Origin of the sequence: Pseudoalteromonas sp. SG43-6, assembly GCF_014164365.1 — a bacterium.
In the GTDB taxonomy this organism is placed as follows: Bacteria; Pseudomonadota; Gammaproteobacteria; order Enterobacterales; family Alteromonadaceae; genus Pseudoalteromonas; species Pseudoalteromonas rhizosphaerae.
In genome coordinates this window covers 57672-98434 of sequence record NZ_JACJEZ010000013.1, presented here as the reverse complement: position 1 = coordinate 98434, position 40763 = coordinate 57672, and the positions used below count along the sequence as shown (strand labels likewise).

Genomic DNA, 40763 nt, shown 5'->3' with positions numbered 1-40763 from the left:
TTTACGCTGGCCATCGATGTCTTGCACTTTGATACGTAACAATTCGCCAATACGTAAACCGCACCCATAGCAAACCACTATTAACGTTTTTAGTCGCATATCATCCGTACAGCTTTCTATCAGCCGCCGCATATCATCACGTGATAAATAGGTAGGTCCGCGCGACTTCGCTTTTGGCAGTGCAATATCTAAGTTCAATGGCCGATGTAAAATATTCTTAAACAAGAACCAAATACTGTTTATTTGTATTTTCTGACTTGCTCTAGAAAGTTTACGAATAGCGGGATCGTTAAAAAAGGCGTTAAGCTCGTCATCCGTAATCGAGTCAAGCGGTTTATTAAAATAGTGACTGAGTTTAAGTAAATGTTCACAGTGGCTTTTACATGTACTTTGCGAATAACCTCGATAGGCTATTTCAGTTTTGACTTGTTCAATGAGTGTATTCATGACTTACCTCCAAGTTATGGGATAACCCCAAGGTAAGTGTGGCTCAAATGGTCAGAATAGGATCTCCGCGTAGCGGCTTAGTTCAACAGTTTTATAGTGCGCGAAGGGCGGATCTTTCTGCTCCGACCACACTCATATGTATACATTACATAGTTTTAACAAATTAGCTAAGATATTACTATCACTAAGTTTTCTATTATCTTTAAGCAAAGCTAAATGAAACACTATACGCGCGTCGCTCATATCCTTGAATATGTGCGCAAACAACAGTTTGAGCACTTAATTAGCTGTTATTTTTTCGGCAAACGCATTCGTGCAACCGTATTATCAGATAAAACATAATGGTGGAATAAGGCGGCGGCGGCATGTAATCCAATCAAGTAATAGCCAACTTCCCCAGCGGTTTCATGCAGCTCTTTGATGGTTTTAGCCAAGTCTAAATCTTTACTGGCCAATGGCGGCAGCTCTAGACCAAAAAACGGAATTGGTTTGCCTGCCGTGCTCAAAATTAACCATCCCGCAATAGGCATAGCAAACATGAAACCATACAAAATAACATGCACTAGTTTGGCCAGGTTATTTTGCCACTTAGCTGGTTCTGGTTTTATATCAGGAGCCGAGCCACCCACTACGCGAGCAATTAGCCTAACGCTTACTAAAGCTAAAACCGATAAACCAAGCATAAAATGCCACATTTTAAAGGCATCTCGGGTTGTAGTCCCTTTGTCGAATAATTCGCGCAGTTCAATGCTTGCGTAAACAGCTACAATCAATATGAACATAAGCCAATGCAAAGCAATGGAGAGCGTATTGTAATGAGTTGTCGTGTTTTTTAAATTCATAATGCCTCTCGAAAAATGAAACGTCTCAACCTACCTCTTATGTTTTGAGAGCTTGAAGAGGTAACCTCTACCCTTGTACGTATTAAATACTCCACATACAGTAACCTATCGTTACTAAGTATTTAGTGATCTAAAACATAAAATTTGTATTTCAAAAATCATGTTTAAATATGGTTGGTTAAGCGTAAACAGTAAAACTTAAAATAAACTTAAGTGATTGGCATAACAAAATAACAACCGTTGGTTACCTTTCGATAAGTATTTGCTAGTTAAACTAATAATTGAAAAGAAATTGAATTTACAACGTTTTTTACACTGTGGCTTTTGAATCAAACAATGCCAGTTCGAATCATGGCTAGCTTTTCAATACCGTGATCGGGCGTCCATCTTTTAAACTCAACAAAGTCATGCTTTTTATATAACTTAATAGCGGGCTCGTTAACTACTGCGGTTTCAACTATCGCTGTTGATGCTGTTTCAATAAAGTTAATTAACGCATAGCGGATTAACTTATCGGCGATGCCTTTTCTAAAATGCTTTGGGTCAACCGTTAAGCTATTAATTTCTAATCGCTCATTGATAATTACCAGTTCAATAACCCCTGCAAGCTGAGTATCGTCATAAAATCCATAAAAAAGCGTTTGCGAATTGTGTATGTCATTAACAGTGCGCGATAAAGGCGGAAAATTCTGCATACCTATTAATTCAGCTTCTATTTTATAAGAGCGTTGAAAGGTGGTGTAAATTTGCTTTGCGACTGCCTCATTTGCATTATCTAACTTTGCAATCATTGACTGAAATCCCTGTTGTAGCATTTTTAGTTGTATAGACTGCAGATAATAACATTCAGCCCGTACCATCTTTATAATTATTATTAACTTATCAACGTGCCAAATTTTATAAAGTGTTTTTAAAAGAGCTAGTTGAAGGAGCTGATTTAAGCCTTTTACTCAATCAGTCCCTCCTAAACTACACACTTTACTGTTGTGATCCTTGTACACCGTAAATTGCAGGGCGCTTTAGCTGGGCACTTAAAGGTAAATAACACGCCAGTGCGCCAAGGCTAATTACAAACAATAAAGTCATGAATAACATACCAAGCTGCATAATTTGCGGTACTCCATCCGCAATCAGTTGTAGTGGTTGTTGTAAAGCCAGCAATAACGCAATACTGAGTATTATACCCGTTACGATTGCGCTGCCATTTTGCTTAAATACTAACAAAAACAATGCCAGTGGCTTTGCGCCAACACACAAATGAATACCAATTTCAGCACGCCTTAATAACACTGAGTAGCGCATAATACCTATCAAACCAATACTGGTTAAGGCAATAGTGGCAGCAATGATCATCAGCGTTGTCGCCGATACTACATATTGACGAAACAGTGCTGTATCGCGCTGTGCATTTAATGGCGCTAATTGATGAACTGATAAGCCTGAATCAATAGATTGTAATAAGGTGTTAAGCGTATTTTTTGTTAAGTGCTGAGCATTTTTAAACTCGATAATAAATGAATTATAACCAGCACGAGTCAAATAAGCTTTAGGCTCAAGCGACGTTTTCCCCGGTATAAGCATTGTTTTAACTATGCCTATTATTACTAAATCATTTTCGCGCCCTGAAGTTATATCAAAACTCAAATGCATGCCCAATGCATTACCATCATTTGATAATTTTTCTGCTAGTACATCATTAATAATAATAACATTCGCATTACTTTTAGTATCCTCGTTTGTAAAACCACGTCCTTGTAATACGGGTTGTTTAAGTAATGAAAAATACTGCTCATCAACTGATTTACCATAAGGTAATACGTTTTGATTGCTTGCTACCTCAACCAATGACCAAGTAATTAAATTATCGTTTATAGGTGATGATGAACGACTTACTTGCCTAACCTCTGGCAGTAAAGCAAGCTCGTTAGCTACTTGCTCTAATAGCTGATTTGCTTTGTCTCTATCAGCCGCTACATGGCTTGCTACATTAACCTTTAAACTCGTTAATTGCTCAAGTGGCAGTGTGAAAGCCTCGTCAATATTACTTTTATTAACGCTAAAAACTAAAAAGTTAATAAACAATAATGTACACGCTACAGCTACTTGAAAAGCGACCAAGCCTTGCCATACGCGCTTGCCCACCTGCACTGTCGTCCCTTTTCCTGCTGACTTTAAACTACTTATCAGTTGTTGGTAATTTACTATTCGCGTACATAAAAAAGCGAACAGCGTCGTTAATATTAAGCCGCTAACCAGTGTGATAAGGAATGATACTGCATTAATAGAAAGCTCATTGGCGCGCGGTAATATTGCCATGGCAAAATCGCTTAAGGTTGCTAAAAAAATCGCCGCTAACGCAAGGCCTATTATACTTGCTAAGGCTATTAACAAGGCAATCTCCAGCCAAAACTGTTTAAACAAAGTAAACCGTGTTGCGCCCAGCGCCGCACTCAGTGCTAATGTGTGTTTATGCGCTGCAGTTCTTACAATAAACACGTTACTAATGTTTACACAGGCAATAATAACCAACCCCGTTACAGCTAAAATGAGCCAATAAATATTCTGCGGTGTCTCTTTTAATATTACTGTTTGCAAGGTGTTTAGCTCAAGTTCGATATGCCAACCTGCAAAGAATGCTTCGGTCGTAATATGCTGTTGCCATACATCATCCACATACTGCGATAACCTTTTACTCGCCTGCTCAATGCTTACATCGCTTGGTAATTTAGCCACAAAATGGCTGCGCGAGTAACGGTTCCACCAAAATGGTTTAGCCTCTGCAGAGGTTAAATTATAATCCCACGGCAACCATACGTCAGTGACCTGCCCTGTTTTGATAAGTGCAGGCGATTTAAAGTTGGCTGCAGCCACACCTATAATTTTGAATTGCTGAGTGCCCACACTAAGTGTTTGACCTATTATGTTTTCTTTACTGGCAAAGTCATTTTGCCATGTTCGATAACTTAGAACGGCAACGGGGTTAAAACTATCAAGAGCTTCGGTTTGCGTAAAACCTCGTCCTAAATGTAGCTTAATTGCAAACATTTCAAACCACTGAGGGGTAACAAATGAGGTGTTTACTATGGGTAAGCCCGCTACATCATCAAGGCGTTGTTCACCGTAATACACCAACGCAGCTTGCTCAAATAATTTATGATTTTTATATAAATCAATCAGTGCAGGGTAATTAAAAGCGCGGGTATTAAGCGCCCCGGTTTGGTCTATTTGAGCATATTCAGCTTTTACTAACCGCATTTGCTCAGGGTATGGCAATGGTTTTAACAGCATAATATAGGCAAGTGTTAATACAGTAATTAATGCAGCTAAAACAATACTTAACGTCGCTACAACACTTAAACTGTAAACTTTATGATTAGTTATATTAAGTAATGCATTTTTTAAATTATAAGTCATTATGGCACTCCGTTAAGTTATCCCTTAATAGCCATTGACGTTTTATTATTTTTGGATATTCCATTTTACTCTCACTAAACAGGTTATTTAAGCACTTAGCTGATCTTTTATACCCACAGCCCCTAGCATCTCACCATCCAATAGCTTTAGTTGCCTTGTAGCCATATCACAGTAACGCGGGTCATGTGTCACCATGCAAATAGTGGTGCCGGCTGCATGTAGCTCACTTAATACGTGCATAACTTGATCTCCCGATTTTGAGTCTAAATTACCCGTTGGCTCATCAACTAATAATATTGCCGGTTCAGTCACCAGCGCTCGGGCTATCGCCACGCGTTGTTGCTGTCCTCCTGATAATTGGTTAGGTTTATGACTCATACGATGCCCAAGCCCTACTTTTTCAAGGCACGCTTTTACTTTTTCAGCAATTATTTGCTTGTTTGGTTTATAGTGGTGATAACGCAGTGGTAATGCCACGTTGTCGAACACACTTAACTCATCAATTAAATTAAATGATTGAAAAATAAATCCTATTTTTGCATTGCGAATTTCAGCAGCCTGATTCAGCGAAAGTGCAGAGACGTCTTTACCGTCAATTAAATATTCACCACTGGTTGGCATATCAAGTAAACCCAATAATGAAAGTAATGTTGATTTACCACAGCCAGATGGCCCCGATATCGACAAGTATTCACCGCGATAAATACACAAATCAATACTACGCAGTGCATAGGTTTGTAACTCTTGGGTTTCAAATACCTTACTAATTCCTTTCATTGCTAATACGACATCGGCTTGGGTGTTCGTTATTTTTTGCTCTGTCATTATTTTTGTCCTGTTCATTAGTTAATTAGAATTTCGCTATTGCTGCGAGTAAGGTTGGTTAAATCTGAAATAATCAATTGCTGATCTAACTGTGCGCCGCTTAGTATTTCGATAAAGCGCCCAGCCTCGCGACCAAATTTGATATCAACCAAGCGTGCGCTTTGCTGCTGTGAGTTTACCTGATACAGATCTCTTACACTGTGCGGTTTTACGTTTGCTGGGCGCTCGATATAAGTAACATCTTTTAGCTGTGCGACCTTAATATTGGCATCGACGGTTAATTGCGGCCGAACATTTTCAGGGAGCTCTTTAGGCAACGATAACTCTACCTCTACTGTATTATTACTCACAACAGGGCTGATGCGTGACACCTTTGCCATAACAACACCGCGGCGTGTATCTACTTCTGCGAGCTGCCCTAACCGAATATCATCTACTTGATTTTGTGGTACTTGAATAATTGCAATTAATGAATCAACCGAGCCGATAAGCGCAATTTCTTGCCCTGCATTTACGCTTTGCCCAAGCTCAATCGGTAAACGCTGTAATACCCCATCCATTCCCGCTACTACAGATAGATTGGCCAATTGTGTTTGTGCCATAACTACTAACCCTTGTTGCTGTTTAATTTGCTCAAGCTGAATGTTTTCAGATTCTATGTGTACGGCTTTTAGTTGCTCTGAACGTTGCTTAGCTATTGCTAATTGCTGGCGAAGTTGTTGCTCGTCTAACACGCTACGCTGATAATTAAGCGTTGAGACTATGCCCTGTTCAACCAAACTGGTTTCAGCTTTTAATTTTAGTTTGGCATTTTCGTAAGCGGCATGGCTTTGTGCCACATGAGAGCGCTCGTTTAATAACTCGCGAGTATTGTTTAATCTTAACTGGCGTAAGTTAGCATTGAGTTTATTAAGTTCTTGCTGCGCATTTTCGAGCTGTTGCTCAAGCGCTGGATTGGCTAACTGCACAATCACTGAGTCACTGGTCACTATTGCGCCTGGTTTTAATAAAATAGCCTGCACAGTGGCCAACGTTTTTGCCGTAAGCAATTGCTGCTGCGCAGATTTAAGTTCACCATAACCTGTAACCGTAATCGCAAGCGCGCCTTGGCGTACATCACTAATAATAATATTACTGCGCGATACTGACACACCTACTTGACTGCTGCGCTGATAAATCACTGCCACAATTAAAATAACAGCCAGTAATAAAATTAGCTTATGCCAAAGCGATAACTGCTTGACTACTTTTGTTTTTACTATGTCCATATTGCACCGCATTATGCTTTGTATATCTAAGCTATAGCGAAACACGTGCCAACATTAAAAATCAATAAATACAAACAATTACAAGTATGTACTATTTAAAAATTCTTATTGAGCGGCGATACCGGACTCCTCAGTATCAATTTGAGACTGGCCCTAGTTAAAGGCTTTCACTTCGACAGACACGCTAACCCAAAATCGGACGCAAGCAGTCCGTAATCGGACTGGAACACCTACTGAAATCACCTTTAAATAGCTAACAAGCTGAAATACAAAAATAAAATCACTGGCATAGAAATCGCTATACGCTACAATCAACCTGTGCTTATTCACCTATTTGGAAGTTTATGCCTGCCACTATTTTGATCATTGAAGATAGCCCCGAAATCCGCCTAAGCGCGCGCTTTATTTTAGAAGATAACGGCTACCAAGTGCTCGAATGCGACTCACCTTTTAGCGCGCAAGCAGTAGTTAAAGATAGCCAAGCGATTGACCTTATTTTGCTCGATATGAATTTTACCCGCGACACCACATCAGGTGACGAAGGTTTGGCGTTTTTACAGCACTTACATAAACAACAGTTAGATATCCCTGTCATCGCAATGACTGCGTGGTCGAGCGTAGATCTAGCGGTTCGCGCTATGCAACACGGTGCGTGTGACTTTATTGAAAAGCCATGGCAAAACCAGCGCTTATTAAAATTGCTCGATCAGCAACTCACACTTAAAAAGTTAAACAAACAAAATCAAAAGTTGCTGCAACAGCTTAACGATCGTGCCTCGCCTGCATTTGTGTATCAGTCACACGCTATGCAACAACTGATAAGTCAGTTAGCTAAGGTGGCTAAAACCGATGCTAACATTTTACTAACCGGTGAAAATGGTACGGGTAAGAGCCAATTAGCACAATGGCTTCATCAGCAGTCAACGCGCCATACACAACCGTTTATTGCAGTGAATATGGGGGCTATTGTTGAATCGTTATTTGAAAGCGAAATGTTTGGTCATAAAAAAGGTGCGTTTACTGATGCTAAAAATGAGCGCATTGGCCGCTTTGAACTGGCCGATAACGGCAGTTTATTTTTAGACGAAATAGCCAATATACCACTACCACAACAAGCAAAATTATTACGGGTACTCGAAAGCCAAGAGTTTGAGATGGTTGGCGCGAGTCACACTAAAAAAACCAATGTACGCTTGATCAGTGCCACCAATGGCGATATTGCCACACTGATAAAACAAGGCCAGTTTAGAGAAGATTTATACTATCGGATAAACACTTTGGAGTTTGTAATACCGCCACTACGCGAACGCATTGAAGATATAGTGCCTTTGTGCGAGCACTTTATAAATTTACATGCTAAAAAATACTCAAGCACCATACTTACATTGAGTGAATGCGCTAAACAGGAATTAAACCACTATACTTGGCCGGGCAATGTACGCGAGCTAAGCCATGTGATTGAACGGGCAATATTGTTAGCAACAACCGACACATTGACCGCCGATGACTTAAACCTGCACAGCAGTCAAATCAATAACACATTACCACTAATGACACTAGAGCACGCAGAGCGCCAATTAATTGATTTAGCCCTCAAGCAGACCCAAGGCCATATTCCTAACGCCGCTAAATTATTAGGTTTAGGTAAATCTTCTATGTATCGTCGCCTTGAAAAATACGGGATTACCGTATGAAAAGCAGTATGACACTTAGTTGTCTTTATCACTCATCGCTGGAACGCAGTTTAATTGGCTTTGCATTTTTTAGTAGCACTTTAGCAGCGTTGGGGTGCTATTTTATTGGCCAATATTTTGCTTTATCTGTTGTTACTTCTGCCGTTATCTCAATCCTATTTTTAGCTATTTATCTTAAGCTGTTTATTCGTACCTATAAAAAAGTGATCAACAGCTTTAACCGCAATTACGCCCACCTAGATGCCATTTTAAACGAAGATTATAACCAGCTCGTTAAGCCCAGCTATCAGGCGGGGAGTATTCACCAATTACAACAAAGCTTGATTGAGTTAAGTGAAGAGTTATTTAAAAAGAAGTCGCGATACGATCAGCATGTTTTTTTGGTGTACCAATTAATTGAGCATTTTAATGTGCCGATCATGGTGCTCGATCAATATAATAAGCTCAGTTATGCCAATAATGCGTTTAGCGAATTTAAACAGACTCAATGGCAAACCTTACGCTATGCAAGCGCTGAACAATTAGGGCTTACAAAGCAAGACGCACATTGGCAATTTAGCGATGTTATTACAGCCCAGCAATGGCAAATACGCCACAGTGAATTTATAGAGCAAGGCAGCTGTCATCAACTTATTGTTATGATCGACATCACCTCAGCCCTTCGCGAAAGCCAACTGCAAGCATGGCAGCAAATTATTCGCGTACTCGGTCACGAAATTCGCAACTCACTCACACCAGTTACTGCAATGGCTGAAAATCTCGCCGTGAAGCTCACCGAGCCACGACAAATACAAGCACTTAATGTTATAAGTGAGCGCTGTAATTATCTTAATGAATTTGTCACGCGCTATGGCGATATAAATAAACCACTGGCACTTAATATAGTAGCAATAGACACCGACACATTTTTAAAACAAGTGTGCGCAATATACCCTGACGTTGCATTTAGCTGCGTAACAGACGCCGCAACTTTTAAGGCCGACCGCACGTTTATTCATCAAGTCATGATCAATCTAATAAAAAATGCCATCGAAGCAAGCACCCCGCCCGTTAAAGTAACATTAGGTGTGCATAAGCAAGGAAAAGTAAGCTGCATCACCATTGATGATAACGGCCAAGGCCTTGCCAACCCCGATAACATATTCGTGCCGTTTTACACCACTAAACAACAAGGTCAAGGGATTGGTCTAAGCTTTTGTCGCAACGTGATAGAGCAGCATCATGGTAGTTTGAGCTTAGCGAATAAAGAAAAACACCAAGGTGCAGTCGCAACAATACTATTGCCAGTGTAGCTAGCTTCGAAAAGAAATACTAAAAAGAACATTTAGTTTAATCAGCGAATACTTTGTAAAAGCAGCCCCTATTCTAAAAAACAACGATAAAAAAACCTGTACGCCCTCAAACTCAACTTCATGTAATACGCTGTAATATGTCTTTTGTGGTGGTCATTCTACAATTTCACTCGGTTACTTAGTATCCATATAACAGTGCGAATGCAATCTACAAAAGGAACAAGAAAATGTCTGATGAAAGCTTATATCTCGTTAAATTACAATTTCAATCTGGTGTTGTTGGTGGTGGCTCTATGGAAATTCAGTTTGCTGTAGATCCAAAAACAGGTTCATTAAATGGTCGAGCGAATGGCAGCATCCAAGAAGGAACGCAGCATTCACCTCATTTCACCGCTAGCGCATCGGGCCATATGCATGCAACTGGCTATAATGATGTAACTAAAGTTGGCGCGCTAACAGGTCAAGCAGTGGTGTCTTTTCCACCACCTGCAATTGGTAGTTACCAGTCACCTTTTACGGCAAGCTTTGGCGTTGATAACCAATGGAATGGCAAAGGCAGTTTTTCAGTGGGTGATAATACCTACCAATGCAAAGTGAGTCTAATCGACTAAGCTGATTAAAAATAGTTTTTCTATTAAATGGCATTCAATCCAGTTGAATGTCATTTAATAATTCACCAAGCAGCGTCATTACTACCCTTCTTCAAGCTCTCGCCAAAGCTTATGGCTTAGCACTTTATTTCAGGCATAAAAAACCGACCAATTTGGTCCGCTTCACGTTTATAAAAACGTTGAAAAACAGTGTCGACTTGCTTTGCTATGATTTAATTAGGATTGCCTAACTTTTTTATCATTTGTTTAAGCCTTTGTATTCATTTAACTAGGCATTCATATAACTAGCTTTAGTAGCAAAACTTCAATAGAAGAATCTTCAACAAAGCGCTTAATGACTTAAAGCATTTCCTTCTTAACTTTACCTACGTTTGGTCCATTCAAGTTAACCATCTGATATAATCGCATAAAATATTAAGGAAAATTAGTGATGAAACTAAAAACAACAGCTGTCTGCCTTTTAACCTTACTACTTTCTGCCTGTGGTGGGGGAAGTAGCTCTGAAGAACAACAAAAAGCAGCAAATAACAAACCTACTATAGCGGGTGAGTTCAGTTTTGAACTCGCTGCGGGATCTAGTTTAGAACATGCACTTACTGTAAGCGATAAAGACAACGACACAGTAACTGTCTCTGTAATAAACAAACCTGATTGGCTAAGCTATGAACTAAGTGAAAATACACTAACGCTCAGTGCTTCGCCTACTTTTTTTGACATAGCTGAACATCAAGTCGACCTATCAATTAGTGATGGTAAAGAGTCGAACCAGTTTAACCTAAGTATTGACGTTCACTATGATGCCGTTAACTTTCCTGGCGAAGCAATTACACTTGCAGATAAAGAATTAATCGGCACGTGGACTACAGCTGACTCTAGCTCACTATTTCATTTTTCAGCTGACCAAACAGGTTTTGCAAAAATTGACAGTGACAACTTTATGTTTAACTGGAATAACCCAGATGATGTTGAACTGCATACTCAAGAGTTTGAATGCATTGCAAATTGCATGCGTTCAAAGTTTATACCTCTCGAGATTTTAGCTAAGAAAGCTAATTCTATCCTAGCTAAAAAGTACATAAGTGAAACCGAATTCACTTGGCTTACCCTGATTAAAGGCGAGAAAAAAGCGCTTAGTTTTGATACTTATAGCGATCAACGCCAAGAGCAAACACTTAGACTAAGCCAACTAGGTAATGAAGAAGGCGTCAAATATACTTTCTTTGCCAATGTAGCGATTAAAGCAGAAGGTTACACTCAGTTGGCTGGATTTCACGAGAATGTAATTCTAACTGACGGTATATATCAATTTATTGAGCCTGAAGAGAAAGGTAATAGTATATTTGGGCAAGACTATACAAAAACGTTTCAAAATACTGATGGCTCATATCAACAAATCAGTTTTTCTGTTCAATTAAAACAAGCCGAACTCATTGCAAGCTTAGATGATTTTGCTGTTTTTGAAGTCACCTATCATTTTATCCCTCAAACATCTCAAGATACGGCTAATTGGCCTGAGCTTGAAAAAGAGCTTGTTGATCGCAAAACCTATAAAGTATTTAGAGGTGTTGCAGAGGCGCCAGTTCCTGAATTTTCAGCGGGTGATGTGTTATTCGGCTTATCTCCATTGTATTCAAGTGTGCAATTAGCTGATGGAAGTTCCTTTAAAATAATCAATGCACCTATCACGGTTGATTCAGAAACTTCAGGACATTACTCAGTGAAAGACGCACTTACTGGTGAAGAGTCTACTTATGATATTACGTTCAGCAACTTGGGCGATACTTTAGAATTCACCATAGGTATTGAAACTAGAAATGTACGCTATGTAAAACTCTACGATAATCGCATTGCTACTGTAGACGATTTTTACTCCAGCAAAAAACAATCAAGCTACTCTTACGCTAATCTAGCCCAAGCAGATACTACCTATAATGCGACTCAAGAAGATTATATGAAAACCTTCTATGTTAACGATTTAAACTTGTTAAATAACAACAAACATGCCGTTATAGAGCCTCACGATAACGGTACAGCCATTGTTTATAGCGGTGGTATTTTTGGCCCTAATGGCCGTTGGCAGTTTGAAGAAGACAATAGCATGAGCTTCGTAACTCCTTGTAGTCAAGATGAAACAATAAGCAGTTGTATCGATAATTCTGAAGAAGTTGATGTGATCAACTACAAACTTTTCAAAAAGGAAAAAGCCGGCTATTGGTTTTTAAGGTCTCATAGCAACCAAGACAAATACTCAGATGGAAAAATAGCCCAATCAGTAACACAAAGTATTCAATTCTTAAAACTATGCGATAGCGTCTGTATATACAGAAGTAATTAACTAAAAATCAAACGATTAATGCAGATTATACGGTATTAATCGTTTGCCACATCATATGGCTATAAACTAACAACTGACCACTTTATTTCAGGCATAAAAAAACCCCGACCAATGTGGTCAGGGTTATTAAAAGTGGTACCAGCGGCCGGACTTGAACCGGCACGCCTTGCGGCAGGGGATTTTGAATCCCCCATGTATACCAATTTCATCACGCTGGCATCATTTTTCTTTAACCTTCTAACATGAGAAGATAAAGAAAAACCACTTTAGAGCTAGGACTTATCAAGCTGTCTTTGTCTCTATGCCATGCATTATACAAACAATAAGAGGAGCAGCAAGCGTTTTTTACAAAACCACGATCAACCGCTTAACAATTGAGCAACCATTAACATTCACTCATAAAAGCTACTAACTGTGCGGCTAGTATTTGTCTCGCTATTTGCTAAACTAGCGCGCATATTAACTTTGTGAGTTTGTTTATGTCTGCTGAATTTCCGCGTGCGAGCTTTTGGCGTCGCTTTGCCTCTTTAATTTACGACTCTTTAGTTGTGATTTCGCTATCTATGCTTACTGCCATACTTTACTTTGCAGCCATTCAGGGGTTAATTGGCTTAGATCTAATTATGCAGACAGAAGATCCGGCCGCCTTAATTCAGGACTCTCCATTGCTGTACGGTATTCGCAGTGCATTATTCGTTGGTGTAAATATTATATTTTTTGTCTATTTTTGGACTAAGAGTGGCCAAACGATTGGTATGCGCGCATGGCGTTTAAAAGTACAAACTCGCGATGGTAAGCTAATTAGTTGGCCACAAGCCGTTATTCGCAGCGTAACCGCATTACTTGGCTTAGGTAATTTAGTGGTATTAGTTGATTTTAAAAACAAACGAGCGCTGCAAGATTACCTGTCTAAAACCGAGGTTGTTGCGCTAACAAAAGAAGAAAACAAACGAATTTATCGTTCTTTAGATTAGCAATGAGGAGCTAGGCTGCTAGCTCCCCGTTATCAATTTCGCTTATTAAGCAAGTAAGTCGCAAAACCTATAAATATTATGCTTGGTAAAGTCGCCCCGATTATCGCAGGGATTTGATACACCATCACCACAGGACCAAATATTTCATTGGTTAGGTGAAATGCAATACCGGTTACTACACCCATTACAATCCGCGCGCCCATCGTCACGGTACGCAGTGGGCCAAATATAAACGACAGCGCCACTAATAACATCACCGCTATCGATACTGGCTGCATAATCTTACGCCATAAAGCAAGCTCGTAGGTGCTAGTATCTTGCTCATTTTGTTTCAAATAACCTAAATATGACCACAACCCTGTAAATGACAGAGACTCTGGTTTTACCGATACGACACCCAGCTTTTCAGCTGTAAGTTGTGATTCGTAAAACTCTTCTTTTTGCTGCTGTGTGCTGATCAACTCTTCACTGAGTTGCACTTTATTTACATCTCGAAGTAACCAACCGTCTTTACGGCCTACCGCTTCGCGAGCTTTAGTAATTTGTGTAAGTTGTAGTGAACTATCAAAATGATACATGTTCACGCCATGTAATACGCCGTTTTGGTCAACATCTTCTATATTAATAAAGTTATTGCCATCTTTGGCCCATACACCTTGCTGAGCGTTAAATACATCACCACCATGTATTGCTTGATTACGCATTTCTTTCGCTTTAAGTTGTGTCGCTGGTGCGCCCCACTCGCCTAATGCCATCATACAAAGCGCCATAAATATTGCGGTTTTCATTACTGAGAGAATAATTTGCAAACGCGACATACCGGCGGCTTGCATCACCACCAGTTCACTATTTGATGCAAGTGCCCCAAGCCCCGTTAAGCCACCAATTAAAGCGGCCATTGGGAAGAACACCACAAGATCATCAGGCATGCTATATAAGGTATATAGCAAAGCAGTTCCAATATCATAGCTACCGCGACCGACTGATTTAAGCTGCTCAATAAATTTAATCAGGGTACTGATCCCAACTAAGACCATCAAAGCAAAACCGGTGGTTTGTAAAACACTGCGGCCTAAATACCAATCAAGCGTTTTCATCATGCGCCTAACTCCCGCTTAGTTAATACTGCTTTTAACCATGCGCCGAGCGGTCGCCCTTTGATAATCAAAAAGCCGCCAATAAATAAAGCGCTTAAATGGATCCACCACAGGCCAATTGAAGGCGGAATTTTACCATCCTCAATCGCAAACTTTGCAGCATTCAATAAGATGAAATAACCTAAATACAAGCTGATGGCAGGCACTAATTTGGCAAACTTACCTTGGCGCGGATTAACGACACTCAGCGGTACTGCTAATAAAGTAAGTAGTGGAATAGAAAGCGGTATAGCAAGACGCCACTGCCACTGAGCAATCGCATCTGTCGTTTTCATCGCAAACAGATCAATGGTCGGCACAGCTTCAAGTTTACGGCGTTGATGTTCTATTTCTTGCTCACGGATTTGTACACTATAGCCATCAAATTCGGTTAAATTTAGCGCAGGGGTTTTGCCGTCGGTTTCGTAACGCTTACCGTCACTGAGCACCAATTGCTGCTCACCGCTTTCTTGCTCGATCACTACACCCCGCTGCGCATATACTAACCGTGCGAGATTATCTTTTTCGCTGTCTGGTAGTTGCGCTACAAATACTTTGTGTAGTTCTTTGCCGCCTTTTTCGATGTTATGAATAAACACCACCGCTTTTTCGTTACCTGTTTGTTGAAAGCGCCCAGCCCGCAGCGCTGATAACCCGGCATCCGCTTTGGCTTGTTCTTTCAATTGATATTCTTGCTCACTCGCCCATGGGGCTATATATAAAGTCAGTACTCCTGCCAATAGCGCCAATACCACACTAGAAACTAAGGTTACACGCACTACGTACCATTCACTAACACCACAGGCTTTGAGAACGGTCATTTCACTGTCGGCATAAATGCGACTATAGGCGAGAATAATCCCTAAAAAGATACTTAGCGGTAATATTAATGATGCCAATTGCGGTAACTTTAGTGCAATCATTGACAGCACTAACTTAGCAGGAATGCCGCCTTCAGAGGCGTCGCCAAGAATAACGACAAACTTTTGCGACAAAAAAATTGTCATCAAAGTTAAAAATACGGCGACCTGAGACTTTAAAACTTCAGTGGTCAAATAACGGAAAATTAGCAATGATCGCCCCTGTTAAACATGATGTTTTACTTCAAGAGTAAGAAAATTTGAGTAAACTTAGGGTTTTATTATATGTCATCAACATTAAATATCATACCTAGCAACTCGATATATTGTCGCATTAGTGGTATTGATGGCTACAAAAGTATAAAGTTCAAATACACATAATGAGTCAGCGTTTATAAGCTAATATTAAGCTAGTATCTGGATTTTTATTTTATTACCCTTATTTAAGGGTTAAATGACTCAAAATTAGGAGTGACAATGGAATTTAGCGTAAAAAGTGGTAGTCCTGAAAAGCAACGTAGCGCATGTATTGTAGTTGGCGTTTATGAGCCACGTCGTTTATCCCCCATTGGTGAACAACTCGATAAAATCAGTGATGGTTATATCTCTAATTTATTGCGTCGCGGCGACCTTGAAGGCAAGCCGGGACAAGTGCTGTTATTGCATCATGTACCCAATGTGTTAAGTGAACGCATACTATTGGTCGGCTGTGGTAAAGAGCGCGAGCTAGACGACAAACAATACAAACAAATTATTTCAAAAACTATCAATACCCTAAATGAAACTGGGTCGATGGAAGCGGTATGCTTTTTAACTGAGCAACATGTTAAAAGTCGCGACACCTACTGGAAAGTCCGCCAAGCGGTCGAAACCACCCAAGACTGCTTGTACACATTTAACCAATTAAAAAGCAAAAAAAGTGACCCGCGTCGCCCGCTGCGTAAAATTGTGTTTAACGTACCAACTCGCCGCGAACTTACCATTGGTGAAAGCGCCATTGAACATGGTCTAGCGATTGCTGCAGGTAGTAAGTTATGTAAAGACGTAGCGAACATGCCGCCAAACATCTGTAATCCTGCATATTTAGGTGAACAAGCGCAAGAACTTGCAGCTAACTTTGACAACGTTACAGTTGATATAATTGGCGAAGATAAAATGGCAGAGTTAGGTATGAATTCATACTTAGCAGTTGGTCGTGGTAGTGATAACGAATCTATTATGTCGGTAATTAACTACCAAGGCGGCGCGAAAGATCAAGCCCCAATCGTGCTAGTTGGTAAAGGTTTAACCTTTGACTCAGGTGGTATTTCACTCAAACCAGGCGAAGCCATGGATGAAATGAAATACGACATGGGCGGTGCAGCCGGTGTTATTGGCGCTATGCGTGCTTTGGTGCAAATGCAATTACCGATTAACGTAATTGGTGTACTCGCAGGTTGTGAAAACATGCCAAGCTCGAATGCTTATCGTCCGGGTGATATTTTGACCACTATGTCAGGGCAAACAGTTGAAGTACTAAATACCGACGCTGAAGGCCGCTTAGTATTATGTGATGCACTCACTTATGTTGAGCGCTTTGAACCTGAAACCGTGATTGATGTCGCTACTTTAACTGGCGCTTGTATTGTTGCCCTTGGCGCTCATGCAACGGGGTTATTATCTAACCACAACCCACTGGCACATGACTTGTTAAAAGCATCTGAGCAAAGTGGCGACCGTGCGTGGCAGTTGCCACTGTGGGATGATTATCAAGATCAACTAGAAAGCCCATTTGCTGATTTTACTAACTTAGGCGGCCGCTCTGCGGGAACGATAACAGCAGCATGCTTCTTATCTAAGTTTACTAAAAAGTATAACTGGGCCCATTTAGATATCGCAGGCACTGCTTGGCGCAGTGGTAAAAACAAAGGCGCAACAGGTCGACCGGTGCCAATGCTTACGCAATATTTACTCAACCGTGCCGGTGTAAGCGAAACCAGCCAAGATTAAACCCCGCGTTTAACAATACATTGTAAATTTAAATAAGGCGCTTTTTAGCGCCTTATTTATTCCCCACTTATTAACGTATAAATTAGCGTATTAATTGAAGCAAAACGCGTTATATGGCAAAATCCCTGCTTTGATTTAAGTATTATTTTCAATACTGTGGGAAGCCCCGATACAATGAGCATGAACGCCCAGTTTTTCGTTCTAAAGCAACAAGATGAGTCATTAGCCAAGGCTGATGATCACTTTAGCTTAGCGGCTGATATTGCTGCTGAACAGTATCGTCTTGGTCATCGTATCTTTATTTACGTTGATGATCTTGAAATTGCCCATGCCATTGATGAAACTATTTGGTCATTCGACCCCGACAGTTTTGTGCCTCACAATCTCCAAGGTGAAGGTCCAAAAGGTGGTGCGCCCGTTGAAATAGGTACTACCCCGCCAGTCGGTAATCGTAAAGTTTTAATTAACTTGGCTGCACAATTGCCGGACTTTATTCGTCGGTTTAACCAAGTTTTTGATTTTGTGCCCGTTGAAGCCACTGCTAAACAAGCTGCCCGTGAGCGCTTTAAAAAGCTACGCCAACTCGGTGCTAATATCACCATGCAAGATATTAATAGCTAACATACCTTTTGTATAAATAGCTAACTAACTCATTTAAGTACTTATTTAAGGTTCTGTGTAATGGATAAAACCTACAATCCGCAAGATATTGAACAGTCGTTATACCAAGACTGGGAACAAAAAGGCTACTTCAAACCATCAGGTAAAGGCGATGCATATTCAATTATGATCCCGCCACCCAATGTCACTGGTAGCTTACACATGGGCCACGCTTTCCAAGACACCATTATGGATACCTTAACGCGTTTTAAACGTATGCAAGGTAATAACACATTATGGCAAGTAGGTACTGACCACGCAGGTATTGCTACGCAAATGCTGGTTGAACGTAAACTCTCTGCTGAAGAAGGTAAAACACGCCACGACTTAGGCCGTGAAGCTTTCATCGACAAAATTTGGCAGTGGAAAGAACAATCTGGCGGGACTATCACAAAACAACTTCGTCGCCTTGGCGCATCGGTTGACTGGGATCGTGAACGTTTCACTATGGATGACGGCTTATCAGAAGCCGTTAAAGAAGTGTTTGTACGCTTACACAAAGAAGATTTAATTTATCGTGGTAAGCGCCTAGTAAACTGGGATCCAAAGCTACACACGGCTATCTCTGATCTTGAAGTTGAAAACAAAGACAAACAAGGCCACATGTGGCACCTACGTTACCCATTGGCTGATGGTGTTACAACCCAAGGCGGTAAAAACTACATTGTAGTGGCAACGACTCGCCCAGAGACCATGCTTGGTGACTCAGGTGTTGCAGTAAACCCAGATGACGAACGCTATCAAGACTTGATCGGTAAAGAGATTTTACTGCCGATTGTTAATCGTCGAATTAAAATTGTTGCTGATGAACATGCCGATAAAGACAAAGGCACTGGTTGTGTAAAAATCACGCCAGCACACGACTTTAACGATAACGAAGTTGGTAAGCGTCATCAAATGCCGTTGATCAATATCTTCGATAAAGATGCCGCAATTCTAAGCCAAGGCGAAACCTACACCTTTGATGGTAAAGAGCTTGAGTTTGATGCACCAATTCCTGAGCGCCTGCATGGTCTTGACCGCTTCGATGCACGTAAAGCAATTGTGGCTGAATTTGAACAATTAGGCTTACTTGAAAAAATTGAAGATCACGCTCTAACCGTACCTTACGGCGACCGCTCTGGTGTGGTTATTGAACCGCTACTTACTGACCAATGGTATGTACGTGTTGCACCACTGGCTGAGCCTGCAAAAGACGCAGTAAAAAATGGCGATATTCAATTTGTACCTAAGCAATACGAGAACATGTATTTCTCGTGGATGAACGACGTACAAGATTGGTGTATTTCGCGCCAGTTGTGGTGGGGTCACCGCATTCCAGCTTGGTACGACAGCGAAGGCAACGTTTTTGTTGGCCGTGATGAAGCAGAAGTACGTCGTGAAAACAACATTGCTGATAGCGTAACACTTAGCCAAGACGAAGATGTACTCGATACCTGGTTCTCATCAGCACTTTGGACTTTTTCAACCCAAGGCTGGCCTGCGAACACAGATGATTTGAAAACTTTCCACCCGTCTGACGTATTGGTAACTGGTTTTGATATTATCTTCTTCTGGGTAGCGCGCATGATCATGATGACCATGCATTTCATCAAAGATGATAACGGCAAGCCACAAGTGCCCTTTAAAACGGTTTACGTTACGGGTCTTATTCGCGATGAAAATGGCGATAAAATGTCAAAATCTAAAGGTAACGTACTTGATCCAATCGATATGATTGACGGTATCGACCTTGAAAGCTTAGTAACAAAACGCACCAGTAACCTGATGCAAGAAAAAGTCGCTAAGAAAATCGAAAAAGATACTCGTAAAACCTTTGATAACGGCATTGAAGCCCACGGTACAGATGCACTGCGCTTTACTTTAGCGGCAATGGCATCGACTGGTCGTGACATCAACTGGGATATGAACCGCCTTGAAGGTTACCGCAACTTCTGTAATAAGTTATGGAACGCCAGCCGTTATGTACTAATGAACACCGAAGAGCAAGATTGTGGCTTTACAAATGATGCAGTTAAAGAGTATTCACTTGCTGATCGTTGGATCTTAGGCCAATTTGAAGCAACTGTTAAAACCTATACTGAGCACTTAGATAACTACCGTTTTGACCTTGCAGCAAATACGCTTTATGAGTTCACTTGGAACCAATTTTGCGATTGGTACTTAGAGCTGACAAAGCCTGTATTATTCAAAGGCAATGAAGCACAACAACGTGGTACGCGTCATACACTGATCACTGTGCTTGAAAGCCTACTGCGCTTAATGCACCCAATGATGCCATACATTACCGAAACGATTTGGCAACGTGTTGCGCCACTGGCAGGTCTTGAAACAGCGAACACTAGTATCATGGTACAAGCCTTCCCTGTTTACAATGAAGCTAACGTTGATGCAAAAGCAATGGATGATTTAGAGTGGGTTAAGCAATTCATTTTAGCCATTCGTAACATTCGTGGTGAAATGGATATTAGCCCAAGCAAGCCGTTATCAGTATTACTAGCAAATGCATCTGCGGATGATGTACGTCGTATTGAAGAAAATAAATCTTTCTTAGCATCACTTGCTAAAATTGAAGAATTTACGCTGCTTGATAACAAAGATGACGCACCTGCATGTGCAACATCTTATGTTGGTAACCTTGAGATCATGATCCCAATGGCAGGTCTAATCGATGTTGACGCCGAACTTGCACGTATTGCTAAGCAGCTTGAAAAAGCCGAAAAAGGCCTAGCTCAAGTGCAAAATAAACTAGCAAACGAAAAGTTTGTTAACAATGCACCTGAAGCAGTCCTTGCTAAAGAAAATGAGAAACTTGCAGAGTTCTCAGATGCGAAAGCAAAACTACTTGAGCAAAAAGCCAAGATCGAAAACTTGTAACTAGATGCGGGGAACCCCGCACAGCTAGACACAAAAAAAGCCGCGTTAATAAATAACGCGGCTTTTTATTTGCGCGGGATAAACCCGCGCCTACAAATTAAAACGTGTAGTTATACTGCGCACCAAATAAGTATGCATGGCCTTTTGATTCAAAGCCCCACTGCTGACCTAAGCCATCAGATTCAGTAAAGTTTTGTGTTTTACCACGGAGAATACTCATACCAATATCTAGGTTTGCTTGTTCGCTCATGGTGTAGTTAACACCAAACGAGTACCAAAAACGGTCAGTATCAGGGATAGAAATTGACAGGTGTTTTTGATCGGCTGGTGATTCATCATAAGCAATACCAGCACGTAATAGTACAGCATCGTTAAACTGATAATCGCCACCGATTGAGTAACGCATTGAGTTTGAGAAGTGCTCATCTTTAGAGAATACAGGTGTATCTTTGCCTGGAACATAAGCTTCTAGCTTTTGGAAACTATCCCAACCAGTCCATAATACACTGTAGTGTAAGCCTGTTTTCTCATCTAACTGGTGTGTACCAGAGAACTCAGCAATCGCAGGGAGAGTGATTTCAACACTTCCAGGTACACTTACGCCAGCTAGGCCACCGATTTGTGCAGGTAATTGGTTAGAAAACTCGCCATCAAATGTGATATCTGTCTCGCTACGATAGTTAAAACCAAAGCGACTATTTTCATCAATCTGATAGCTAGCTCCTAAGTTCCAACCAAAGCCAGTATCATCGCCTTCTAAATGTACTGCTTGAGTTTGTGCTGGTAAACCTAATGGATTGGCACCAAAGTTACGAATGATTTTCGCATCTGCATAAACATAGTTTAAGCCAAGGCCAACACTAAATTGCTCATTGATTTTGTATGAACCACTTACGTTCATATTTACAGTAACAATCTCTGTTTCACCTGCAAGCTGGCCTGCAGGGTAATCTGCTTCAAATTCAGTTGATAAACCAAAATTTGAAAACGCACCAAAACCAACAGCAAACTTGTCATCGATAGGCATTACAAAATAACCTGCAGGAACAAAAGCGGCTGGCGCAATACTGCTGTCGTTTAGTTGACCAGGGTTAACTGATTGATTACTAGCTTCAGTGCCACGAAGGCTGACATCTGGAATGACAGCAATACCTGCAATACTTAGCTGCTGCTCTTTAAATACAGACATAAGAGCTGGATTACGCGCAACTACAGAGGCATCATCAGCCACAGCTGCTTCACCAGCATATGCACGCCCTAAGCCAGAGGCATTTTGCTCTGCAAGCTGGAAAGCCGCTGCAAACGTATCTGCAGACATAACAGCAAGTGATGCTGCAATTAAAGTTTTTGTAAATTTCATTGTGTTTCCTTAACCAAACTAAATGTTTGGGTTCCCATGTGTTGTCTCTAATTATTAGGAGTAAGTTACTTCAAAACCTTAGCACAGTACCTTACTTTTAAATAAAAAACTGTAACAAAGCGTTAAAAAACACCATAAAAACCATTTTTTAACAGCAAAGTAACAGTTTTTTAAAACTCATCGGATAAGTTACAATAAAACTCACTTGCAATTAATTATCATTTAGATTGACTTGCTTGATCAGCACTATTAGACTGCCAAACAAGACTAGCAAAGGAGATGAAGCGGTGGAAATAGGATTAATTATTGCTGCGTTGGCTTTTTGTGGGATAAGTGTATATTGCTTTTGCAAAGCTAATTTTTGTGCCTGCACCAGAGCTGGCGAATGCGATAACCCTGTTAACCATTATTGGTTAGGTGCCATTGTCTGTGCTTTAGTCGCACTAGTATGCTGCTGTAGTGCGTTACATTCAGAAAATGGGACTTTATTGTGGCTACTATTAATGGTGAGTTGCTTCAGTGGTGCGCTATTATCGGCTAAGCAATCAACTAAAAAACACTGTGACAAAGCAATAACCAAAAAACCGCTTAAACCAACAGATGCTCTTTTAACAAACGAGCCAAATTAAGCTGATAATCTAATGGTTTGATACTCGCTAAAATCTTTAAGTCATGATCTGGTGAAGTTAAATCAACATCTTTTGCCGTAATATGATGACTATGCTTAGCATTATAGAAAACTTTAACTTTAGGTTGAATGGGGTTCTGATGATTACCTTCGGTTACTAATGCCAACCGTTCATTAGTTAATTTAACAATCGTGCCGACTGGATGTACACCTAAACACTTAATAAACCGCTGTACTAACTCGCCATCAAACATGTGTTTATTAGCAAGTAAATAGCGCAGTGCGTTGACCGGTTCATCACCTAATTGATGGGGCCTGTCCGCTGTCATCGCGTCATACACATCAACTATCGCCATAATTCGTGCTGGTCGACTAAGTTTTTCACCCAGAAGACCTCGAGGATAGCCACTGCCATCTAAGCGCTCATGGTGATTAACTATCATATCAAGCATTAATGGGGTAATGCCTTTTTCGCCTTTTACCAAGCCTAAACTTTGCGCTACATGCTTTTTAATCGCTTGCATCTCAAGTTTATTTACTTTTTCAGGTTTAGAAAAAATCCCTTGTGGTAATTTAGCTTGCCCCAAATCGTGCAGCAAGGCACCCATGGCAAGCTCTTGCACAACACTTTCTTTGTAACCTAAGTACTTGGCAAATACAGTGACAAAAATAGCGCAGTTAGTCATATGTCGCCAGTTGTACATATGCTTATCTTTAATGCGGGTTAAAATAGTCATTGCATTATGATTACGAAATACCGATGCCACAATATCTTTAGCTATACCATCAAGCAGTACGATATTCATCTTTAAGCCTGAGGTAACGTCGCCATATAAACTTTGTAAATTACGATTATGTTGCTCATAGCTCACACTCGCTTTAGCAAACTCTTGCTCAACTGAAATAACCTTTTTTATCTTTAATTTATTAGGGTTATTGGCCGTTGCAGCAGCGACTTCAGGTTTGAGCTGATATTTGGCAGGAACACTCACATCACTTTGCGTAAAATCTATCAGCAGCTCTTGAACTCCTTCGGATACCAAGCGCTTAATGATCGATTTATCGCGAACTAGGCCGCGAGTTTTGATTTTTATACTATCAACCCCCTCAAACTGCTTGCTAACACTGTCAACAAACATTCCTGGTACGAGTTCAGAAATTGGAAGGGTAATAAGCATATAAAGTGATTAATTCATTTCAAAAAATAATAATTACTGATTATCAACGATCCACTACAAATGTCTATAACAAAAGTAACGAATACGAAATAAGCACTAGGAAATGATGAATTGGTAAGTTGGCGAGTCAATAATAGTTATGGATTACACTAGGTCCTAGTGATTAGGACCTAGTGGCTAACACATTACTCTTGGAAGTAAGTGCCCCAGCCGTCGTATTCTACGTCGGTGTCGATCGCAAGTTGTGCTAGTTTATCAACATCTTCCATTATTACGTCAACATCTAACTCAGCTTCAACAACGATGTCAAAGCCCCAAATCTTACTGCCGTCTTCAAGCTCAAGCTCTGCAGGCTCTTCAACGTCATAGCCTAGTTTAAACGCAGCGAGTGCAGCTTGCTCAAGCTTGACAAAGTCTTCGCAAACAAAGTGATGTTCTACTTCGTATAAGATCTCAGGATCAGAACCATCTTCTAATAACGAAGTTACAATGTCTTCACTAATTTCACGCCAATTTTCCATTACTTTTCTCTCACTTGAGCATCTAATTCAGTTATTCTAGCAGCCATTTTGCTATGAATACGCTTTGCGTGTTCACGTGCTCCAATCGTTTTATCAAGTGGTTCTGGCGCTAACATGTCTATGTAGATTATACCATTGTCCCAGCGATTTAGCTTAATGGTTTTATATGTTGTGCTCATACATACAGGTACTACAGGTACATCCGCATTTAAAGCCGTGTGAAATGCACCTGTTTTAAATGGTAATAAGCCACGTCCGTAACTGCGGGTTCCCTCTGGGAAAATCCACACTGACAGGCCTTTTTGTTTGATTTTATCGGCCGATTTAGTGATCGTGCCAGCCGCTTTAGAGCGATTACCTCGATCAATTAAAATATTGCCCGAAAGCCAATATAGCTGTCCAAAAAATGGGATCCACTTAAGACTTTTTTTACCTAAACTGACACAGTTTTTTGGTACCGCCGCCGGTAAAGTGAAAATATCGTAATTATTTTGATGGTTTGCAACATACACTGCAGGGCCACAACTTTGCGCGTCAGGATGGCGTGTAATAACCACGTTTACACCAAGCATTTTAGCCACTGTGCCAAACCAACTTGAAATAATATGTACATTATTTATATGAAAAGGTTTTACTAAACAAAGGAGTAAACCAAATACACAGCTTAATAAAATAAACAATGCCATAATAACAATACGAATAATAGCTAACAAAGAAAACGCTCCAAAAATAATAACGCCAGCATTATAGCGTTATTTTTACCGCTAAACGAGTGTTTAGCGAACACATGTAAGCTTAAAATAATTTTCTGCTTTAAAAACAAACGACCTGCAATAGCAGGCCGTTTTATTCATAGATATAAAAAAAATACTTACTCAGTTTCTGTCGGCTCAATGTCATCATCAATCGCCGTCAACTCTACAACCGCTTCATCGACACGCTGTAAACCACGCGGTAATTTATTACCTCGACGACCACGCTCACCATGATAATGCTCTAAATCACTGGGTTTAAGAGTCAGCTTACGCTTACCTGCATGCAGGGTAACACTGGTACCTTCAGGCACCACTGCCAGCACTTTAACAAACTCTTCACGCGCTTGTACTTTGGCACTTGGGATAGAGATTATCTTGTTACCCTTACCTTTACCTAGTTTTGGTAAATCACGTAATGGGAATAACAACATCCGGCCTTCATTCGATATCGCCATACAGTAATCGTTAGCAACATCATTAACCCTAATTGGCGCTAATAATTGCCCACCTTTAGGCACACTAACCAAGGCTTTACCGTTTTTGTTTTTACTTACTAGATCTACAAAATCAGTAATAAAACCATAACCTGCATCTGATGCCATTAACAGTACTTGTTTGTCTTCGCCCATCACTACATGCTCAAAATTAGCACCTGCAGTGAGGTTAAACCGCCCTGTCATTGGTTCACCTTGGCTTCGTGCCGACGGTAACCCATGCGCATCAGTGGCAAATGCACGCCCAGCAGAATCTAAGAACACCGCAGGTTGATTACTCTTACCACGGGCAGAGGCTTTATATGCATCGCCAGCTCGATAACTGAGCCCTTCAACATCTAAATCATGGCCTTTACCAACACGCGCCCAACCTTTTTCAGACAACACAACGGTTACTGATTCTGATGGGATTAAATCTTTTTCGCTTAATGCTTTCGCTTCAAGACGTTCGACAATCGGTGAACGGCGATCGTCACCATACAGCTCTGCTGCTTCTTGAATCTCTTTTTTTAGTAACGTCGACATACGACGTTCAGAGCCTAAAGTCAGCTGTAATTTATCGCGCTCTTTGGCAAGCTCATCTTGCTCCCCACGAATTTTAAACTCTTCAAGTTTCGCTAAATGACGTAGTTTTAATTCAAGGATTGCTTCGGCTTGGATGTCTGTAATACCAAAGCGTTCCATTAACACAGGCTTTGGCTTGTCTTCGCTACGAATAATCTCAATAACTTCATCAATATTTAAAAAGGCTGCAAGTAAACCTTCTAAAATATGTAAACGAGCCAATACTTTATCTAAACGATATTGCAGGCGACGGCGCACTGTTTCACGACGGAACACCAGCCACTCAGTTAAAATGGTTCGTAAATCTTTTACCTGCGGACGGCCATCAAGACCAAGCATATTGATATTAACGCGGTAATTTTTTTCCAAGTCTGTAGTGGCAAATAAATGAGCCATTAACGGCTCCACTTTAATGCGATTAGAACGCGGAATGATGACAATCCGGGTTGGATTTTCGTGATCAGACTCATCACGTAAATCAGCCACCATAGGCAGCTTTTTGGCATTCATTTGCGCTGCGATTTGCTCAAGTACTTTACCACCAGAACATTGATGTGGCAGTGCAGTAATGACAATATCGCCGTGCTCCTCTGTATAAATAGCGCGCATTTTTATCGAACCACGGCCGGTTTGATAAATTTTACGAATATCCGCTTTTGAAGTAATTATTTCAGCTTCAGTTGGGTAATCGGGAGCTTGTACATGCTCAAGCAATTGATCTAGTTCAGCTTTAGGGTTATCCAATAGCAAACAACAGGCACTGGCTACTTCGCGTACGTTATGTGGCGGAATGTCAGTTGCCATACCCACTGCAATACCCGTAATACCATTGAGTAAAATATGTGGTAAGCGTGATGGTAATACTTGTGGCTCGTCCATTGTGCCATCAAAGTTTGGCGTCCAATCAACAGTCCCTTGGCCAAGTTCTTTTAACAGTACTTCTGAGAACTTAGATAAACGCGCTTCGGTATAACGCATTGCCGCAAATGACTTTGGATCATCTGCAGCACCCCAGTTCCCTTGCCCATCAACTAATGGGTAACGATAAGAAAACGGTTGTGCCATTAACACCATCGCTTCATAACAAGCGCTATCACCATGAGGATGGTACTTACCGAGTACATCACCAACGGTACGGGCTGACTTTTTATATTTAGCCGTTGCCGATAACCCCAGTTCGCTCATGGCGTAAATAATACGACGTTGTACTGGTTTTAGACCATCGCCAATATGTGGCAATGCCCTATCCATGATCACATACATGGAATAATTCAAATAGGCGTCTTCGGTAAAACGCCCCATTGTTTGTTGCTCAATTCCTTGCAATAGCAAGGTATCTGTATCACTCATCAAAGCCTACCTAATTTTTTTTATAGCTTACACGGTAGATCACATTGGCATAATCATCGGAGAGCAATAAGCTGCCATCGGCAAGTTCTGCAAAAGCAACCGGACGACCCAATGTTTCTTCGTTTTTCATAAAGCCCGTAATAAACGGCGTGTATTTTATCACACGTCCTTGCTCAATAGTGGCAACTGCCACTTTATATCCAGATTTTTTACTGCGGTTCCAAGAGCCGTGTTCAGCAACAAATAATTGTTGCTTATAATTAGCAGGAAATTGTTTACCTTGATAAAAATGAATCCCTAATGGGGCTACATGCGCACCCAAGGCTAAAGCTGGGGCACTGTAATCGGCAATATTTTTACCTTTACCAAATTCAGGATCTAAGATGGCACCTGCATGCACATACGGAAAACCAAAATGTTCACCTTCGGTTGTTAAGCGGTTTAGTTCATCCGGTGGAAGATCATCACCCATCATGTCTCTGCCATTATCACTAAACCACATCGCTTGGGTGCTAGGATGAAAGTCAAAGCCAACAGAGTTACGCACACCTTGTGCTAACGTGGTCATTTGTTTGGTGTTTACATCCAATGAAAATATTCGCCCATAGCGCTCATCTTCAGCGCAAATATTACAAGGTACGCCCACAGGAATGATCAGCTCGCCGGTTGGTGAGAAGCGTAAAAACTTCCAACCGTGATGACGTTCTGTCGGTAATGCGTCGTAAACCACTTCATATTTAGGTGCTTTCAATTGTGTATCAATATTTTTGAAGCGAATAATACGTTGCACTTCAGCAACATATAAGTCGCCATCTTTGATCGCTAAACCTGAAGGCATGGTTAAACCACTGGCCACCAAAATTTGTTTATCGGCAACCCCATCACTATTGTGATCAATCAGTGCATATACATTGCCCGCGTTTCGCGAGCCAACATACACAATACCTTTTTTAGATACTGCTAATTGCCGTGCATTTTCCACATCACTGGCAAATATGTTTACAGTAAAGCCATCAGGAACACTGAGTTCTTTAAGGATTTCTTTTGCTGCTAAGGGAGTACTTAGCAAGCCTAATGTTAATACAGAAACTAGTAATTTATTCATCGATTTCTACCCTATTACGGCCATGATCTTTTGCGGCATATAACGCATTGTCTGCTTTTTTAAATAAATCTTTAAATGAGCCTAGTTGCGCTTGCTTTTGCGCCACACCAAAACTTGCAGTGACTTTGATCTCATTTCCATCACTGATTATACGTTCTTTTTCAATCTCAGTTTTAATTCGATTAGCAATTTCAGTGGCTTCAGCTAGAGTGGTATTGTTGAGTACCACTAAAAACTCTTCACCACCAATGCGCCCTAGAATATCATTCTCTCTGATCGCTCGCAGAGATGTATTCGTGATCGCTTGTAACACTAAATCCCCTGCCGGGTGGCCAAAATCATCATTAATGTTTTTAAAGTGGTCTAAATCAAAAGCAATCAAACAAAAATTGTGATCGTCTTTTTTTAACTGTTGCCACTGTAACTGAGCTAACTCTATTATTTTACGTCTATTAGCCACACCAGTTAAAACGTCCGTATTGGCTAGCACACTAAATTTGCGCTTTAAACTATATTGTCGCCATGAAAAAATTAACAGCAATAAAAATAATAATAGTACGCTTAGCATAATGGTTTTTTGTAATGCTTGCTGTTGCTTAATTTCTTGTAATGCAAATTCGCTAAGTTCTTTATCTTTTTCAAGCAGCTGTCGTTCAATTTCTACTTGTTTAGTATCAAACTGAACTTGATAGCGAGAACGGGATAACTCTCGCACTTTATTATAATGTTGAGCATTTAAAGCGATAAGATCTTGCTGATGTAAGTACGCCTGCTGATAATCTTGTTGCTGCACCGCAAGCTGAGTAAGCAAGCGGGTTAACTTCAATAGTGATGTGATACTGTTTTCTATCGGAATTTGCTTCGACAACTGCTGCGCTTTAGTTAAGGTTATCGTGGCTTGCTCAGGCAAATTCAGTGCTAACTCAATACCTGCTTGAGTATAGAAGTGGTTAGCAATGGTAACTACATCTTCAAGCCTGTCAAAATATTGATTACTCAATGACAAATAATGGCTAGCTTGAGCCATATTTTGCTCTAATAAATATGCTTCCGCTAAGATAATATAACCGTAGTACACTAATTTTTCATTGGCTAACTTTTTGCTCAACGTCAGTAATTTCTGACTACTTGCAATCGCCTCTTGGCTGCGCCCCATCTTTAAATAAACTTTAGCTAAATGAAAATACGACACTAAACTGTCAAACGCTAAGTCATGTTTTAAAAAATAATCTAATGCCTTAGTTTGCACTTCAATTGCTTTGTTGTAATCAAACAAATATTCGTACGATTTTGCCATTGTTGATTCTATGTAGGCTAAATCAAGTAAACTTCCACTACGCTTAATAATTACATAACTTTTATAGAAGTAATCTAATGCCCGAATATCATCATGGTTATACACATAAAAATTAGCTAAAGCGCCATATACATCACTTTTTAGCTTATCATTATCAAGTTGTTCAACTAACTTTTTGGCAGTCATTAAAACCGCTAATGATTTTTCAGTTTGCCCAGTAAAATTGTAAATATCCGAGTTTACTAAGTAGTAGCTTATCAGCGCATCACTACTTAGTGAGTTTAGCTGCTTCGCTATTTGCTGTTCCAATTCAATGGATTTAGTTATTTCACCATTTAACAAGTAATTTTCAGCTAAATTGAGTTGTAACCTTGTGCGTTGTAACACTGTTAAGCGACTCGTATGCTCTACTAATAATAGCGCTACAAACTCAATGGCTTGGCCTGGATCCTGAATGCTTTTTTCGTGGGCGGTATGCAGTTGTGTTGTTAACCATTGCTCATCAAAAGCGGTTTTTTGCTGTGCTTTTAAAGGTGCGCAGTACAAGTACAAACAAGTAACAAGAATCGTTAATAAAACTAAACTGTTTAAATGTTTAAAACAACTCCCTTGCTGTACTTGCATGGCATTACACCCTTGAAAAATCACACTTGAGCACGATTACCGTGGTCTTCTAACCATTGACGACGATCTGATGAGCGCTTTTTCGCCAGCAACATATCCATCATTTCCATGGTTTCCACTTCATCCTCTAAGGTTAGCTGGACTAAGCGGCGAGTATTAGGATCCATGGTCGTTTCGCGTAGTTGCAGTGGGTTCATTTCACCCAAGCCTTTGAAACGCTGAACGTTTACTTTACCGCGTTTTTTCTCTGCTTCAATACGCGCTAGGATGCCGGATTTTTCATCTTCATCAAGGGCATAATAAACATCTTTACCAATGTCGATTCTAAACAACGGTGGCATAGCTACATATACGTGACCCGTTTTCACCAACGTTGGGAAATGACGAACAAATAGTGCACACAACAAAGTCGCAATATGCAGTCCATCGGAGTCAGCATCCGCTAAGATACAAATTTTATTATAGCGCAACGAAGAGATATCAGTTGAGTCAGGGTCGATACCCAGCGCCACAGAAATATCATGCACCTCTTGTGACGCTAAAATTTGCCCAGACTCAATTTCCCACGTATTCAAAATTTTACCACGTAGTGGCATTATTGCCTGAAACTCACGATCACGTGCTTGTTTAGCTGAGCCACCAGCTGAGTCACCTTCTACTAAAAATAGCTCTGTACGGTCGTTATCTGCAGCGCTACAGTCGGTTAATTTGCCCGGTAATGCGGGACCTGCGGTAACACGCTTACGCACCACTTTTTTGGCTGCGCGAAGACGTTTCTGTGCATTAGAAATACATAACTCTGACAGTAACTCAGCAGTATCGGTGTGCTCATTTAACCATAAACTGAATGCATCTTTTACCACCCCAGATACAAATGCCGAGCACGAACGAGAAGATAATTTCTCTTTGGTTTGACCGGCAAATTGTGGATCTTGCATTTTCACTGATAAAACGTAGCTACACCGTTCCCAAATGTCATCGGGGGTGAGCTTAACGCCACGCGGCAGTAAGTTTCTAAATTCACAAAACTCACGCATAGCCTCAAGTAAACCTTGTCGCAAACCATTTACGTGAGTACCGCCTTGCGCAGTTGGTATTAAGTTAACGTAACTTTCAGCTATCGATTCACCGCCTTCAGGTAACCAAACAACCGCCCAATCAGCACCTTCCGTTGAACTTGAAAACTCACCGGTAAATGGGTCTTTTGGCAGTACTTCGTAACCTTTAACAGCTTCGTTTAAGTAGTCTTTAAGGCCTGTTTCGTAATACCACTCTTGGGTTTCTTTGGTTTGTTTATTAACAAACTTAATACGTAAACCTGGGCAAAGTACGGCTTTAGCTTTTAATAAATGATGTAATTTAGTCAACGAGAAATTAGCTGAGTCAAAGTAGCTTACATCAGGCCAAAAACGTACAGTTGTACCTGTATTACGTTTACCTACGGTGCCTATAACATGAAGATCTTCAACTTTATCACCGCTTTCAAACGCCATCATGTATTGTTGTGCATCGCGGCGCACAACCACTTCAACGCGCGTTGATAATGCATTAACCACGGAGATCCCTACCCCGTGCAAACCACCTGAAAATTGGTAGTTTTTATTAGAGAACTTGCCACCAGCATGCAGCTTGGTAAAAATCAATTCGACCCCAGGAATACCTTCTTCTGGGTGAATATCGATAGGCATACCACGGCCATCATCGCTAACTTCTAGCGAATTATCTTCATGCAAAATGACATCAATTCTAGTGGCATGTCCGGCCATGGCTTCATCGACACTGTTATCAATAACCTCTTGTCCTAAGTGATTAGGACGGGTGGTGTCGGTGTACATACCAGGGCGGCGTTTAACAGGTTCTAACCCATTTAATACTTCAATGGCTTCGGCGTTATAATTTTGCTGACTCATAGTTTTTATCTTTTATGCGCTTAGCTATGTTTTACGTGATTTTAAGAAAATCTACAATACTAGCAATGGAGTCATCAAAGCCAACAAAGCTATGATCACCACCAAATTCTATCTGTTGCTTGCATTGTGAATAATATTTAACGGCCTGCTGATAATCCAGTACTTCATCACCCGTTTGCTGTAATAAGTACAGTAATGATGGGCGCTCTAAGCTAGGTATCGACAGTGATTTTAACGCGTTAATATGACTATTGTTGAGCTCGTAATGGCTATCCTGATAGGGATTATAGTTCGGCCCTAACAAAGAACTCAACAATAAATAAGGCTTAACCGCAGGGTTTATAACCACTGCTGGTAACTGATATTTTTGCGATAAATAAGTGGCGTAAAAACCACCTAAAGAACTGCCAAGTAATACAGTATTTGGCGTTAATAATTGTTCAATTTGAATTATCGCATGAAACGGTTCATGGCTTAGCCGTGGCACACAATAATCAACGTCATAGTGTGCCATATACTCACCAAAGCGGACAGCTTTAAATGAATGTTCGCTGCTATTAAAACCATGAATATAAATTACTCGTTGGGCCACATCAGTTCCGAGTTAATTAATAGATTTGCACTGTTTGTTGGCTTTGATATTGTCAACAATCGATAACCAGGCCCCGCATTGTGTTGCTGCCAGTCATCGGTGTGTTTAGTAAACTGCACTGAGCTTGCTGGCGTGGCAAAAATCTCAATACTTCTGAATTTAAATTGATAGTCATTGTGAACATGACCATGAAATAACTGCCTTACTAGCGCGCTATTATGCAATACATTAAGTAGTTGCGGGCCATTTTCGAGCATATGCTTGTCTAGGTAACCATTAATAGGTAATGGATTATGGTGGCAAAAAGCCACGCTCGGCGACTGTGTAGTCGCTAATAAATCAGCGAGTTCATTTAAATCGGCTTCGCTTACCCAACCTGCTGGTGTTGGCCCTTTAGAGCTAATTAACAACACTTCAAAGCCATCGGCAATTAACCGTTTTGCACTATTGATTTGACCACCAGAAATACGCTGCATCGCACTGATATCATCATGATTACCAGGCAGCCAAAAAACAGGGCAAGTAAGCGCTGAGTCGGCAATCAGCTGAGCAAACAACAAATATGATGCAAAACTGTGATCTTGGGTTAAATCGCCACCAAAGATCACAGCGTCTAATGACTGGTGTGCCATATCAGCAAGCGCGCGAGAAAAGTGCTCAGCGGTATTGACCGCAAAATACTCCCCTTGTGGGTCTGCAAATAAGTGACAATCGGTAATATGCGCTAAGCGCAGCTGAGTATTATTGAACTGCGCCGACTCATCAAACCAGGCCATCATTTATATCCCAGTTAAGTACCGCTCGACCACTTTCAACACACGCCACTAACCAATCATACAAAAACGCATTAAGTTGATATTTTTCATCTTTTTGATGCATTTGCGGATTAGGGTAACCATATGAAGGTTTGATCCTTTGATGGTAATCATGGTGAATTATTTCAGCAACTTTTGCATCGTGATATAAACGCACAGTTAAAAACAGCGGATTAAACCCTTTTAACATACCGGTTAATTGGGTTATTGAAATATCCATCGTGTATTTAGCACAGCCATCCACCTTAATTACAAACTGGTTATTACCCAATTGTACTTGACGTGTATTGCCTTCTTTGCGCTCATTGGGCAGCAATTTTAAAGCACGTAAGTAGTTATGCTCACATAACGTCAAGTATTTAGGAAGACTCTGAATATATCGTTGTTTCACTGCAAGTGCTGTCACATTACCGCCATAAAGTTAGAGGTTAAGGGTAGTCTATTACTATTTTAGCTGCGCTGATTAATTATACGTTCGCGATTAAGCGCTAACCACTGCAATGAAATTACCGAGGCAGCATTATCTATCTCACCGGTTGCTAAACGCGCCATTGCATCATCAAAACTGAGAATATGCGTTTTAATATCTTCACCTTCAGTTGCAAGTCCATACACGTCACTTTGCAGCTGGCTTAAATCCGTTTTTGCAAGATAAAGATGTAACCGCTCAGTAGTCCCTCCTGGGCTTGACAGGTACGATAGCATAAACTCCAATTCGCTCAGTACTAAGCCCGCTTCTTCAAATGCTTCGCGCCTAGCGACATCTTCATAATTAGTACTGCCATCGGTCATGCCTGCTATACATTCTAATAACCAAGGTGACTGTTTAGTTCTTATCGCGCCAATACGTATTTGTTCTATCAATAAAATACTGTCTGCTATGGGATCATACGGTAAAACTGCAACCGCGTCACCGCGTTCGAGTATCTCACGACGGATAGTCTCTGATTGACCCCCCGCAAATAATGCATGTTCAAACTGATATAAGTTAATATTAAAAAAGCCGCTATAAAGTACTTCTATAGGAGCAATTTTAACGTCTTGTTTGGTAAATTTTGTGAGCTTTTCATCAGCCATGAAGTTTCCTATTACACATGCTATTACTTGAATTTAAACCTAGATACTTACTATCATGTCCGGGGATTATACCCAAACCACCTCAAGATGCAGAATCCAGCGTTTCACAGGGGCTTAATATCAAGGCGTTACTTTGCAACAATGGCAGTCCCTTTTAAGAAGTAACAACGATGAGAGTAAGTTCCTGTGAAACGCCCAGAGGGTTGGTTTAAAAGCGATTTATACTGCGTTATTGATTTTAATAATAGAACCACTATAACTTACAATCAATGCCTTGCCTAAATCGCTTTTAATTCCAACTGAAACTCGCATCTTGAGGTGGTTTGGGTATATATTCTGTTACACTTGTTTACGCTGTTTTACGCAAATTTTTTTTTGTTCTTAAGTAAAACAGGTTACCATGCTTTTAGAACGTAAATTGTCTAAGGACTGAACGAATAATGAAAAAAAACATTCTTGCTGCGCTGATTGGTATATCTTGCGCATTAACTGCCACAGCGTCAAATGCTGAAGACTTATTACAAGTTTATGAAATCGCCACAGCTAACGATCCTACTGTTTTAAAAGCAAAAGCCCAAGCAAACGCACAAGCTTATAACAGTGACCGTGCAATGAGCGCATTATTGCCACAAATCGGTTTTTCTATGGGGTATGATAAAACCGATAGCACATCATTTAATGGTACTGATGCGGCAGGTTACACCAAGGTCGATAGCGATTCAGATACATTCAGCCGTGGTCTTAAACTAAGCCAGACACTGTTTGATTTAGGTGCATGGAATTCACTCGGTATTGCAGACAAACAAGCGTTGCAAGCAGCTGCTCAATATGACTTTGCCAAGCAAGATCTCATTGTTCGTGTTGCTGATGGCTATTTCAACGTATTAAGTTCGATTGATAACTTAGAATTTGTACAATCTGAAAAACGCGCTATTGAACGTCAACTTGAGCAAACCAAACAGCGTTATGCAGTAGGCTTAACGGCAATTACCGATGTGCATGAAGCGCAAGCACAATTCGATAACTCGGTTGCCCGCGAAATCGTTGCCAGAAACGGCGTTGAAACCGCCCGTGAGCAGCTTCGCGAAATCACCGGTAAATATCACGCTAAGCTGGATATGTTAAACACTGAGACTTTCTCTACAGTTCAACCAGCAAAAAAATCACCCGATTATATTAAGCTTGCAGAACAAAATAATTTAACTCTGCAGGTCTCTAAAGTAACGGTTGATATCGCTAAAGATCAAATTGATTTAGCACAAGCGGGTCATTACCCTAAGCTGACTTTAGATGCCAGCTACGGTGATACACTAACTGATAGCAATAGCAACACTGCGCGCCCACGTGGTGATAGTACAAATATTGGCATTAACTTTAGTGTGCCAATATATTCAGGCGGTGCTACTACTGCAGCGACTGAGCAAGCACGTGCTTTTTATGTTGCTGCAAGTGAAGATTTAGAAGCAAGTCTACGTGGCGTAACCCGTTCGGTGATCACCTCTTATAATCAAGTAGTATCAGATATTGCGACCTTTAAAGCCCTTGAACAAGCAGTAGTTTCTGCTGAAAGTGCATTAAAAGCCACTGAAGCTGGTTTTGAAGTGGGTACTCGTACTATTGTTGACGTACTGGTCAGTACACAAAACTTATTTAACGCCAAACGTAACCTCGCTGATGTACGCTATCGCTACGTTGTATCAACGCTACGCTTAAAACAAGCAGCGGGCACGTTAACAAGTAATGATTTACAAGCCATCAACCAAGGTTTAAAAGAAATCCAATAAAGATAAGCTTAACATTACTCATTTAAAAGCCAGCAACTTGCTGGCTTTTTTGTATTTTTTTATTCATCCAGTTAAACTAGCTTCTTTTGCATATGAGATACTTCTGTGGTCAACAACTCCCCATTTAAATGGTCTTTCTTGGGCCCTCGTTATTGGTTTACTTGGTTTGGCGTATTTATTTTGTATATAATTTCTTGGCTACCGCAGAAATTACAACTTGCATTGGGCCGACTGCTAGGTCGCTTAGTCCATCGTTTTATGAAAAGTCGTCGCCATATTGCTGAAGTCAATATTAAACGCTGCTTTCCAGATATGCCCGCAGCCGAACAACAAGCATTAGTACTTTCTAACTTAGAAAATACCGGTATAGGTATGATTGAAACAGCCATGTCATGGTGGTGGCCTGATTGGCGTGTAAAAAAAGTTTGCGGCTCGGTTAAAGGGCTTGAATACTTTGAGCAAATACAACAATCTGGTAAAGGGATTCTAATGATAGTCCCACACATACTGCATCTTGAAATGGCAAGCCGTGTCATGGGATTACACTATCAAGGTATTGGTTTTTACCGCCCCCATAATAATCCGCTAATGGAATATTTTATTACTAATGGTCGTTTACGCTCAAATGAATTTGTGGTTGGCAAACGCGATGTTAAAGGCCTACTCAAAGCCTTAAAAAATAAAAAATTATGTTATTACTTACCCGATCAAGATTATGGCCGCCAACGCTGTGAATTTGCACCTTTTTTTGCAGTTCAAGATACCGCAACTACCACTGGGACTTTGCTATTTGCAGCCAGTAAGCACTGTGAAACCGTCAGTCTTATAAGTCGACGTGACGAACAGGGAAAATATCATTTAGAAGTACGCCCTATGCTTGAAGACTTTCCATCTGGCGATAACCTCGCCGATGTGACTCGTGTAAATCAACGCATTGAAGAAGCTATTAATGCCGCACCAGAACAATATATGTGGGTTCATCGACGCTTTAAAACTAGGCCGGATGAGAACGCCCCCTCTTATTACAAGTGACAACGCCGCTGTAATATGCTTTTATTAGTAAATATAAATACAAGAGTATGAGCCATGTGGTTTTGGGTTAAGCATTTATCACTAGCTGCTATTTTAATTGCCGCAGCGATTTATTTTTTATTAGGTCATGGCCCAGTCATGGACATGAAAGATACTAAAAATGCGGCTGCGCAAGGTTTATCACGTTTTTATTCATCGTTACGCAACCAGGTAAATAAAAGCAATGAACGCGATAAATACGTACTTAAATTAGCTAATCCGGATATAAATATAGATGCGGCGCTGACCGAGCGCGCTAAAGTTGTTGAACCATCCTCACCAAATTGGACTGGTGAGTTAATGCCGAGACGCTTTGAAAATGGCTCGACTTTAAAAAAAGTATTAACTGATTACGCACGCGATGAAGATATCGTTCTGTATTGGTATTTAAGTAAAGACTATGTGATCAAAGAACACTTTCGAGTGGATAGCAATTTTAATTCAACGCTTTATCAAGTTGGCCGGGCGATAAATGATGACTTTGAAAACGAAGTTTATACCTTCTTTTGTTTTAAACAGCGAGCAGCCGTGATCACCGAGCTGCCCTCTGAATATGTGCGCGAAAACTGTAAGCGCCTAAGAAGTTAAGCGCTTAACTCAAATATCTGCTGCCATGCTTGTGTAACAAATGCGATGTCTTTCGCAAATTCAGCTTTTGTTACACAACGTCCCTGCTGATCTAGACTCAACACATGATAACGCGAGCGATAATCAATATAGGCTGTAATAAGCCCTTGCTTGATCTCATCACTAATACAACCAAGCCTTGCTGCATCGGTTAAAATCCTTACGTTGTCTGAGTAAGTAGTTAGTTGCTCCAAGCTATAAGCGTTATCAAGCACTAAATATTGAGTCAGAAACTCAATATCAGCAATGCCGCCAGTATCTTGTTTTAAATCAAACTCAATATCGTTGCCTTTCGCTAAATGTGTGCGCATTTTTTCACGCATGGTGATCACATCGTCTTTAAGCTTTTGCGGGTCGCGCTGCTGGCACAAAATGCCTAAGCGAATTTGCGCAAAGCGCTGCTGTAATTCGGGTTGCCCAAAAATCATCCGAGAACGCACTAGCGCTTGATGTTCCCATGTCCAAGCTTGCGTTTGCTGATAGTGGTTAAAGCTCTCAAGATTGATTGCCATTAACCCTGAGGCACCTTCTGGGCGTAACCGCGTATCTAGTTCATATAAAATACCCGACGCCGTTCGAGTATTAAATAAATGCATTAGTCGCTGTGCTAATTTTAAATAAAACTGCCGTGAATCAATCGCTTTAGTGCCATTAGTTTGCTCTGAGCCATCACTATTATGTACAAAGACTAAATCGAGATCAGAATCATAACCCACTTCAAAACCACCGGTTTTACCATAAGCTATTACGGCAAAGCCCTTGTGCTCTTCATCAGTATTAGGCGGAATACCAAAACGCTGCGCCATTTGCTGCCAAGCAAGGTTCACCGCTTGCTCAACTATCGCTTCGGCTAATGCTGTTAAATGATCGCTTACTTTCATTACATCTAACACACCGGTTGCATCAGCGGCAGCAATACGTAGTTGATGGGTTTGTTTAAACTGACGCAGTGCTTCCATTTGCTGTTCTAAGTCTGCGCTATCAATACGTAAAAAATACTGTCGTATTTCGTCTTTATATGCAGTCAGTGGTGTAGGCTTATACAGCACCGCAGGATCGATAAGCTCATCAAGTAAAATCGGGTAACGCGAAATATGCTCACCAATCCATTTACTATGACAACACAACGAAACAAGCTGTTTTAACGCGCCTTGGTTTTCAAACAGCAACTCTAAATAGGCTGTTCGTGAAATAACCTTGCTTAATACTTGGCAGATCATACTAAATACGTCACCACTTGCTTGACTGTCTGATAGTTGCTTTAGCATTAATGGCATGAGTTTATCGAGAATATCACGGCCACGATGACCAATTTTAGTTTTCGTTAAGCGGGCTTTAAAATCTTCTAATGGTATTTGCCATGCATCATTTGGGTCGGTTAAAACACTAATATCGGTGTGTTCCCAAGCACTTATAAAAGCACTTTCGCAAGGATCGACTGGCTCACTTTCATAACCAATAACTTGTTCAAATTCACTGTGTATGCCAGCCATAATGTCATTTATTTGCGCTAAAGATGCGCTGAAGTCACTCTGCTCTAACAGGTAATTTAGCCGTTGTTGGTTCAGGCCATCATCTGGCAATGTTTGCGTTTGTTGATCTGCAAAAATCTGTAAATATTGCTCAACTCGCCTTAAAAACAAATAATTGTGGCGTAATAATTTTGCTTCATCTGCGCCAATAACTTGAATGTTTTCTAGCTCCGCCAGTGCTTTTTGCAAGGATTGTGTTTGCAAATTAGCTTCTCGCCCGCCCCTTACCATTTGCAGTGCTTGCACCACAAACTC

Annotated in this window: 33 protein-coding genes and 1 tRNA gene (1 of these 34 only partly in view); 12 read left to right on the top strand and 22 right to left on the bottom strand. The window is 40.7% G+C overall.

Going from position 1 to position 40763, the window contains the following annotated elements; translation table 11 throughout:
- From H5201_RS07850 to H5201_RS07825, 6 genes are all read right to left on the bottom strand, one after another.
- Positions 1–447 (bottom strand): phage integrase N-terminal SAM-like domain-containing protein (locus tag H5201_RS07850; protein ID WP_182784146.1); only part of this gene is annotated, 447 nt, incomplete at its 3' end.
- 290 nt (positions 448–737) lie between these two features.
- Positions 738–1289 carry a cytochrome b gene (locus H5201_RS07845; protein ID WP_145235009.1) on the bottom strand — a complete coding sequence of 184 codons (552 nt, stop codon included), beginning with the start codon at positions 1287–1289 and terminating at the stop codon, positions 738–740.
- 329 nt (positions 1290–1618) lie between these two features.
- Positions 1619–2080 carry a GNAT family N-acetyltransferase gene (locus H5201_RS07840; protein ID WP_182784144.1) on the bottom strand — a complete coding sequence of 154 codons (462 nt, stop codon included), beginning with the start codon at positions 2078–2080 and terminating at the stop codon, positions 1619–1621.
- Between the two features lie 187 nt (positions 2081–2267).
- Positions 2268–4703: an ABC transporter permease gene (locus tag H5201_RS07835; RefSeq protein WP_182784142.1), complete on the bottom strand. Its 2436-nt coding sequence runs from the start codon at positions 4701–4703 to the stop codon at positions 2268–2270.
- An 87-nt stretch (positions 4704–4790) separates the two neighbouring features.
- Positions 4791–5528 (bottom strand): ABC transporter ATP-binding protein, encoded by a 738-nt coding sequence (locus H5201_RS07830; RefSeq protein ID WP_182784140.1) that lies wholly within the window; start codon positions 5526–5528, stop codon positions 4791–4793.
- Positions 5529–5545: 17 nt separating this feature from the next.
- On the bottom strand, positions 5546–6796 hold the full coding sequence (locus tag H5201_RS07825; RefSeq protein WP_182784138.1) for an HlyD family secretion protein: 1251 nt from the start codon (positions 6794–6796) through the stop codon (positions 5546–5548).
- A 344-nt stretch (positions 6797–7140) separates the two neighbouring features.
- Between H5201_RS07825 and H5201_RS07820 the strand changes: the two genes are divergently transcribed.
- The 4 genes from H5201_RS07820 (at position 7141) to H5201_RS07805 (ending at position 12728) form a co-directional block, all read left to right on the top strand.
- Complete coding sequence (locus H5201_RS07820) at positions 7141–8490, top strand: sigma-54 dependent transcriptional regulator (protein WP_145234997.1); 1350 nt, start codon at positions 7141–7143, stop codon at positions 8488–8490.
- On the top strand, positions 8487–9782 hold the full coding sequence (locus H5201_RS07815) for a PAS domain-containing sensor histidine kinase (RefSeq protein WP_259398571.1): 1296 nt from the start codon (positions 8487–8489) through the stop codon (positions 9780–9782). Before H5201_RS07820 ends, H5201_RS07815 begins: the two co-directional genes overlap by 4 nt.
- Before the next feature lie 227 nt (positions 9783–10009).
- Positions 10010–10393: a DUF1842 domain-containing protein gene (locus H5201_RS07810; protein WP_182719468.1), complete on the top strand. Its 384-nt coding sequence runs from the start codon at positions 10010–10012 to the stop codon at positions 10391–10393.
- A 430-nt stretch (positions 10394–10823) separates the two neighbouring features.
- Positions 10824–12728 carry a hypothetical protein gene (locus H5201_RS07805; RefSeq protein WP_182719467.1) on the top strand — a complete coding sequence of 635 codons (1905 nt, stop codon included), beginning with the start codon at positions 10824–10826 and terminating at the stop codon, positions 12726–12728.
- 133 nt (positions 12729–12861) lie between these two features.
- Here H5201_RS07805 and H5201_RS07800 read toward each other — a convergent pair.
- Positions 12862–12946 (bottom strand) — tRNA-Leu (locus tag H5201_RS07800).
- A 261-nt stretch (positions 12947–13207) separates the two neighbouring features.
- Between H5201_RS07800 and H5201_RS07795 the strand changes: the two genes are divergently transcribed.
- Positions 13208–13702, top strand: a complete 495-nt coding sequence (locus tag H5201_RS07795) for an RDD family protein (protein ID WP_182719466.1) — start codon at positions 13208–13210, stop codon at positions 13700–13702.
- 32 nt (positions 13703–13734) lie between these two features.
- Here H5201_RS07795 and lptG read toward each other — a convergent pair whose 3' ends face one another.
- Positions 13735–14802: an LPS export ABC transporter permease LptG gene (gene lptG, locus H5201_RS07790; protein ID WP_182719465.1), complete on the bottom strand. Its 1068-nt coding sequence runs from the start codon at positions 14800–14802 to the stop codon at positions 13735–13737.
- Positions 14799–15911: an LPS export ABC transporter permease LptF gene (gene lptF / locus H5201_RS07785; RefSeq protein WP_149981256.1), complete on the bottom strand. Its 1113-nt coding sequence runs from the start codon at positions 15909–15911 to the stop codon at positions 14799–14801. The genes lptG and lptF overlap by 4 nt, the downstream gene beginning before the upstream one ends.
- A 264-nt stretch (positions 15912–16175) precedes the next feature.
- Between lptF and pepA the strand changes: the two genes are divergently transcribed.
- The 3 genes from pepA (at position 16176) to H5201_RS07770 (ending at position 21224) form a co-directional block, all read left to right on the top strand.
- Complete coding sequence (gene pepA, locus H5201_RS07780) at positions 16176–17687, top strand: leucyl aminopeptidase (protein WP_145234985.1); 1512 nt, start codon at positions 16176–16178, stop codon at positions 17685–17687.
- Between the two features lie 174 nt (positions 17688–17861).
- Entirely contained in the window at positions 17862–18308 is a 447-nt protein-coding gene (locus H5201_RS07775) for a DNA polymerase III subunit chi (protein ID WP_182784136.1), read from the top strand.
- 60 nt (positions 18309–18368) lie between these two features.
- Positions 18369–21224 (top strand): valine--tRNA ligase, encoded by a 2856-nt coding sequence (locus tag H5201_RS07770; protein ID WP_182784134.1) that lies wholly within the window; start codon positions 18369–18371, stop codon positions 21222–21224.
- A gap of 97 nt (positions 21225–21321) precedes the next feature.
- Here H5201_RS07770 and H5201_RS07765 read toward each other — a convergent pair whose 3' ends face one another.
- A complete protein-coding gene (locus H5201_RS07765; protein ID WP_145234979.1) occupies positions 21322–22584 on the bottom strand; it encodes an outer membrane protein transport protein in 1263 nt (420 codons plus the stop codon).
- A 287-nt stretch (positions 22585–22871) separates the two neighbouring features.
- On the opposite strand from H5201_RS07765, the gene H5201_RS23130 reads away from it, so the two are divergent.
- Positions 22872–23213, top strand: coding sequence for a hypothetical protein (locus tag H5201_RS23130; RefSeq protein ID WP_259399182.1), 342 nt, complete (start codon positions 22872–22874; stop codon positions 23211–23213).
- On the opposite strand, the gene H5201_RS07755 is transcribed toward H5201_RS23130, so the two are convergent.
- The 11 genes from H5201_RS07755 to H5201_RS07705 all read right to left on the bottom strand — a co-directional run bounded on the left by H5201_RS07755 (position 23173) and on the right by H5201_RS07705 (position 35494).
- Entirely contained in the window at positions 23173–24390 is a 1218-nt protein-coding gene (locus H5201_RS07755; protein ID WP_182740837.1) for an HD-GYP domain-containing protein, read from the bottom strand. The genes H5201_RS23130 and H5201_RS07755 overlap by 41 nt on opposite strands.
- A 185-nt stretch (positions 24391–24575) precedes the next feature.
- Positions 24576–24911 carry a ribonuclease E inhibitor RraB gene (rraB, locus tag H5201_RS07750; RefSeq protein WP_064667208.1) on the bottom strand — a complete coding sequence of 112 codons (336 nt, stop codon included), beginning with the start codon at positions 24909–24911 and terminating at the stop codon, positions 24576–24578.
- A complete protein-coding gene (locus H5201_RS07745) occupies positions 24911–25624 on the bottom strand; it encodes a 1-acylglycerol-3-phosphate O-acyltransferase (RefSeq protein ID WP_149981260.1) in 714 nt (237 codons plus the stop codon). Before H5201_RS07745 ends, rraB begins: the two co-directional genes overlap by 1 nt.
- 158 nt (positions 25625–25782) lie before the next feature.
- Positions 25783–28074: a DNA topoisomerase IV subunit A gene (gene parC, locus H5201_RS07740; protein WP_182718448.1), complete on the bottom strand. Its 2292-nt coding sequence runs from the start codon at positions 28072–28074 to the stop codon at positions 25783–25785.
- 10 nt (positions 28075–28084) lie between these two features.
- Positions 28085–29179, bottom strand: coding sequence for a sorbosone dehydrogenase family protein (locus H5201_RS07735; RefSeq protein WP_182784132.1), 1095 nt, complete (start codon positions 29177–29179; stop codon positions 28085–28087).
- On the bottom strand, positions 29172–31100 hold the full coding sequence (locus H5201_RS07730) for a GGDEF domain-containing protein (RefSeq protein ID WP_182784130.1): 1929 nt from the start codon (positions 31098–31100) through the stop codon (positions 29172–29174). Before H5201_RS07730 ends, H5201_RS07735 begins: the two co-directional genes overlap by 8 nt.
- 20 nt (positions 31101–31120) lie before the next feature.
- Positions 31121–33010 carry a DNA topoisomerase IV subunit B gene (gene parE / locus H5201_RS07725; RefSeq protein WP_182718451.1) on the bottom strand — a complete coding sequence of 630 codons (1890 nt, stop codon included), beginning with the start codon at positions 33008–33010 and terminating at the stop codon, positions 31121–31123.
- 31 nt (positions 33011–33041) lie between these two features.
- Positions 33042–33602, bottom strand: coding sequence for a YqiA/YcfP family alpha/beta fold hydrolase (locus H5201_RS07720; RefSeq protein ID WP_182784129.1), 561 nt, complete (start codon positions 33600–33602; stop codon positions 33042–33044).
- Positions 33587–34378, bottom strand: a complete 792-nt coding sequence (locus tag H5201_RS07715; RefSeq protein ID WP_182784148.1) for a metallophosphoesterase — start codon at positions 34376–34378, stop codon at positions 33587–33589. The genes H5201_RS07720 and H5201_RS07715 overlap by 16 nt, the downstream gene beginning before the upstream one ends.
- Positions 34365–34823: a DUF1249 domain-containing protein gene (locus H5201_RS07710; protein WP_145234962.1), complete on the bottom strand. Its 459-nt coding sequence runs from the start codon at positions 34821–34823 to the stop codon at positions 34365–34367. Before H5201_RS07710 ends, H5201_RS07715 begins: the two co-directional genes overlap by 14 nt.
- A gap of 44 nt (positions 34824–34867) precedes the next feature.
- Positions 34868–35494, bottom strand: coding sequence for an NUDIX domain-containing protein (locus tag H5201_RS07705; protein WP_149981265.1), 627 nt, complete (start codon positions 35492–35494; stop codon positions 34868–34870).
- 440 nt (positions 35495–35934) lie between these two features.
- Here H5201_RS07705 and tolC point away from each other — a divergent pair, with 440 nt between their 5' ends.
- From tolC to H5201_RS07690, 3 genes are all read left to right on the top strand, one after another.
- Positions 35935–37278 carry an outer membrane channel protein TolC gene (gene tolC, locus H5201_RS07700; protein WP_149981266.1) on the top strand — a complete coding sequence of 448 codons (1344 nt, stop codon included), beginning with the start codon at positions 35935–35937 and terminating at the stop codon, positions 37276–37278.
- A gap of 105 nt (positions 37279–37383) precedes the next feature.
- On the top strand, positions 37384–38310 hold the full coding sequence (lpxL, locus tag H5201_RS07695; protein ID WP_182718454.1) for an LpxL/LpxP family Kdo(2)-lipid IV(A) lauroyl/palmitoleoyl acyltransferase: 927 nt from the start codon (positions 37384–37386) through the stop codon (positions 38308–38310).
- A 54-nt stretch (positions 38311–38364) separates the two neighbouring features.
- A complete protein-coding gene (locus H5201_RS07690) occupies positions 38365–38937 on the top strand; it encodes a TcpQ domain-containing protein (RefSeq protein ID WP_145234952.1) in 573 nt (190 codons plus the stop codon).
- Here H5201_RS07690 and glnE read toward each other — a convergent pair.
- On the bottom strand, positions 38934–40763 hold the 3' portion of the coding sequence (gene glnE, locus H5201_RS07685; protein WP_182739969.1) for a bifunctional [glutamate--ammonia ligase]-adenylyl-L-tyrosine phosphorylase/[glutamate--ammonia-ligase] adenylyltransferase. 969 nt of this gene lie beyond the right edge of the window; only the last 1830 of its 2799 coding nucleotides appear in the window; its start codon lies off the right edge, out of view; its stop codon occupies positions 38934–38936. The genes H5201_RS07690 and glnE overlap by 4 nt on opposite strands.

Coding starts and splice junctions, on each gene's coding strand:
- H5201_RS07810 (WP_182719468.1), top strand. CDS start 10,010: ATGTCTGATGAAAGCTTATATCTCGTTAAATTACAATTTCAATCTGGT.
- parC (WP_182718448.1), bottom strand. CDS start 28,074: ATGAGTGATACAGATACCTTGCTATTGCAAGGAATTGAGCAACAAACA.
- H5201_RS07795 (WP_182719466.1), top strand. CDS start 13,208: ATGTCTGCTGAATTTCCGCGTGCGAGCTTTTGGCGTCGCTTTGCCTCT.
- H5201_RS07840 (WP_182784144.1), bottom strand. CDS start 2,080: ATGATTGCAAAGTTAGATAATGCAAATGAGGCAGTCGCAAAGCAAATT.
- H5201_RS07765 (WP_145234979.1), bottom strand. CDS start 22,584: ATGAAATTTACAAAAACTTTAATTGCAGCATCACTTGCTGTTATGTCT.
- H5201_RS07730 (WP_182784130.1), bottom strand. CDS start 31,100: ATGCAAGTACAGCAAGGGAGTTGTTTTAAACATTTAAACAGTTTAGTT.
- tolC (WP_149981266.1), top strand. CDS start 35,935: ATGAAAAAAAACATTCTTGCTGCGCTGATTGGTATATCTTGCGCATTA.
- H5201_RS07715 (WP_182784148.1), bottom strand. CDS start 34,378: ATGGCCTGGTTTGATGAGTCGGCGCAGTTCAATAATACTCAGCTGCGC.
- H5201_RS07805 (WP_182719467.1), top strand. CDS start 10,824: ATGAAACTAAAAACAACAGCTGTCTGCCTTTTAACCTTACTACTTTCT.
- parE (WP_182718451.1), bottom strand. CDS start 33,010: ATGAGTCAGCAAAATTATAACGCCGAAGCCATTGAAGTATTAAATGGG.
- H5201_RS07770 (WP_182784134.1), top strand. CDS start 18,369: ATGGATAAAACCTACAATCCGCAAGATATTGAACAGTCGTTATACCAA.
- H5201_RS07835 (WP_182784142.1), bottom strand. CDS start 4,703: ATGACTTATAATTTAAAAAATGCATTACTTAATATAACTAATCATAAA.
- H5201_RS07755 (WP_182740837.1), bottom strand. CDS start 24,390: ATGCTTATTACCCTTCCAATTTCTGAACTCGTACCAGGAATGTTTGTT.
- lptG (WP_182719465.1), bottom strand. CDS start 14,802: ATGATGAAAACGCTTGATTGGTATTTAGGCCGCAGTGTTTTACAAACC.
- H5201_RS07820 (WP_145234997.1), top strand. CDS start 7,141: ATGCCTGCCACTATTTTGATCATTGAAGATAGCCCCGAAATCCGCCTA.
- H5201_RS07830 (WP_182784140.1), bottom strand. CDS start 5,528: ATGACAGAGCAAAAAATAACGAACACCCAAGCCGATGTCGTATTAGCA.
- rraB (WP_064667208.1), bottom strand. CDS start 24,911: ATGGAAAATTGGCGTGAAATTAGTGAAGACATTGTAACTTCGTTATTA.
- H5201_RS07735 (WP_182784132.1), bottom strand. CDS start 29,179: ATGAATAAATTACTAGTTTCTGTATTAACATTAGGCTTGCTAAGTACT.
- H5201_RS07845 (WP_145235009.1), bottom strand. CDS start 1,289: ATGAATTTAAAAAACACGACAACTCATTACAATACGCTCTCCATTGCT.
- H5201_RS07690 (WP_145234952.1), top strand. CDS start 38,365: ATGTGGTTTTGGGTTAAGCATTTATCACTAGCTGCTATTTTAATTGCC.
- H5201_RS07705 (WP_149981265.1), bottom strand. CDS start 35,494: ATGGCTGATGAAAAGCTCACAAAATTTACCAAACAAGACGTTAAAATT.
- H5201_RS07825 (WP_182784138.1), bottom strand. CDS start 6,796: ATGGACATAGTAAAAACAAAAGTAGTCAAGCAGTTATCGCTTTGGCAT.
- pepA (WP_145234985.1), top strand. CDS start 16,176: ATGGAATTTAGCGTAAAAAGTGGTAGTCCTGAAAAGCAACGTAGCGCA.
- H5201_RS07815 (WP_259398571.1), top strand. CDS start 8,487: ATGAAAAGCAGTATGACACTTAGTTGTCTTTATCACTCATCGCTGGAA.
- H5201_RS07775 (WP_182784136.1), top strand. CDS start 17,862: ATGAGCATGAACGCCCAGTTTTTCGTTCTAAAGCAACAAGATGAGTCA.